We start from the raw sequence: 54,290 nt of genomic DNA on the forward strand, positions 1-54,290 counted from the left end.
GTGCGGCGGGTGCGCCGCGCCGATTTCTTTGCCATCGAAAACTCCTGTCGCCAGCCTTCCACGGCCGGCATCATGCACGGAGTTTCCACTGAAGACGCTGTTCAGATTTCCGGAGCCACTTCTAACCGAGGTTGAATTCGACACTTGGGCTTGTGCGCCACTGGAGGAGTCGCCCGCTGGGCGCTGTACTCGATGCGAGTACGCCACTCGGCTTGTTATCGCCAAAGCCGCTGTAGGGCCACTGCCACACGACCTGTCGCGCACTGTCGGTGATTTGTCTCGGGGTACCGAGGTGATCGCCTTGAATCGCGTACAGCTTTCCGTTGCGATACATGGCGACAGGAACGGCCGAACCGTCGTCGGCCGGCAACCAGACGTATTCAGCGCTTCCCTTTCCGTTCGCACTGCCATTGTTGAATTCACCCATGAGCGCCCAAGGTGGAATGGCACCGTCACCGTAAAGGTACACCGTCCCGAGACTCACCTTGGACTTTGCCTGCGTAAAGAGCCATCCGAAGTTTTTCCGCAGCCAATTGACGAAGCTATTGCCGAGATCATCCTCGTTCGGCAACGTCTGCAGCACCTCAGGCTCGCTCTTGAACACGCGTTGTCCAAGCCCGTTGTGCAGGTATCGGACAGCCGCGGCTTCTCCATCCTTCTGGATTTGAATTTGCGAGAGGCGGCCCATGTCGTCGTAGGCGTAGTTGCCCCAGCGCTGGCCGCGCTCGTCGACGAGGCCTGTGACTGCGTTCGGCCAGCGGGTGTCCTCATAGAGGTAGGAGCGGCTCGTGCCCATGCTGTGCGTCGCCTGCGCAAGGCGTGCGGCGCCGTCGAAGCCAAAAGACACGCTGTTGCCGTCCGCGCCCACGACACGAGCAAGCCGGCCAGCCGCGTCCCACTGGAATGTCATCGACCGCCCGAACGCATTGCTCACGCGCGCAAGCTGGCCGCCGGAGTATGCGTACGTGTAGGCCCAACCGTTGCTGGCACGCATTGCAAGCAGGCGGCCCGAGGATTTCTCGAACTCGTAAACGGTTTCGTCGTGCAGGCGCCTGAGGACGATACGGTCGCCCTCGTCGGTCATCGTGTCCGCATTGCCGTCGGCCTGCCAAGTGGCAGGCGCTGAGGTCGCTACAGCTGGCGGCGGGCAGTCCACGCCGGAGGGGCAAGACCAGTTCGCGCCGGTTCCCGGGGGTACGGCTGCACTGCGGAAGCGGCTGGATGTGCCGTCACCGAAGAGGACCGTGCGCCACTCCGTCCCCAGCGCCACGCGGTGCGCATGGTTATGGCTCCAGTGCGTGCCCACTCCTGCGCTGGGCAACTCGTCCCACCGGCTGGCGTAATGGCGCGTGAACTCCAGCGGATGCAGCGCCGCATCCTGCAGGTCCGACTCTTCCAGCAGCTTGGTCCCGCTCGTGAGCTCGATCGGGAATTCGGTGCGATGGCACATCTGCGCCTGCAGCGCAGGCCTGCCGAGCACCGTCATCTTGACCAAAGCGCGGTTCGTGCAGCCTTCGCAGGCGATGGACAGCACCGCCTCGCGTGTTGCGCCCACCAAGTCCCACGTCGACGAATATTTGATGCGCACCTCCCCGTTCGCATCCGTATACGGGGTGCCCTCGAAAGTGAAACCGCCGAAGTTGCCCGCATGCGGGTACAGCAGCACCATCACCCCAGCCTTGGGCGTGCCCTGCATCACCTTGGCCGTGAAGACCACCGGCCCATCCCCAACCTTGATGGTCCTGCCGCCTTGCGACGCCACCGTGCGCGGCGTAGGCGTCGTGCAACTGACCCCATCCGTCGTGAAGTACGGGTCGTCGCAGGTGCACACGGGGTACTGCCCCCAGGTCGTGTAGCTGAGCGTCGCGTTCGCCGGGCACGAGATGTCGCCGCGCTCCGGGTACAGCCCGCTCAGGGTCGCCTTGTACCCGTCGGTGTACTCGCAGTACTGGTTGCCCGACATCGACACGTAGATGCCCTGGAAGGTGCGCGTGCCGCTGTACTTGATGCACGCGGCTTCCTTGGTGCAACTCGCTGTAAAACGTTGCGACGCCGCCCACCAGGACGCGGGGCATTTCGAAAGAATCTCCACTTGCCCGGACGCATGCGCCGGCAGCGAAGGCAAGAAGAAAAACGCAGCTGCAAGAAGCGCAGCCACGGTACTGCTCATGAACGCGCGGATGCGCGCCAGAAGCATCGTCGGCATCGGTAGGTCCCCCCTCGGTTTCGATCCGGGTGGGACCTTAGCGGCGCTCGGGCCGGTTGTGAACAGCTACGACGCCACTTCAGACGTTCGTATGCGGCTCTATTTCTCCCCGCCCAATGCCTCCAGCAGGTCCGGCAGCAGCCCCGCCAGTTCGCCCGTGAGGATGGACGCATCGGCGTCGAAGCCGTCTTCGTCCTTGCCCGGCTTGTCCACGCCTTCCATCACCACGTCGAGCAGCTTCATACGGCGCACCTGCCCCGTCTCGTTCAGCACGAAGGACACACGGTCGTTCCATGTCATCGCAAGCTGCGTGGGCACCTTGCCGGCCGCGATGTGCTGCGCGACCTCGTCGATGTCCAGCGTATGGCGCGAGTAGCGCACGCTCGACTTCTGTTCGTCGGGTGTCTTCAGCTCGCAGTCGCGGTCGATGCTGAAGTTGTACGGCGCCTCGCGCGTGCTGAGCCAGTGCGCCATCGCCGACGTGGGCGACAGCTCGGTCTGCGTGAGCTGCAGGTCGAGCGAGGGTCCCGCGCCCGGCACTTCCAGCAGCGACGCGAGCAGCGCGGACACGATGCGGTCCGCGCCCGCGAGGCTGCCGCTGTCGACAACCAGCAGCTTCTGCTTCGGCGCGAGCCAGAGCAAGGTTTTCGACCGCTTGGTGAACGCGCGCGGCAGCAGGTCCAGCAGGACCTCCTCCTTGAATTCCTTCTTGAGTTTCGCGCCGACGCGCTCGAAGCCGGTCTCGGCCTTGTAGCGTTCGATCTTCTCTTCGACGGCGGACTTCACGGCCGACGCGGGCACGGCACGCTTCTCCGTGCAGAGCTTCAGGATCAGCTGGCCGGAGACGAGCTCGGCAAGTTGCGTGTGCTTCGCGCCGCGTGGCGGCACCCATCCGCTGGACTCGGCCTGCGTGGGGCCGCAGGGGACGAAGCGGGTTTTCTGCAGGGCCTTTTCGAGGGCGGGCAGCGGCGGCATTTCGAAGCCGTCCGCGATGCGGAAGTAGCAGGCGTTCTTGAACATGAGGGGCGCATTCTAGGGGGCGCCGATTCAGAGATCCCTTGCCAAGCTCCCGAACCGCTCCAGCACGAACCGCCAATACGGCAGCACGCATTGCGAATGCCCCGCGGGCTGCGCCACGCACTCGGTCAACGTGACGCGATTGCCGGCGCCGCGCGCCTGCATCGCCCGCAGCGTGTTGACCGCGCTCACGAAGGGCACGGTGCGGTCGTCGCGGCCGTGGAACAGGTCCAGCGGAACCTGCGGCGCCCAGTCGTACACGCTGCTCGAAGCGGCGATGGCGGCCGTGTCGTCGTTGAGGTAGTTGTCGAGGAAGGTCGGCGAGAAGTTGACGTTGACGGCGTCGCCGACGAGCAGGAAGAGCAGCAGGTCGCGCGCATGCTTGCGGTCGGCAGCGCCCAGCAGGCGCAGGAAGCCCGGGTTGAGCAACTGGCCGAGCGGTGCATAGTCCTGCCGCATGATGGCCAGCAGCTGGTCCAGCGCCGCTTGCACGTCATAGGGCCCGGCACCAGCGATCACGCGCACCAGCTCGTCGCGATGCGTAGACGTGCCGGCCTGCAGCGCGCGATGCGTGGCCACGGTAACGTAGCCGCCCTCGGAGTAGCCGGTCAGGAACAACTGCTTGTTGTCCTGCACCTTCTGCGTCTCGCGCCAGTACTTCGCCGCGGTGAGGAAGTCGACGACCGCGGCCGCGGACGGCGCCGACATCAGGTACGGGTGGGGCGCGGTTGCGGACACGCCGTATCCCACGTAATCCGCCGCCTCGACGATGTAACCGAGCGATGCGAGCACGACGTGCGGCTCCCCCAGGTCGGTGATGCTGCTGGGCGCGTCGGCCTGGGTCTTGATGGTGGCGTGCTGGTAGCCGAGCACGGGGCTCGGGGCATTGGCCGGCTTCTGCGGGATCCCGACGAAACCGGACGCCTGGATCGGGCGGCCCGCGCCGTCGACGGTGAGGTACGTGACCCGCCAGGCGTCGACGGCATATCTGGGCGTGGCGAGGAAGGCGGCGTCGCCGGCCTGCGCGAGCGCCGCACGGATTTCCGCCGGGGTGATCGTTTTCAACCGGTCGGCCCCGATGAACTGCCCCCTGCCCTCGGCATTGAGCGGTGCCGGCGGCGTGACCGCGGCGACCGGCGCGGGGTCCTTGGCGCTGTCGCCGCCGCCGCCGCACGCGGCCAGAAGGAGTGCCAGGGCGGCGGCCGGGAAAATGGTGTACTTCACGGAAAGGTCCTGCGGTGCGCCGCGGCAGCGAACTGCTCAGCCACCGCGCGCGTGCAAAGTCTAGTGAAGCTGCGTTTCCCGAATGTGAAGCAGGGTGAGAATGCGAAGCCATGGACCGCATCCCCACCCTCATTGCGCTGCACCCCCGGCGCTCCATCGTCATCGGCAAGGCTGTCCTGCTGGTGGGTGCCGTGATGGTCCTTTGCGCCGTGTTCGCGCGGTCCAGCCTGGCCGGCCTCAACGAGGAGCGGGCGCGTGCCGGGTTGTCCGCGCTGCGGACCCTGGCCGAGGCCTTCCCCGCCTACCCGACATGGTTCGTGCCCGAAACCGTACTTGGCTTCGGCATCGCGGCGGCACTGGTCGTCGCCGGGACGACCTTGGTGACGCTCGGCGAGAAGGCGGCGAAGCGGTGATCGGCAATCGACGAGACGGATCCTCTCCGCCGTCGACATTCACCCGCCGATGCGCGCCCAATCGAGGCCGTTGAGCCAGTCGACCAGCGTTTCCGAAGGGATCGCGATCCCGCGCACGCCGGCGAACCCGCCGGTCGCCATGCACGACACCATGCCGACCACCTGCCCCTGCGCGTTGAAAAGCGGGCCGCCCGAGTTGCCGTTGGCGACGTCGGCCGCGACGACGACGGCGTCACGCGTGTTGGCAGGCGCGCCGCACGGGATGCCCACGGGCGCGTGCTCCACGTAGTTGCCGCCGACATAGACGAAGCCCTGCTGCAGGCGGTTGCCGATGGCGAACACGGCGTTGCCGGGGCGCAGCTCGTGCGAGCGGCCCATGGGCAGTCCTTGCGGCGAGCTCGCGGCCGCCACGCGAACGAGCGCGGCGTCCACGGACGCGTCCCACGCGACGACGGTGCCGTTGAACGAGCGGCCGTCGGTGAGCACGACCGGCATCGGGTAGGCCTGCGTATTGCCATTGAGGTACGGGCTGGCAACGTGCCAGTTGGTGAGGATGAGGTTGGGCCGCACGAAGAAGCCGGAGGCACCGCCGATGAGGACCGCCTGCGCGACGACCGCCGTGGCGACCGGTGAATTGGGCGCCGGCGGCACCTGGTTCGCGGGCGGGAACTGGTACTGGAAGGGGGATTGCGGCGTCGACTGCTGCGGCGCCGGGATGTTGATCGTGAGCGAGCCCTCTTCCGAACCACCCCCGCAGCCTCCGGCGAGTGCGAGCACCACGATGCACGCCGCCGCGGCGCGCCAGGACCTTCGAGCCATTCTTCCCTCCGTCGTTGATCGGTCCGGCGGAGGTTATCCGGGGGTCGGCCGTTCGCGCCCCCTACTTTCGGCTTGCCAGGCGGCGGCGAATCTACTAGATTTCGATACAATATCAACTATTGGATAGTAATAGTGTCTGCCGTCCTTCTCGAACGCCGCGAGCGCGTGGGCCTCATCACGCTCAACAAGCCGGCCAAACTGAACGCCTGGGACAAGCCCATGCGCGACCTGATCGTCGACGCGCTGCGCGGCTACGACAAGGACCCCGCGATCGGCGCCGTGGTCATGACCGGCACCGGCGAGCGCGCCTTCTCGGCCGGGCAGGACTTCGCGGAGGCGCACGACTTCGACGCGGACGCCGCCGAAGCGTGGATCCGCGAATGGGAAGCCTTCTACGGCACCTTGCGCCGGCTCACGAAACCCATCGTGATGGCGCTCAATGGCACCGCGGCGGGCTCCGCCTTCCAGGTGGCGCTGCTGGGCGACATCCGCGTGGCGCACGCCGACGTGAAGATGGGCCAGCCGGAGATCAACTCCGGCATCGCCAGCATCACGGGCCCGTGGATCATGAAGGAGATCCTCGGCATGTCGCGCACGGTGGAGCTCACGTTGACGGGCCGCATGATGAACGCGGACGAGTGCGAGCGCATCGGCATCGTGCACCACATCGTCCCGCGCGAGCAGGTGCTGCCGAAGGCGCTCGAGATCGCGAACGAGCTGGCCGCGAAGGCGCCGCTTGCGATGCGCCTGGACCGCGCGTGGTTCGCCGACATGACCGAAGCCGGCTTCCGCCAGACGATCGACGCGGCGATCCAGTCGCACCGCGAGTCCTACGGGTCGGGTGAACCGGCGCGCAAGATGGAAGACTTCATGGCCGCGCGAGGGCACGCGCTGTGAGCCGCCGGGCCGCTCCCAAGGCGAATACCGGAGCGCGCAGCGCGCAGGTTTCCGAATGCGCGATCGAGATGCCACCCGTGACGGACGAGACGCTGCGCGAGACGATGGACCGGCGCGCTCGCGAGGAGCCGGGCCGCGTGTTCCTCAGGTTCCAGGACCGCAGTTGGACCTTCGGCGAGATCGACGCACTGGTCAACCGCGTGGCGAATGGCCTGCTGGCGCGCGGGCTTCGGCCGGGTGACCGCGTCGCGCTGATGCTGCCGAGCCATCCGGACCACCTCATTGCCATCCTCGCGCTCGCGAAGGTGGGCCTGGTGCGCGTGCCGATCAACACGGCGTTCAAGGGCGCTTCGCTGCAGCACCCGTTCGACGCGTTCTCGCCGCGGGCCTTGATCGCGGACGCACCGTACCGCGAAGTCCTGGACGAAGTGCGGACGCGCGTGGAGCAGACGATCTGGCGCGGACCCGGCGAAGACGGCTTCGCATCGCTGCTCGCGCATGCAGACGCGTCGCCGCCGAAAGTGGCACCGAAAGCCGACGACATCGTCGCCCTCACGCCCAGCTCCGGCACCACCGGCGCCCCCAAGGGCGTCATCAAGTCGGACCGCACGATGCGAGCAGGCCCGATGGGCACGTTGATGCTGACCGGCGCGCAACCGGGCGACGTGTTCCTGCTGTGGGAGTCGCTGCACCATGGCGCGGGGGTGGCCGTAGTGATCGCCGCCGTGCTCGGCAAGCTCACGCTCGCGATGGTGGAGAAATTCAGCGCGTCGCTGTTCTGGGACCACTGCCGCCAGTACGGCGTCACGCACATCCACTATCTCGGCGGCGTGCTGCCGATGCTGCTCAAGCAGCCACCCCGGCCCGACGACCGCGACCACAAGGTGCGCATTGCCTGGGGCGGCGGTTGCCCGCCCGAGGTGTGGGACCCGTTCGTGCAGCGCTTCGGCGTGGAGATGCGCGAGGGCTACGGCCTGTCGGAGATGATCACCTTCGTCACCGTCAATCCGAAGGGCCCGAAGTTCTCGGTGGGCTTGCCGCTGTCGTACTTCGACGTGATGCTCGCCGACGACGAGGGCAAGGAGGTGCCCGTGGGCCAGCCCGGCGAGATCCGCGTGCGGGCCAGGGTGCCCGGCCTGCATTTCCTCGGCTACTTCCGCAACGAGGAAGCCACGCGCAACGCGATGGCGGGCGAGTGGTTCTGCAGCGGCGACCTCGCGAAGCGCGACGAACAGGGCTTCCTCTACTTCGCCGGCCGCAAGAAGGACACCGTGCGCCGCCGCGGCATCAACATCAGCGCGTGGGAAGTGGAACGCGTGATCGGCGAGCACGAGGCCGTGGCCGAGTGCGCGCTGGTGGGCGTGCCCAGCGAGCTGGGCGACGAGGAGCTCAAGCTTTTCGTGCGCGTGGCCGAGGGCAAGGCACTCGCGCCGGCCGAGCTCGTGGCGTGGTGCAAGCCGCGCATGCCGCACTTCCAGGTGCCGCGTTACGTGGCGTTGATCGACGAGTTCCCGAAGACGCCGACGCAACGCATCCGCAAGAACGAACTTTCCCGCAGCGTGCAAGGCGTCTGGGACGCCGAACGGAGCCAATGATGATGAAGAAGTACCTCGTCGCCGCCACCGCGGCCCTCGTTTGCGTCGCCGCCGGTGCGCAGGAATACCCCAGCAAGCAGGTGACCATGATCGTCGGCTACCCTGCCGGCGGCGCCGTCGACGCGGTCGGCCGCTTGATCGCACAGCGCCTGACGGATGCACTCGGCAAGCCCGTCGTCGTGGACAACAAGGCCGGCGCCTCCGGCAGCATCGGCGCGCAGTTCGTTGCGAAGGCACCGGCCGATGGCCACACGCTGCTCGTGGCGCCTCTCACCAGCTACGCGATGAACGCGACGCTGTTCCCCGCCACCACCGGCTACCACCTCGACAAGGACTTCGCGCCGGTGTCGCTGGTGGGCTACCTGCCCTTGGTGCTGGTCGTGAACGAAGGCGTGTCCGCTTCCTCCGCGAAGGACCTCGTGTCGATGGCGAAGGCCAAGCCCGCCTCGCTGAACTACGCGTCTTCGGGCAACGGCTCCATCGAGCACGTCGCCGGCGAGATGTTCAAGCGGCAGGCGGGCGTGAGCCTGCTGCACATCCCGTATCGCGGCGCGGCGCCGGCGATGACGGACCTGATGAGCGGGCAGGTTCAGGTGATGTTCGCCACCACGGCGACCGCTGTCGCGAACCTGAAGACGGGCAAGATCAAGCCGCTGATGGTGGCGACGCCGCAGCGCATTTCCGCTTTGCCCGACGTGCCGACCGCGCGTGAAGCCGGGCTCCCCGGCTTCGAGGTCGCGTCCACGTACGCTGTGCTCGCACCTGCGGGCACACCACCCGCGGTGGTCAGGCGATTGAACCAGGAGGTCGCGAAGATCATCCAGAATCCCGAGGTGCGCACGCGCTTCCAGACCCTGGGCATCGAAGCGATGACTTCCACGCCGGAGGAGGCCACCACGCGCGTGGCGGGCGAGCTGAGCAAGTGGGGCAAGGCGATCAAGGACGCCAACATCAAGGCGGAGTGATGGCTGCAAGCGAGATCCTCGTCACGCGGCCGCAGCCCGGCTGCGCCGTGGTGACGATCGACCGGCCGCACCGGCGCAATGCTTGCGACTTCGCGGCGTGGACCGACTTGAAGTCGGCGTTCGAGACGCTGGGCGCGGATACGGAGACGAAACTGATCGTGCTGACCGGCGCGGGCGGGCACTTCTGCGCGGGCGACGACATCGTCGCGTTCTCCGAGGCGCGCAGCGACGTCGCGTTCGCGCAGGTGTGGCGTGACCGCATCCAGGCGTGCTATGCCGCCGTGCAGGCGACGCCCAAGCCGGTGATCGCCGCCATCAGCGGCGTGAGCGTGGGCGGCGGCTGCAGCCTTGCGATGTGCTGCGACTTCCGCGTTGGCGATGCGAGTGCGCGTATCGGCGTGCCCGTTGCGAAGCTCGGGCTGGTGTATCCGACGATCCAGCTGCAAAGGCTCGCGTGGCTGATCGGGGCTTCGAACGCCCGCAAATGGATTTACGAAGCGGGTATCTACGACGCCGCGGAGTCGCACCGCGTTGGCTTCCTCGATGCGTTGTGCGAAGGCGATGCCGTCGAAGCCGCTCTCCGATTCGGCGCCGCCATGGCCGAGACCGCGCCGCTGTCCATCGCGGGCTCGAAGGCGCAACTCAATGCCATCCTTGCCGGCCAGGTGGAGCCGCGCCGTGCCGAGCTCGACGCGATGGTCAGGCGGGCCGACGAGAGCGAGGACTTCCGCGAGGCGGCGCGTGCCTTCGCGGAAAAGAGGAAGCCGCGCTTCACGGGCCGATAATCCGCGGCCATGTCCACAGCCCGCCGTCCCCGCGCCGCCGCGCCCAAGCCCCCCGAAGAATCGCCGCTGTACGTCCAGTCGGTGGAAAAGGCGATGAAGGTGCTGACGGCGTTCGACGGCAGCAAGCGGCACCTGTCGCTTTCCGAGATCGCCGCCATCACCGAGCTGGACAACAGCGCCGCGCAGCGTTTCACGCACACGCTGTCGGCTCTGGGCTACCTCGTGAAGGACCCGGAGACACGCAAGTACGAGCTCTCGGTGCGCCTGCTGGACTTCACGTACCACTACCTCGCCTCCAGCGAACTCGTGCAGCGCACCGGCCCCGTGCTGCAGAAGCTGGCGCGCGACACCGAGGAGGTCTGCAACCTCACCGTTCCGGACGGCGCGGACATCGTGTTCGTGCTGCGCTACGTCAGCCGCAACGTGATGAACCCGAACGTGATCGTCGGCACGCGCCTGCCCTCCTATTGCACGGCACCGGGGCTCGCGATCCTCTCGACGTGGAGCGACGAGGAAGTCGACGCCGTGCTGGCCGCCAGCCGGCTCGTGAAGCACACGCCGAACACGATCACCGACCCGCGCCGGATCAAGTCGCGGCTGGCGAAGATCCGCGCCGCCGGTTATGCGCATACGCAGGACGAGCTGTATGCGGACGACATCTCCACGGCTGCGCCCATCCTCGATGCGCATGGCCGCGCGATAGGCGCGCTCAACATCGCGGTGTCGCGCGCGCGCTGGGATGAGGCGAAAGACGAGCAGCGCTATGCCACGGTGCTGCGCGAGGCGGCAGCTACCGTGTCGGCGCCGCGCCTGCCGCACCGCGCCCCTGCAGGAGCCCGAGCGTGAGGCCGTCCGGCTCGCCGTCGAAGTAGCGCTCGAGGCAATCGCGGAACACCGGTTGCGCCGGCGCCACGGCATCGAAGAGCGTCAGGGACGAGCGCAGCTTCATCGCGTCGATGCCGCCGAAGATGTCGAGGGCCGAGCGGTCCTTCACGGCGAGCAGGAGTTCGCAGCAGTGGACCAGCCGGGTGCCGAGGACGGGATGCGCGAGATAAGCCTTCGCTTCCTCGGCGTCCGAAAGACCATAGAACTTCGCCGTCCCGCTGCGGCCGAGCGCCGCCAGCTGCGGGAAGATGAACCACATCCAGTGGCTGGTCTTGTGGCCGGCGCGCAGTTCGGCTTGCACGTCATCCCACACCGGCGCCTGCGCCTCGACGAAACGATTCATTCGCCCACTCCACGTTCCATGGCCGCCGCTCGCGCCCGCTCCACGAGCTTCGGCGCGCCGATGCCCTCGGCCCACGCGGCAAAAGCGGCCGTGGGCCCGCGCCATCGCAACTCTTCGACCTTGCGAAACAGCTTCGCATCCGTGCGCAGCGTTGCGAGCCTCTTGAACAATAGCGCGCTCTCCTGCCTGTCGCCAAGCACATTGTCCGGGAAGGACTCGATCGGGCCGTACTGGTTGAGCAGGCGCGCCGCCGTGACTGCGCCGATGCCGGCGATGCCGGGGTAGCCGTCCGCCGCGTCACCGACCAGTGCGAGGTAGTCCGGGATGAGCTCGGGATCCACACCGAACTTCGCGCGGACGTCCGCAGCGGTGCGAACCTTGTTCGCCTTGCGGTCCACCTGCAGCACGCGCTCGCCGCGTACGCATTGGGCGAGGTCCTTGTCGGGCGTCCACAGCAGCACCTTCTCCACGCTCTTGTCGCGCTCGGCAAGGTGCGCAGCGCTCGCGAGCGCGTCGTCCGCTTCGAGCTCCACCATCGGCCACACCGCGACCCCCATCGCCGCCAGCCCCTGCTCCAGCGGAACGAACTGCGCACGCAGCGCCCGCTCGATGCCGGCGCCCGTCTTGTAGCCCGGCCAGAGCCCGTTGCGGAACGATTCGATGACATGGTCCGTCGCCACGCCGACATGCGTCGAGTGGTTCTCGATCAACTGCAGCACGCCGTTGAGCACGCCGACCACGGCACCGAACGGCGGGTCCTCGCCCTTGGTGAATCGCCGCAGGCCGTAGAAATGGCGGAACAGCTCGTACGTGCCGTCGATGAGGTCGATGTTCACGGACGGGATTGTCTACCCGGGCGCGGCCACCACCCGGAAGCCGATGTTGCTGGCCGAACTCTCCGGCGTGTTGGAGCCGCGCGCTGCGACGCGATAGCGGTTGCAGTACGACTCATGGCAAAGGAAGGAGCCGCCCCGCGTCGCGCGGCGGCCGGTCGGTTGCGACTGCACCGGGTTGCTAGCGGCGGTGTTGCGGTGATAGTGCGGGTGGAACCAGTCCTCGCACCACTCCCACACGTTGCCGGCCATGCCGTACAGGCCGAAGCCGTTGGGTTCGTGGCTGGCCGCGGCCATGGTCCCCGGCCGCCAACCCTGCGCCGGCTCGTCCGGGAAGCTGCCCTGCCACACGTTGCAGTGCGCCTCGGGCGGGTCCTCGTCGCCCCACACGTAGCGTGCACCCGGGAGGCTGCCGCGCGCGGCGAACTCCCACTGCGCCTCGGTCGGCAGCCGCACGCCCGCCCACTCGCAGTAGGCCTGCGCGTCGTGCCACGACGCATGCACCACAGGATGGTCCATGCGCTCCCGCACGTGCGAGCCCGGGCCCTCGGGCCGCTGCCAGCACGCGTCGCGCACCTCCAGCCACCACGGCAGGCCGGTGGGCACATGCCGGATCTGCGAGCGCAGCGCGGGCGGCACCTGCAGGTAGAACACGAACGACGACCCCAGCGCTTCCGCCTGCGTGATGTAGCCCGTGTCACGCACGAACGCGGTGAACTGCGCGTTCGTGACGGTCGTGGACGTGATGCTGAAGGGGTCGACGTGCACGGTTCGCGCGGGCCCTTCGCCGTCGTCGGGGAAGCCATCCAGCGAGTCCGTGCCCATGACGAACTCGCCACCTCCCAACGCGACCAGTTCGCCGGCAGTGCCGCGCGTGCGTGGGGTGAAAGCGGCCGCCACGGACGAGCCGTGACGCGCGGGGTTGCAGCAGGGTTTTCCGTTCACGGCAGCGTCACGGCAGCGTCACGGCAGGTAGGGCGCCTTGAAGTCCTCGCGCTCCCAGAACGCCGTGCCGACGTTCTGCTCGCGCAGCAGCTGGTCGATGCGCTCGCGCGGGATCACGCCGCAGCGCGCCGCCCAGGCCTGGTACTGCGCGAGCATGTCCTTCACTCGGTCGGGGTGCTGCGCGGCCACGTCGTTCAGCTCCGTGCGGTCCTGCTCCAGGTCGTACAGCTCCCATGGGTCGGGGTACTTGCGCACCAGCTTCCAGTTGCCGATGCGCACGGCCGCATTGCCCTCGTGCTCCCAGAACATCGGCGGGCGCTGCGGGAGTTCCTTCTGCAGCACGGGCAGCAGGCTGTGGCCCTCCAGCGGTTCGACCTTGTTGCCTTGCCACTGCTCCGGGTACTTCGTGCCGGTCACGTCGAGGATGGTCGCCATGATGTCCGGCAGGTAGCCCGGCGTGTGGCGCACCGCATTGCGCTCGCGGATGCCGTTGGGCCAGTGCGCGATGAGCGGCGTGGAGATGCCGCCCTCGTGGATCCAGTGCTTGTACAGCCGGAACGGCGAGTTGGAGAGGTTGGCCCACGCGCGGCCGTAGCTCTGGTAGGTGTTCTCCGGGCCGGGCATTACCGACGGGTCGTTGCCGAACTGCACCGGCTCGCCCGCGCGCGTGTGCTCCTTCGCGATCATCAGGCGGTTGACGAGCTCGTCCACGGTCAGGTCGTCGGGGATGTCCTCCGCGCACGCACCGTTGTCGGCGAGGAAGATGACGAGCGTGTTGTCCAGCTGGCCTTCGTCCTCCAGCGTCTTCAGGATGCGGCCGATGCCCTGGTCCATGCGGTCGATCTGCGCCGCATACACCTCCATGCAACGCAGCAGCCACTCCTTGTGCTTCGCGTCCAGCCAGGCGGGCTGTGTGGGGTCGCGGTCGGACAGCGGCCAGTCCTTCTTCAGGATGCCGGCCTGCACCAGCCGTGCGAGCCGCTCCTCGCGCAGCCTGTCCCAACCCTTGTCGAAGCGGCCCTTGTACCTGGCGATGTCCTCGTCGTGCGCATGCAGCGGCCAGTGCGGCGCGGTGTAGGCGACGTACTGGAAGAAGGGCTTGTCCGCATGCTGCTTGCGGTGGCGGCGGATCATGTCGACCGCGTTGTCGCTGATCGCGTCGGTGTAGAAGAAGCCCGGCGCGCGCGCTTCGTGCTCGATGTTCTCGTTGCCGCGCGTGAGTGTGTTGGGGTCGTAGAAGCTGCCCGCGCCGATGATGGTGCCGTAGAACTCGTCGAAGCCGCGCTGCATCGGCCAGCTGTCGGTGGGCTGCGTCAGGTTGCCCGCCACGTGCCACTTGCCGCTCAGGTAGCTGCGGTAGCCGCTGGACTTCAACGCCTCCGCAATCGTCACGCAGCGGCGGTTGAGGTTGCCCGCGTAACCCTCCGGTCCCATGTTGTACGTGAGCACGCCGATGCCCGTCTGGTGCGGATGCAGTCCGGTGAGGAGCGACGCGCGGGACGGGCTGCACCGCGCGGTGTTGTAGAACTGCGAGAACCGGATGCCGCCTTGCGCGAGCCGGTCGAGGTTGGGCGTCTGCACCTCGCCGCCGTAGCAGCCCAGGTCGGAGTAGCCCATGTCGTCGTTCAGGATCAGGACGATGTTGGGTTGGGTGGCCATGGCTTGTTGCCTTCCTTCATCAGAGTCGGTTGCCGGTGGCGGCGTCGAACACGTGCGCCGCCGCGGGGTCGAAAGAGAGATGCACCGTTTCGCCTTCGCGCACCGAAGGCAGCTCGCCGGCGCGCAGCTTCACGCGCTGGCCGGCGACGTCCAGGTTGACGATGCTGCTGTCGCCGAAGTCCTCGACGAACTCCACGCGCGCGGGGATGCCGGCGCCGCCCATGCGCAGGTCGCCGGGGCGCACGCCGAGGATGACGTCCTCGAAGCCCTGCACGCCGACGGGCAGCGCCGCATCGCCCACGCGCACCAGCCCGCCATCGAGTCGCGCCGGCAGCAGGTTCATCGGCGGCGTGCCGATGAAAGCCGCGACAGTCGCGGTTGCCGGCTTGCGGAAGATCTCGTGCGGCGTGCCCACCTGCACGATGCGGCCTTCCATGAACACGGCCATGCGGTCGGCGATGGTCATCGCCTCTTCCTGGTCGTGCGTCACGTAGACCGCGGTCACGCCGAGCGAACGCTGAAGGTTGCGCAGCTCGGCACGCGTTTCGAGGCGCAGCTTGGCGTCGAGGTTGGAGAGCGGCTCGTCGAGCAGGAACAAGCGCGGCTGACGCACGATCGCGCGTGCGAGCGCACAACGTTGCTGCTGGCCGCCGGACAGCTGCCCCGGCTTGCGATCGAGCAGGTGCGCGATGGCCACGCGCGAGGCGGCATCGTGCACCGCCTGCTGGACCTGCGCCGGCGGCGTGCCGATCATCTTGAGCGGGAAGCCGATGTTCTGCGCCACCGACATGTGCGGATAAAGCGCGTAGCTCTGGAACACCATGGCCACGTCGCGCGCGCCCGGTTCGGTGGCCGTCACGTCGGCGTTGTCGATCATCACGCGGCCTTCGTCCACGCTTTCGAGCCCCGCCAGGATGCGCAGCGTCGTCGTCTTGCCCGAGCCCGAAGGCCCGAGCAGCGCGAAGAACTCGCCCGGCCGGATGTCGAGGTCGATGCCATGCAGCGCCGTGAACGCGCCGTGGCGCTTCACGATGCCTTCGAGCCGCACGCTTGCGGAACCGGTCATCGCCGCCCCCCGCCCTTCACTGCACCCACCGTCAGTCCTTTCACGATATGCCTTTGCGCCGCGAGCCCGATCAGGATGACCGGCGCCATCGCGAGCATCGCGCCGGCCGCGAGCCGCGCCCATTGCGTCTGCTCCACCGAGATGAAGTTGAACATCGCCACCGTCACCGGCCGCACGCGGTTGCCGCCCAAGACCACGGCGAACAGGAATTCGTTCCACGCGTTGAGGAAGACGAACACCGTCGTCACCGCCATCCCGCCGCGCACCTGCGGCAGGATGACGTACCAGAGCGTGCGCAAGCGGCCCGCGCGGTCCAGCAAGGCGGCCTCTTCCATCTCGTAGGGGATGTCCTCGAAGTACGACACCATCAGCCAGACGGCGAACGGCAGCGAGAACGTGAGGTAGATGGTGGTGAGGCCGCTGTAGCTGTCCAGCAAACCCACTTTCTGCAGCACGAGGTAATAGGGGATGATCAGGCCCACCGGCGGGAGCATCTGCGTGGCGAGCACGTAGAAGCCGCTGGTCTTCTTGCCGGGGTAACGAAGCCTTGCGATGGCATACGCGGCAGGCACCGCGATCAACATCGTGAGCAGCGTCGAGGCCGACGACACGACGATGCTGGAGATCAGGTTGGGCAGGATGGAGGACGTGCCGAACAGCACCTCGCGGTAGTTCGCGAGCGTGGGCTCGAAGAGGATCACCGGCGGGTACGCGAGCACGTCGCGCTCCGTCTTGAACGACGTGAGCAGCCCCCACAGCACCGGGAACACCCACACCGACACCAGCATGCCAGCCAGCGCCCACAGCGCGATCTTCCTCATGCCTTCCTCCGCAGGCGGAACATGAAGAAGGACACGGCGAGCGTGATCGCCAGCAGCACGACAGCGAGAGCCGCGCCGTAGCCGAGGTTGAGCTCGGTGAATGAAGTGCGGTATGCGTACAGGTTGAGGATCTCGGTCGCGGAGCCCGGCCCGCCGCCCGTTGCCGCGAAGATCGCGGCGAAGGCCGACAGCGCGGTCATCATGCGCATGATGACCACCATCATGATCGCGGGGCGGATCAGCGGCAGCGTGATGTGCGTGAATCGTTGCCACGCGCTCGCGCGGTCGAGCCTGGCAGCCTCATAGACATCCGGCGGCAGCGTGGCCAAGGTCGCGAGCAGGACGAGGAAGGCGAACGGCGTCCACTGCCACGTGTGGATCGCGATGACGGAGATGAGCGCGAGCTGCGGGTCGCCCAGCCAGTTGTGGCTGCCGAGGCCCAGTGCGCGTGTGGCCAGATCCACCAGCCCCACGTCCGGCGACAGCACCAGCGTGCGCCAGAACAGCCCCACCACCACCGGCGCCAGAACGATCGGCAGGATCGCGCCGACGCGCAGGATCGCCTGGCCGCGCGGGATCTGCAGCACCAGCAACGCCAACGACAACCCGATCACCACCTGCAGGACCACGGTGCAACCGGTGTAGATCACCGTCAACCACAACGAATTCCAGAACCGCGGGTCGGCGCCCATCGCGAGGAAGTTCGCCACGCCCACGAACCCCTTGAGCCACGGCATGCCCAGGTTGATCTGGTTGAGGCTGGTCCACGCCAGGTAAACCAGCGGCACCGTCGTCGTGAGCAGCAGCACGAGCAACGCCGGCGCCAGCAACGCGAGCGCGAAACGGCGCTCCTGGCGCGCCAGCGTGTCGCGCTGCAGTGCGCGTGGGACCGAAGGCACCGTCTCAGGTCTTCAGGATCTGCGCGATGCGCGCCTGCGCCTCGTCGAGCGCATCCTTCGGCTTCTTCTGGCCCACCAGCGCGGACTGGATGGCGGTCGCCATCGTCTCGCCGATGGCGGGCCACTGCGGCACGCGCGGGCGCCATTCGACGTCGGTGTCCTGCTGCAGCGACTCCAGCGCGGCCGCGATGAAGTTCGTGCCCGCGCCGCCGACGGCCTGCGAGAACTCGGGCGAGTTCCATGCCGAGAGCCGGTTCACGCCCGAGCGCTTGGCCGCACCCGCGAACTTCCACGACGTGCGGGCCTGCGTCTCGGCGGACGTCGCCCACTGGATGAAGAGCCACGTCGCACGCTTCTGCTTCTCGGTGAGCGAGGCGTTGATGGGGAAGCCCCAGTTCCAGATCGACGTCACGCGCTTGCCGTTGGGGCCGCGCGGCCAGCGCGCGAAGCCCACCTTGCCGATCACCTTGCTCTTGGCCGGGTCCATCAGCACCGCGGCGGAGGAGTGCGCGTCGAGGTAGGTGGCCACCGTGCCTTGCGAGAACGCGTCGGCGATGTCGGGCCAGTTCCAGTTGCGCACCGCGGGCGGGGCGTACGCCGTGAGCGCGTCCACGTACCACTGCAGCGCGGCCACCGCCTCCGGCGAATTCACCACGATGTCCTTGCCCTTGAACCACGAGCCGCCGAAGCCGCGGAAGAGCGAGGGGTAGATGTACATGTTCTGCCCCGCGCCCGCGAAACCACGCATCGCCAGGCCGTAGATGCGGTTCTGCGGGTCGTGCAGCTTCTTCGCGTTCGACAGCAGGTCGTCATAGGTGTTGGCCGGGTGCAGGCCCTTCGCGTCATAAAGGTCCTTGCGGTAGACCTGCACCGTCACTTCGCCGTCGTACGGGATGCCGTAGGGCTTGCCGTCCACCGAGTCGGCGTCGCGCCAGGCCTTGAGGATGTCGTCGTAGCGGTACCAGGATGCGTCGGTGAGCGACGGGTCGTTGAGGTACTTGTCCAGCGGCTCGACCCACTTGTTGGCCACGTACAGCGGGTAGTACATCGGGTCCGCCGCGTGCGTGGCGTACGTCGTGGTCTTCGACGACAGGTCCAGCATCGCCTTCTGGCGGATCTGGCCGGGCGGCACCTGTTCCGCGCGCACCTTCACGCCGGTGAGCGCCTCGAACTGCGGCAGCAGGCCGAGCAGGTTGTTGAAGTAGCTGGCGGGGATGACGGCAAGCGAGATCGATTCCCCATCGGCCTGCTTCCAGTTCAACTTCGCCGAGCGGTACGGCGCCAGGTCGTCCTGCGCCCACGCGTTGGTGATGAACTGCGGCACGGTCGCCGCGAGCAGGCCGGCGGAGGCAGCCTGCTTCAGGACGCGGCGGCGCCCGGGGAACTGCGGTGCTTGCATCGTCGTCTCCTTCGTGTATTCGATTACATGCATTCTGCTGGGTCAAAGACTCTTCATCTACCGGGGCAATCCTAGGGAAATCCCTCTCTCGCCCCAAATAAAATGAAATCGTTTACATCCACGGATAAGCTCATGCCATGACAGGCGACCGACCGGACCGAGCGCGCGCCGGCGCCAAGCACGTGGCGCTGCTGGCGGGCGTTTCCACCGCCACCGTGTCGCGTGCGCTGAACAACCCGGAGACGGTGGACCCCGCCACGCTGCAGCGCGTGCGCGATGCCGTGGCCAAGCTCCGATACGTGCCGCACGGCGTCGCGCGCTCGTTGCGCAGCCGGCGCAGCAAGATGGTGGGCGCCATCGTGCCCTCGTTCGACTACGCGCTGTACGCGCGCACCACGAGCGCGTTGCAGCAGCGGCTGGCGGAGCGCGGCTATGCGCTCGTGCTGGCCGAGCACCACTACGACCTGGAGCAGGAGCTGCAGCTCACGCGCCAGCTGATCGAGCATGGCGTGGACGCGTTCGTGTTCGTGGGCACGGAGCATGACTCGCGCCTCTTCGCGTTGCTCGACGAGTTCGGGCGGCCCTTCGTATTGACGTGGGGCGTCGATGCACCCGAGGGCCGGCCCTGCGTCGGCTTCGACAACCGTGCGGCCGGTTACGAGATGGCGCGGCACCTCGTGAAGCTCGGGCACAAGCGGTTCGGCATCGTCAGCGCGCCCATTGACGGGAACGACCGCGGGCGCGAGCGTGGCGCCGGGTTTCGTGCGGCGCTTGCCGAAGCAGGCCTGTCGGTGCCGGACTCGCATGTGCAATACGCGCGCATCACGCTCGCTGCAGCCGAGGAGGCGATGCAGCGCCTGCTCGCTGCAAAGCCGCGTCCCACCGCGGTGCTCGCCACCAACGACGTGCTTGCGGTGGGCGCGATGCTCGCGTGCCGCAAGGCGGGTGTTCGCATCCCCGACGACATCTCCATCACCGGCGTCGACAACACCGACCTCGGGGCGACGCAGACGCCGGGCCTCACGAGCGTGCGCACACCCATCGTGGAGATCGGCGATGCCGCCGCGGAGCAGATCGTCGCGCGGCTGGAAGGCCGCGACGCGCCGGCGCACCTGGCGCTGCCCTTCGAGATCGTGTTGCGCGGGAGTACGGCGCCGCCGCCTTAGTTCCACCGTACTTCCCCCCTGTCTCTGTTACACCTGCCCCGCTAAACTTCCCGGGTTCTCAGAGGAAGTCCCCCGCGATGAAGCCCCGCCTTCACCCCCTGGCCGCCGCACTTGCCGCGGCCCTGATCCCCCTTGCCGCCGCCCACGCCGAGACGCCGGAATCCGAGTCGCCGCTCGCGGGCATCCCCGTGCCGCCCAAGCCGGGCCAGGCCACGGCCGCGTCGACGCTCAAGGCGCCGGTCGACCCCGCAGCGCTCAAGCCGTTCGACGAGATCGTCGCCGGCGCGAAGCGCCAGCCGGGTCTCATCGCCGTGTGGCGCAAGGACGAGAAGGTCTGGCTGGAGATCCCGAAGGAGATGGTGGGCCAGCCCTTCCTCTTCACGGCCAACGTCGCCAACTCCGTGGGCGAGCGCGGCCTGTACGCGAGCCAGATGGCGATGTCGCAGATGGCGCAGTTCCGCCTCGTCGGGCGGCAGGTGCAGCTGCTCGCGATCAACACCAAGTTCCGCGCCGAGGCGGACCAGGGCAGCAAGCGCGCGATCGAGCAGGCGTTTTCGCCGAGCCTGGTCGCGAGCAGCACGCTCGCCTCGGCCGAGCACCCGGTGCGCAAGTCGATACTGGTGGACGCGTCGTTCCTGCTGTCGGACATCGTGGGCTACAGCACCAACATCGAGAACGCGTACCGCATGACTTTCGGCGCGGACCGCACCAACTCGTCGTTCGAGCGCGTGCGTGCCGAGGCCGGGCTCACCACACTCACCGCGCGCGTGCACTTCTTCAGTGGCCGCATCCCGGCTGCCAGCGCGACGGCATCGGCCTCGCCCCCACAGGCCACGCCGGACCCTCGCAGCCTGTTCGTGGACTTCGTCTACAGCTTCCTTGCGCTGCCGAAGGAGCCGATGGCCACGCGCCGCACGGACCCGCGCCTCGGCCACTTCAGCGCGTCCTTCACCGACCTCGGCGGCGACCTCAAGGCCAACCCGCGCACGCACTACATCACGCGCTGGCGCCTCGAGAAGAAGGCCCCGCAGGCCGCGATGTCGGAGCCGGTGAAGCCCATCACCTTCTGGATGGACAAGAACATCCCCGCGAAGTACCGCGCGGCGGTGGAAGGCGGCATCCTCGAATGGAACAAGGCCTTCGAGCGCATCGGCTTCAAGGGCGCCATCGTCGCGAAGCAGCAGCCCGACGACGCCGACTGGGACTCGATGGACGCCGGCCACGCGTCGATCCGCTGGTTCGTCGGCGCCGACGTGGGCTTCGCGCGCGGCCCGCACCACCACGACCCGCGCACCGGCGAGATCCTCGACGCCGACATCGCCATGAGCGACGTGTTCGCGCGCAGCGCGCGGCGCTCGTTCGTCGAGGACTTCGGCAGGAAAGGCAGCACGGCGCTCGTGCATGACCACGCCGGCGCGCACTCGCCGTACGACTGCGACGACGCGTACTTCTCCGCGATGGACGCCGACTTCGCGCAGCAGCTGCTGGAAGCGCGCGACGAACTCACGCCCGACAGCCCCGAGGCCGAGGCCTTCGTGCAGGGCGCGATCAAGGCGACGATCATGCACGAGGTGGGCCACGTGCTCGGCCTCAAGCACAACTTCAAGGGCTCGTCGGCGTACACCGCCGAGCAGCTGCAGGACCGCGCCTTCACCGAGGTCAACGGCGTGAGCAACTCGGTGATGGACTACGTGCCCGTGAACATCGCCCTCAAGGGTGAGAAGCAGGGCAGCTTCTTCCGCGGCGCGATCGGCCCGTACGACTACTGGGCGATCGAGTACGCCTACTCGCAGCATGAGCCCGCGCGCGAAGCGCAGGAGCTCGCGAAGATCGCAGCTCGCAGCACGGACCCGAAGCTCGCGTACGGCGACGATGCCGACGCAGGCTTCGGCGACATGGCGATGGACCCGCTCGCGAGCCGTTTCGACCTCACGGACGACCCGCTGTCGTATTTCCGCAAGCGCCTGAAGCTGTCGCAGGAGCTGTGGGACCGCGTGCAGGCCCGCGGCGCGCAGCCCGGCGACGACCCGCTGCGCCAGCGCCGCGCCATCATGTCCGGCTTCGGCCCGCTGCCTTCGATGGCGGACCTCGTCGCGAAGTACGTCGGCGGCATGCACGCCGTGCGTGACCTGCCCGGCAGCGGCCGGCCGGCCTTCACGCCCGTCGACCCGAAGAAGCAGCGCGAGGCGCTGGACTTCCTGGCCAACGGCATCTTCAGCGCGGGCAACTTCAAGTTCCCGCCGCAGCTGCTGTCCTCGCTAACCGTCGACTACAACGAGTGGGACCGCGGCGGCCCGCCCGACATCGCGTCCGCGGTGGCGCGCGTGCAGTTCACCGCGCTCAACCGGTTGATGAGCGCCGGTACGGCCAGCCGCCTGCTGGACCTTCCTGCCTTCGTGCCCGCGAGCCAGCAGAAAGGCCTGATCAGCCTGAACGAGGTGTACGAGACGTTGCAGCGCTCGATCTGGAGCGAGCTGAACACCGGCGGCGACATCGACCGCCTGCGCCGCAATTTGCAGCGCGAGCATGTGCGCCGCCTGCAGTACCAGCTGACACGTGGCGCGCCGGGCATGCCGGCCGATGCGGCAAGCCTGCTGCGCTTCAATGCGGGCAAGCTCGAAGCGCAGCTGCGCCGCGCCGTCGCGCGGGGGCAGGGCTCGGTAGAAACCCGCGCCCACCTCGAAGAGAGCCTGGGGATGCTGTCGGAGGCGCTGCGCGCGAAGATGCAGCGCGGTTAGCGCGCGCTTTCGCTTGCGCGAACGGCTGGGGTACTGCTACAAACATGCCTTTGCAGTAAAGGGATGTTTGCATGCGCACAGTCGTCGCAGTTGTCATGACCGCAGCGCTCGCCACCGCATGCGGTGGCGGCTCTCCCGATGAATCCCCCGGTTCCACCACCGCCGGCACACGGCCGCAGCCCCAGGCCCTCGTCGCCGGCACCGGCAGCACCACCACGGCGCTGCGGCTGTACCAGGCGTACTACGGGATGGCGCCGTCGTATTCGGTGCAGCAAACCAATGCATCGATGGTGGCGATCGACGGCGGCGCCACGCTTTCGCGCCAACTCGCGAACGAGCTTTCGGCGCTGAGCGACACGGCGCTCGCCGCGCGCGTGCTGACCAACCTGCGGACCAGCCCCGTCAGCGTCAACAGCACCTCGTACGAGATCCTCGCCACGGCCGTCGCGCAGATCTTCGCGGCGTACGGCTCGCAGTTCCGCGGGCAGATCGTGCTGAACCTGATCAACATCCTCGCGACGCTGGAGACGGATGCCGTCTACGGCAACGCCGCCCGCGCGTTCAACAACCAGGTCACGGCCAACGGCAGCTACAGCGGCAACTCGCTGAACACGTCGTCTTCCTCCACGGTGCGCACATCGAGCTGGACCAGCTACTACAACGACTGCTTCGTCGGCACGCCGGCCATGTACACCACGACGTACTGCCAGGCCTATGCGTCGGCGCGTGAAGTGGGTGCGTCCGCGACGACCGCCAACCTGCAGGGTGCGCTGGCTGCCGGCGGCAACGTCGGCAACATCGGTACGGGGCAGGTGGTGACGTCGACCGGGACGTCGGTGTCGGGAAGCACGAGCGGGTCGACCTCGGGGTCAACGTCGGGGTCCACGTCGGGGTCCACGTCGGGGTCGACCTCGGGTTCCACTTCCGGGTCCACTTCGGGGTCCACATCCGGGTCCACTTCAGGTTCGACCTCGGGCTCCACGTCGGGCTCGACCTCCGGCTCCACGAGCACCGGCGGCCGCAGCGGCAGCGTCAACTGGACGTCGTCGTTCTCCGCGGACGAACTCATCGAAGACAGCTCCACCCTCGCCGCCAACGCGCGCAAGGGCTGGACCTTCACGATCAGCAACGCGAGCGCGCCGATGGAGGTGATCTTCGCTGCGCAGTACACGGCCGACCTCTACATCGTGGACTCGGGCAGCCTGAATGCGTGCGTCAACGGCGGCAGCTTCAACTACTACAGCAGCTGGTCGTTCCAGGGCCAGTACGGCTACCAGTCGATGACGATCCCGCCGGGCAGCTACGGCCTGTGCATGGCCAACCGCGTGAACCGCAGCAACGCGACGCGCCTGGAGTTCCAGCGGCAGCCCACCGTCAGCGGCTTCCACTATTCGGGCCAGCGCTTCGCCACCGTCGTGCGCAACGTCAACGCGGGCGGCCGTGTCACGCAGCCGGCCACGTCGGGCAGCAATTACCGCGTCATCGTGGACGGCGGCAACACGGGCGGCACGTTCTACGTGATCCCCGCGAGCGAACAGTCCAACTTCCTCGCGGGCCGCACGTTCCAGTACTACACGACCATCGACTGCAGCAGCGGCCGCGCCGCGCCGGGCCTGTGCGAGCTGACGGGTGTGGGCGAGTACGCCATCGCGTACTACAACGACACGTCGGACCCGCAGTCGATCGTGATCGTGGGGCGCGACTACGTGCCCGACTAGGCGGTTCCGCCGGGCGTGAGGGGCTTCGCGTTGATCGCGGCGCAGGCCCCCTGCCCGTCCGTGAAATTGGCGACCAGCCAGAACGACGCGTCGCTGTCCTTCAGGCGTACCGCGGCCTCGCGCGAGGGGCGCTGCAGCTTGGCCTTGTACTTGTCGGGCAGGTCCTTGGAGTCGCACACGCTGATGCGCGGCGAAACGGTGAGCGACTCGGACGGATGGCCTTCGTTGAAGAACACCACGAGGTCATCCGTCTTGAAGTGGGCCGCCGCCTCCCAGAAGGTCTTGAACATGTGGTCGTCCACCACGGCCTGGATGCGGGACTCGACGCTGAGCATGGCTGCCTCCGTCCGCGGCGCTAGGGCGCCGCATGCGGTGTACTCTACTCCCGGGCGGGCGCGACGACCATCCGTGGGATGAGCGGCGCCGTGAAAAACGTCCTGCGGAGCAGGAAAGGCCAGTCGTCATCACACTGTGTATACACAGTGGTAGAATTGCCGCATGCAGTCCACCGCCACCACGATCAACGTCCGCGCGTCCCGCCAGGTCCGTGACCTGATCGACCGCGCCGCGGAGGTGCAGGGGAAGACGCGGACTGACTTCATCCTGCAGGCATCCGCGGAAGCCGCCCGCCGGGTCCTGCTCGACCAGGTCTTCTTCGAGATCGACGCGAAACAGATGAAAGCCTTCAACGAAGTACTGGAACAGCCGATCATGAAAAATCGCGCCGTACGCCAGCTCCTCGCGAAGAAGGCTCCATGGGAGCGGTAAAGGCGCCACCGCTCCACGCTCCGTGCCTCATCACGCCGCAGCATGATGCGGCGGCATTCACCTGCAAGCACGAGGAGCTTTCCGAGTGGCTGCGACGCCGCGCGCTCGCCAACCAGGCGAGCGGCAGTTCCAGGACCTACGTGGTGTGCGACGCCGCCGGGGCTGTCATCGGCTACTACGCGCTCGCCCCAGGCGCGGTTGCAAACCGTACTGCACCAGGCTCCATTCGGCGCAACTCGCCCGACCCCGTACCCGTGTTTGTGCTGGGCCGCCTCGCCGTGCACTCGGAATGGGCTGGGCGTGGCATTGGTTCCGGATTGTTGAAGGACGCCCTGCTGCGCGCGGCGCAGGCGGCCAGCATCGTCGGCGGCCACGCGCTGCTTTGCCACGCGATCGACGAAGACGCGAAAGCGTTCTATCTGAAGCACGGCTTCAAGGCATCACCGATCGAGCCCCTCACCGTCATGCTGGGCTTGAAGGATTTTCCGAAGCTCCTTTAGCCTTGCCGCTCGCGTTCCGGCACGCGGAACCGCAAGGTCCGCGTCGCCAGGACCGTCTCGGTCAGGAAGCAAAGCAGCGCCAGCAGGAAGCTCACGACTCCGAGCAGGAAGCTGCCCACTGCGAGCGTGCTCGTGCGCACTTCCGCCGTCTCGCCCAGGAACAGCAGGATGATCGTCACGCCGATCAGGAAGGCGCAGGTGGTCAGCAGCGCGATGCAGCCATTGGCGAGGCGCCCGCGCTTCTTCAGTTGCGCCAGTTCCACCGAGATGTGCCGCAGGTACTCGGCGTCCTGCGTGGTGAGCGCGCGGTCTTCGAGCTGGCGGCCACGGTCGATGATGCGGCCCAGGCGGCCGGCGACGGCGCCGATCATGCCGGCGACCGCGGTGAGCAGGAACACGGGTGCGACGGCCAGCTGGATGCCGTGCGTGATGGAGGCGCTGTCGAGGGGAAGTGCCATGGGTCGAGCTTATCCTGTTGCCGAGCAGGCCCGGGTTGCTCACACTCGGCCCCATGGAACGCATTCTCAGGCACTCGTGCGCGTGGGTCGTGGCGTTGCTGCTTGGCGCCTGCGGCGGCGGAGGGGGCGGCACCGTGGCGAGCACTGGCGATGCACCGGCGCCTGTCACCGCCACTGCGACGACGCCCACGGCATTGCCCGCCGCAGGCATCTCGCTGCTTTTCATGGGCAACAGCCACAGCTCAGTGAACCAGCTGCCCGCGATGGTCGAAGCGATGGTGCGCGCGGCGCGGCCCGGCACCACCGTGGTGGCCGCGGAGGCGCCCGGCTGGATGTACCTCGAGGAGCGCTCCGCCGACGCCGCTTCTCTGGCACTGCTGCGCTCGCGCGCCTGGAGCGCGGTCATCCTGCAGGCGCAGAAGTACAGCACGAGCGGGTTGTTCACGTACTCCACGGACGGCGCGGAAGCATTGATCCGCGAAACGCGCGCCGTCGGCGCGCTGCCGGTCCTCTTCCCCGAGTGGCCGCGCCTCGGCGTCGATGAAACGCGGCGCATCTACGACCTGCACGTCTCCATCGCGCAGCGGCGGCCGGCGTGCGTCGCGCCGGTCGGGCAGGCATGGGACCTCGCGCTGGCGCGCCACCCAGGCCTCGTGCTGCATGCGGCGGACGGCAATCACTCCTCGGCCGCAGGCGCGTTCCTCGCCGCGCTCGTGCTCGCGTCCACGTACACGCGCATGGCGCCGGATGCGGTGCCATTCCTGCCGGGGCTCGGCGTGGACGCAACGACGCAGGAGCTGCTGCGCCACGCAGCTGCTGATACCGTCACCTCCATCTCGCCGAGGCAGTGGTGCCCGTCGGATCCCTGAGCGTCACGCGACGACGTAGCGCAGCACCGCCAGGAAGTGGCAGCCGCTCGCGGCCAGCACCAGCAGGTGCCACGCGAAGTGCGCGTACGGCACGCGGTCGTCGAAGTGGAAGACGATGGCTCCGAGCGTGTAGAGCACGCCGCCCGACACGATGAGCGCGATGCCGTGGGCCGGCATCGCCGTCATGAGCGGTTGCAGCAGGAACACGGCGGCCCAGCCCAGGCCCATGTACATGGCCGTCGACAGCACCGGGTGCGTGAGGCGGTTGGCGCATTTGGCGACGGTGCCCACCGTCGCCACGAGCCAAACGATCCCCAGCAACCAGTACCCCCCCTCTTCGGCCAGCCGTCCCAGCATGAAAGGTGTGTACGTCCCCGCGATGAACAGGAAGATCGCGGCATGGTCCAGCCGGCGCAGCACGTCCTTGGCGCGGCCGGCCGGCAGCCAGTGGTAGGCCGCGGAGACGGAGAACAGCAGGATCATCGACGCGCAATACACGATCGCCGCCAGCCCCTGCGGCGCCCCGGCGCGCATCGCGTTCTGGATGAGCTCCGGGCTGTATGCGGCGGCAACCAGTGCGCCGACGCCATGGCTGAGCGTGTTCGCAAGCTCTTCACCGGCGGTCTGCGGGCGGGAAATCGTTTGCGTCGTCATGCAGCCATGGTGGCCGCAACCCTGCGCGCCACGTGTCGGCAGCGTCAGGCGGAAATCGTGTCTGCGCGCCTTGCGAGCACGAGCGCAATGCCCTACGGCTCGCCCGCAGCGGCCTACAGCCGTGCAGGCCGATGGCCTCTAGCGTACGGTCGCGCAGGGGCGTGAAATGACTGCATGCAACCCCGGAGGTATCCCATGAAGAAGTTCATCCTCACCGCCCTTGCCGCAGGCGCCCTCGCCGCCGGCACCGCCGCGCAGGCCCAGGACATCGGCTCGATCATCGGCAGCATCTTCGGCGTGCCGAGCTACTCGTACGGCGCGACGCCGGCCACGGTGGCGCAGGTCTACACCGACCAGTACGGCCGCCGCTTCTACTACGACCAGTACGGCCGCCAGGTCTACATGCAGGACCAGCAGCAGCAGCGCATCGTCGGCTACGACAGCTGGGGGCGCCCGGTCTACGGCAGCACCTACGGCTACGGCACGAACACGCAGCAGATCGTCGGCTACGACAGCTGGGGCCGCCCGATCTACGGCAACTCGGGCACGTACGCCTACGGCGGCGCGTACTCGGACCGCGACCGCGACGGCGTGCCGGACGCGTACGACCGTTACCCGGACAATCCGCGCTACCGGTAATCTGGTAGGCTGCCTCGCGCCATGCGACGCAGCCTGCTCACCCTGATTGCCCTGATTGCCGCGACCCTTCTTGCGCCCGCGTTCGTGCGGGCGCAGGAAGAGGTGCCCTTCATCACCACGCCCGACAACGTCACGCTCGAGATGCTGCGCATCGCCAAGGTCGGGGCGGGCGACCACGTCATCGACCTCGGCTCGGGCGACGGGCGCATCGTCATCACGGCCGCGAAGCGCTTCGGCGCGACGGGCCTCGGCGTGGAGATCGTGCCCGACCTCGTCAAGCAGAGCCTCGACAACGCGCGCAAGGCCGGTGTCGAGGGCAAGGTGGACTTTCGCGTGCAGGACCTCTTCGCGACCGACCTGTCCCAGGCGACCGTGATCACGATGTACCTGCTGCCCGAGGTCAACATGCAGCTGCGCCCGCGCCTGCAGAAGCTCAAGCCCGGCACGCGCATCGTGTCGCACGATTGGGACATGGGGGACTGGAAGCCGGATGCGACGGTGGAGGTGGATGTGCCGGACAAGAAGGTCGGGCTGGAGAAGAAGAGCAGGATCCACCTGTGGGTGGTGCGCTAGACCTCCGACATCCCGTCGAGCTGTTCAATATCCGCCTTGGCGCGGTCCAGCGACTGCCGCGCGCCGCCGCCGGCCCACTTAGGCAGCTTGGGGTCGCGCTCGAGCGTGCCCATCTTGAGGAAGCGCTCCTTGTAGAAGATCTTGTAGCCCGCCGCGTCGTACTCGATGCGGTAGGTGAGCTGCCTGCCGGTGCTGCGCGTGTGGAACGCCGTTTCCATTCCCAAAAGATAACCGAACTACAGCCGCTTCAGCGTGGCGATCGACGGCGCCGAGAACGGCTCGTGCCCGTCGACGGACCAGAACTCCAGCTGCGCCAGCTGGCCGCGCGATTGCCACAGCGTGACGCCGGTGATGCCTTCCTCGTCGTCGGTGCCGGTGAACGATGCGATGCGCCTGCCCTGCGCGTCGGCAGCGGGGCGGCGGAAGAACACGGTCGGGCATTCGCCGCAGCCGCAGCGGCCGACCACACGAAGCGCCGAGATGTGCGAGGCGATCCCGGGCGGCGCGCCGCGCAGCAGCTCCTCGACGAGCGCGCGCTCTTCCCACGTGAGGGGCCGCTCGGGCTCTTCCACGAACTTCGGGATGCCTTCGGCCGGGTGGTCCATCGCGTCAGCGCGTCACCCAGCCGCCGGAGACGGGAAACACCTGGCCGACGAAGCAGTTGGCCACATCGCTGCACAGGTACGCGGCGAAAGCGGCGTCCTCCTGCGCGCTCACGAGGCGGCCCAGCGGCATCTCGCGCTTGATGCGCTCCTGGAACTTCGGGTTGGCCTGCACTTCCGGAGGAAAGTACGTCGGGTTGTCGACGAGGTTCTGCGCGATGGCGTTCACCTGGATGTTGTGTGGGGCGAGCTCGACACCGGCGGATTGCACCCACGCGAGTTGCGCGCCGCGCGCGGCGCTGTAGCTGGTGGTGCGCTTCTGGCCGCGCAGGGCCGCGGCACTGCCCATCATCAGGATCTTGCCCGAGCGGCGTTCGATCATCTGCGGCAGCACGGCACGTGCGAGGCGCGGGATCGGGTCGACGAGGTGCGCGAAAACGGCACGCCACTCCTCGTCCGGCGACTCCTCCGCGCGCGTGGATGGCGCCGGATAGGCGAGGTGCATCACCAGCACGTCCACCACACCGGCTTCACGCACGACGCGTCCGGCGGCCTCGGGTTCCGCCAACGGCTGCTCGTCGCGGATCACTATGGCGCCGAGCTTGCCGAACTGCTCGCACAACGCAGGGCCCATGAACTCGCCGGCCTGCGTGACGAGGATGCGCCTGCCGGTGAGCGTGAACGGAGTGGAGGTGTCCATGGAGCGGCATTTTGCAACGCGCTCCATGGGCCTGCTCGTCAGCGTGGCTTGTCGCTGCCCGGCTTCTCCGAGCGCTCGACGCGGTCGTCGTTGGTGGTGCTGCGCACGCCCTTGAGGTGCATCTCGACGTCGCTGGCGCTGTCGCCCACCGCCTCGACGGCTTCTCGCAGCAGCTGGTGCGTCACGTTGAGCTTCTTCACCCAGCTTTCGCAGGCTGCCTTGTCGTTGAGGTTGATGCGGTCGGAAGCGTCGTTGCGTTTCTGCTGGTCCATGGCTTCGCTCCTGGGAACGCATCAAGCGTAGCGCGCAGCGGCGGCGCTGCGTGTAGGCGCGAGCCTCAGCCCCGCCGCGCCTTCTCGATCTTCGCGATGTCGATCTTGCCCATCTCCATCATCGCCTCGAACGCGCGCTTGGCCGCTGCACGGTCCGGGTCGGAGATCGCCTCCATCAGCGCGCGCGGCGTGATCTGCCACGACAGGCCCCACTTGTCCTTGCACCAGCCGCACGCGCTGGCCTGGCCGCCGTTGGAGATGATCGCGTTCCAGAGGCGGTCCGTCTCCTCCTGGTCCTCCGTGGAAATCTGGAACGAGAACGCCTCGCTGTGCTTGAACTGCGGCCCGCCGTTGAGGCCCAGGCACGGGATGCCGGCGACGGTGAACTCCACGGTCAGCACGTTGCCCTCCTTGCCGGAAGGGTAGTCGCCGGGCGCGCGGTGCACCGCGCCGACCTTGCTGTCTGGGAAAATTTTCGCGTAGAACTGCGCGGCTTCCAGCGCGTCGCGTTCGTACCAGAGACAGACGGTGTTCTTGCTTGGCATATCGCTCTCCTTGTTCATCGAGTCGTCATTTCACTTGCCCTGCGCGAAAGGAATTCCTTTTCGCGCTCGTTGTTCGCCATTGCGGCCGCCCGCATGAATTCCGCACGGGCCTCGGCGTGCCTGCCGAGTTTGGCCAGCAGGTCGCCGCGCACGCTCGGCAGCCAGTGGTAGGCCGTGAGCGATTTTTCCTGCATCAGCGTGTCGACGATCGCGAGGCCCGCCGCGGGTCCGTCGGCCATCGACACGGCCACTGCACGATTGAGATGCACCACGGGTGAGGGCTGCAGCAACGCCAGCTGCGCATACAGCGCCGCGATGCGCCGCCAGTCCGTGGCGTCCACCGAGCCCGCGCGTGCGTGGCACGCGGCAATCGCCGCCTGCAACTGGTACGGGCCGGGCGTGTGTGTCAACGCTTCGGCGCGCTCCAGCGCATGAAGCCCGCGACGGATCAGCAGGTGGTCCCAGCGGCCGCGGTCCTGGTCCGCGAGCAGCACCGGCCGGCCCTTCGCATCGGTGCGCGCGTTCATGCGCGACGCCTGCAGCTCCATCAGCGCGACGAGGCCATGCACTTCCGGCTCGTTGCTCGCGAGTTCCGCGAGGATGCGGCCCAGGCGAATCGCCTCCTGCGCGAGCGACGGCCGCATCCAGTCCTCGCCGCTCGTGGCGGTGTAGCCCTCGTTGAACACGAGGTAGATCACCTCCAGCACCGACGCCAGCCGCTCGCCCAGCTGCTCGCCGCGCGGCACCTCGAACGGCACCTTCGCTTCGCTCAACGTCTTCTTCGCCCGCACGATGCGCTGCGCGATGGTCGGCTCCGGCACGAGGAAGGCCCGCGCGATCTCACCCGTCGTGAGGCCGCCCAGCAGCTTGAGCGTGAGTGCCACGCGCGCTTCGGTGGACAGGACGGGGTGGCACGCGGTGAAGATCAGCCGCAGCAGGTCGTCGCCGATGTCGTCCTGCCGCGCGGCGTCGAGCGCGTCCACGAAGTCCGGCACGATCAGCGCCTCCTGCGCTTCGAGGTCATGGCCGATCTCCTCGTGCTTTTCCGCCTGCATCTTCTGGTGCCGCAAGTGGTCGAGCGCGCGGCGCTTGGCGGCGGTCATCAGCCACGCGCCGGCATTGCGCGGCACGCCCTCGGTCGGCCAATGCTCCAGCGCGGACACCAGCGCATCCTGCGCCAGTTCCTCGGCCACGCCCACGTCCCGCACCATGCGCGCAACGACGGCAACGACCTTGGCCGACTCGATCCGCCACACGGCGGCGATCGCCTGATGCGTGGCGGAATGCATGTGGCCCTACGCTTGCGGAGGGGCCGCGTTCGGGTCCATCCACATCACTTCCCAGACGTGGCCGTCAAGGTCCTCGAAGCCGTGGCCGTACATGAACCCGTGGTCCTGCACCGGGTTGGGCGCGCTGCCGCCGGCGGCGATGGCCTTGCGCACGAGTTCGTCTACCTCCTCGCGGCTCTCGCACGAGAGGCAGATCAACACCTCCGTGTTCTTCTTCGCATCCGAGATCGGCTTCTTCGTGAAGCCCTGGAAAAAGGGCTCGACCAGCAGCATCGCGTAGCTGGCGCCGTCATTGATCACCATGCAGGCGCCCTGCTCGTTGGTGAACTGCGGGTTGAAGCCGAAGCCGAGGCTCTCGAAGAAGGCCTTGCTCCTGGGCAGGTCCTTCACGGGCAGGTTGATGAAGATCTGGCGCGGCATGTCTTTCGTCCTTTCAGGCGTGGTACCGCAGCTCGGCTTCGAGGCGGTCGAAGTTCTGTTCGTTGGCGGGCACGCAGACGGGTGCGAACTGGTCGCGCACCTGCGCGTTTTCGAACCGCTGCTGCCAGGTGATGCGCGTGCCGGCGCCCTCTTCGGCAAGGTCCATCGTGAGCACGAAGTGCGGCGCGTTCACCTCCACGACGACGCGCGACGGCTTCACGATCTCGAGGAAGCGCGACTGGTTCCTGTACGTCTTGCCGTCCGGCCCGGTCATCACGTGCCTCCACGCGCCGCCTTCGCGGAACTCGTGCACCTGGAAGTCGTTGGTGAAGCCCGCCGGGCCCCACCACCGCTCGCAGCGTTTGCCGTCCGCAATGGCGGCGAAGACCTGCTCGCGCGTGAACGGCACCACCCGCGTGCTCACGATGTCTCTCGGGTCGCCCATCACTGCATCCCCATGTCCTTGAACTTCTGGATCTCCGAATCGGGCGCAATGCCCTCGAAGTCTTCCATGTCGTAGAGCTGCCGCACCTCGATCTCGGCCGGCTTGTTGAAGCCCACCGGGTTGGGGAAGCGGCGCGTCCACTCCAGCGCCTCTTCGCGGCTGCGCACCTGGATGAGCGTGTAGCCGGCGATCAGCTCCTTGCTTTCCGCGAAGGGCCCGTCGATGACGGTGCGGCTGTCGTCGGTGCCGTAGCGGATGCGCCAGCCCTTGCTGCTGGGGTGCAGGCCCGAGCCGTCGAGCAGCGCGCCGGCCTTGGCCAGCTCCTCGTGCCAGACGCGCATGGCCTCGAACATCTTCGGGCTGTCCTCGGGCCAGCGGCCGGCTTCGGAATCGGGCGTGGCCTTCACGATGATCATGAATCGCATGGTGATGCTCCTTTCACTCTCCACGACGATCCAGCCTTGCCGTTTTCGACAAGGCCCGGCTACTTACGTCGTTACGTATAGCAGGGTCCGGTCTCCCGGACCTCGACCGTCGCCCACTGCGCGGCCGGGCACGCTCGTGCAATGGCCAGTGCCTCGTCCTTCGTGCGGACGTCGAGCAGGAAAAAGCCGCCGATCATTTCCTTGGCCTCGGCGAACGGCCCGTCCATGACCTTCGCACCGCCGCCGCGCACCTGCACGCGCGTTGCCTTGGCATGGCCCTGGAGCGACTCCACCGCCAGCAGAACGCCGCGCTGCTTCAGCTCGTCGCTGAAGGCAACCATGCGGCCGTAGACGTCTTCGCCCTCGGCCTGCGTGCGCGTGCCGCGCTGGGCGGGGTCCTCGTAGATGAGCAGCATGAACGGCATGGGGGCATCATATTTGGTAATCTCGACGCGGGTGGCGCCGCATCCCGCGCGCGCCAGGTTCATGCGCAGGTCGGGCCGCCGCGCGGAGCCGCCCTGCATGCCCGTACCCACCTTCCTCGAAGCCCTCGCGGCCGCCTTCTTCGTCCTCGCGCTGGTCCACACCTTCGCCGCGTCCGCGGTGCGGCAGCTCGCGCGGCGGTTTCCCGCGCATGGCCGCTTGCTGCATCTGCTCGGCGAAGTGGAAGTGGTCTTCGGGCTCTGGGCCGTGGCGCTCGTCGTCGCGATCGCGGCGTTCGGCAGTGGCCACGCGGCACTGCAATATGCCGAGTCTCGCCGTTACACCGAGCCGGTGTTTGTGCTGGTGGTGATGGTGGTCGCGGCTTCGCGGCCCGTGGTCGAATGCGCGGTGAGGGCGACCCGCGGACTGGCTGGTGCAGTGCCGCTTCGGCGCGAGCTGGTCGCTGCGTGGCTCGGTCTCGCCGCGATCCCGCTGCTGGGCTCGCTCGTGACCGAGCCTGCGGCGATGACCGTGGCCGCGCTGGTGCTGCGGCCGATCGTGTTCCGCAAGGACGTGCCGGCACGGCCGAAATACCTTGCGCTGGGCGCACTGTTCGTCAACATCTCGATCGGCGGCACGCTCACCTCGTACGCGGCGCCGCCCGTTCTGATGGTTGCCGCCGCGTGGGGCTGGGACTCGGCCTTCATGGCACTCAACTTCGGCTGGAAGGCCGCGCTGGCGGTGGGCGTGAACGCGACGCTCGCGGTGCTCCTGTTGCGGCCGCACCTGCAACCGCTGGCCATGCAAGAGGAAGCGAAGCCCGTTCCCATCGGCGTCGCTCTCGTGCATCTCGTCTTCCTCGTCGCCGTCGTGCTGCTGGCGCATCACCCCGTCGCATTCACCGCGGTGTTCCTGCTCTTCCTCGGCTTCGTGCATGCCTACGAGCAGCACCAGCATCCGCTCGTGCTGCGCGAAGCGCTGCTGGTCGCCGTGTTCCTGGCGGGCCTTGTCGTGCTGGGTGGCATGCAGCAGTGGTGGTTGCAGCCCGTGGTGACCGCGCTGGGCAGCGAGACGCTGTTCTGGGGTGCCGCAGCGTTGACGGCGGTCACCGACAACGCGGCGCTCACCTACCTCGGCTCGCTCGTGCAGGGGCTGCCGGAAGCGTCCCGGTATGCGCTGGTTGCAGGTGCTGTCGCGGGCGGCGGGCTGACGGTGGTGGCGAACGCGCCGAACCCTGCGGGTGTGGCCTTGCTCAGGCGGGGGTTCGATGCGGAGCGAGTTGGCGTGGGCCCGCTCGCGCTCGGGGCGCTCGTGCCGACCGCGGTGGCGTTGGCGGCTTTCAGGTTGCTCTAGAGGGCCGCCACGAAAGCCTCGGCCTGAGCCAACATGCCATCACGGATCGCAAAGAACACGGGCGACGGGAATCCATCCGGCAATTGCGCCTGCATGTCCTCGAGCACCGCCGGGACCTGCAAGACGATCGCAACCATGTGATCGAAGGCGTCAGGTACCCCGCTGCGGGCGGCAAGATCTGCCCAGTGACGGGTGCGTATCTCGCGCAGGTGATAGTGCGTGTTCGTTGCACGCAGTGCCATGGCCAGCTTGGCACGCCGGGGGCTGATCTGGCTGGGGCCATCGCCGATGATCGGCCAAGTCGAGAGTACGTCATAGAGCGGCGTGAGCCGGTACCGGCCTCCACGCTCCAGGAAGATCGAGAAGTTCTTGGCATGCCCATCGGTCGCCGCCATGAGCCAGAACGCCAGCAGTGTCTTCACGAAAGTGAGCTTGTCCCCTTGGGCGTTCGAGCTGTTGTCCAGGATGCGTAGCACGTCGCGCACGCCCGGGCCGCCATCCGACTCGTACTTCTGCGTCCCTGGCACGCCCAGGGCCTGGCAGAAGTCTTCCTGCGGCAGGCGCGCGATCCATGGAGCGCGACCCGCCGGCATCTGAAGTGCGCGGTCGAAACGCTCCACCATCAGCGCCTTGCGCCCGCCGAACCGGCGGATGCTGCAAGGGGCCACGGCGAAACCAAGCCGCGCGAGGAGCTGGGTGCACAGCCACTCGTTTTCGACGGAATCGTGCATGTTCGCGCGCATGTTGCCAACGAGGCCCAGCGGAAGCTTGACGATGTGGGTCGTAGGGGTCGACCCGAGCGGAAGGCACCATTTGCCCTGCCAGTTCAACAGGGCCGTCTTCTCCTGCGCACCCGCCAACGAGATGCGAAAACCGTCGGCAGCGTCCTGGCCCAGCACGCGCCCGGGGCTCAGGGCTGTCTCGATGGCACGCTCGACCCCTGCGCTGTCCAGCGGCACCGCATCGATGCGATCGACTCCCCGAGGCACGTCGCCGGGCGCAAGCAACTGGACCGCTCCGACGCAGTCACGCCCCGCGGCGCCGAGCAGGGTGAACGTGTCGGTGTCTTGAAGGGCAAATCGTTGCGCCATGCGCCTGCGGATGGGATCGCTGTCCGGCAACAGGTTGTCGAAGTAATTCCGGACGGCGCTGCCGCGGTGCTGCGTGTTTGCGGGCGTGAACGGCAGGGACAATGACAATGGACGACCGGACGGGGACGTCGTCCAGCCCTCGTCGTACTGCAGGCGGTGCTCGCCCTGGGCGACCGACCATGTCCCGACGCGTTCGCCATTGGCCCACACGGCGAGCTCCGCGCTGCGCGAGGAAGGACGCCCCCCTGTCACCACGCGTGCGTCCCCGGTGGCTGCCGGGCATCCGCCTGCTGGATGACGATGCTGCAACCCATGGCTGCCACCATCCGGGCGATCTGGTCGAAGGACGTGACCTCCGGCGCCGCCTCGATTCGGGCGATGCGCTTCTGGCTGACGCCGATCAGCACACCCAGCTGTGCCTGCGTGAGCCCGCGTGACTGCCGCAGCGTCCTGAGGATGACGCGCAACTGCTGCGGGGTGTCGATGCGAAAGGAGGGAAGGGGTTGCGGATGTGTCGGCAAGGATACGCCTCAGGAAGAGTATCCCGAATTTACCACTTTAAAGGAGTTTGGCCAAGATACTCCGGATCAGGAGTGCACTCTCCCGCGTCTAGCTGCCGCTCTCCTCCCGCTTCTTCGTCGCTACCTTGCGCTCGGCCGACGCCGAAAAGCTCTTGCGCACGCGCGGCTCCTCCTTTTCCTTTTCCTTCGCCCTGGATTTGGCGGCCACCTTCGTTTCCTTGTCCTTCGAGGCCGCTTCCTTCTTTTTCGCGACCTTCGTTTCCTTCGCGTCCTTCGCATCCTCCTTCGCCGCAGCCTTCGCCACCTTCTTCTCCTCCTTCTGCGCAGGCTTGGCCTTCGCCAGCTTGCGCTCGTCGGGGATGCCCGCCTGCTGGTACGCCCACGAGCGGATGCGCTCGGCGTCGGAATTGCGGCGGCCGTTGCTGTCGGCGTCCAGCAGCACAACGACCTTCTCGCTGCCCGCGAGCTTGGCCTGCATCACGACGCAGTGCCCCGCCTCGATGATGTAGCCCGTCTTCTGCAGGTCGATGTCCCAACCCGCGCTGCGCACGAGCCGGTTCGAGTTGAGGTAGCGCAGGTTGCGGTTGCCCACCTGCGTGAGGTACTGCTCGTCGGTCGAGAACTGGCGGATCTGCGGGTACTTCGACGCCGCGAGCACGAGCGTGGCGAGGTCCTGTGCCGTGGACTGGTTGCTGGCGGACAGCCCCGTCGGGTCGAAGTAATGGGTGTGGTTCATGCCCAGCTGCCGGGCCTTGCGGTTCATCGCCTCGACGAACTTCTCCAGGCCGTCCGGGTACGTGCGGCCGAGCGCATGCGCGGCGCGGTTCTCGCTGGACATCAGCGCCAGGTGCAGCGCTTCGCTGCGCGACATGACCGTGCCGACCTTCACCCGCGAGCGGCTGTGGCGCTCGCGGTCCATGTCGTCCTCGGTGATGGTGATCGGCGCCTCCATCGGCAGGTTGGCGTCGAGGGTGACCATGGCCGTCATCAGCTTCGTGATGGACGCCATCGGCAGCACGGCCGACTCGTTCTTCGCGTACTCGACCTTGCGGGTGCCCGCGTCCATCACGAGCGCGGCGCTGGAGTGCAGGCCCAGCGGGTCCTTCGTCTTGTGCAGGCCCTGCTGGTGCGCGATGGACTGCCGCGGCAGGATCTCCTGCAGCGGCGTGGCGCTGTCGGCGCTTTCGCCGACCTGCTCGACCGGTTCGGCCGGCGCCTGCGCGACAGGGCCGCTCGCGGCCGGCGTGCGCGGCTGCGCCACCTCGGTGCCCGGCCGCATGTCGCCCGGGATGAGCTCACGGTTCTGCCACAGCGCGAATGCGGCCACCACTGCAAGCACGGCGCCGAGGACGACAGGTCTCTTTTTCATGAAGTTCCAACGATAGGCAGGCCAGCGCGGCACCCCGGCGGGACGCGGCTGGATTGCCCGGAAAGACGGTTCCTACGGCCGCGCAGGATCAGGTGCCATGCGCACGAGCGCCGGTGCGGGCGAGCAGGCGCGCGACCACGGCCAGCGCAGCGAAGAGGTACGCCAGCGCGCCCGGCACCCACATCACCACGCCGCCGAGCTGCTGGTCCTCGAGCGGGTCGAAGCCCAACGCGGCGGTCAGCGGGAGGTACTCCGAATACCAGGGCGACGAAGCCAGCGACAACAGCGCGCCCAATGCCGACGTGTGCAGCATCGTCGTGAAGAGGCTCGCGAACGCCGCACCGGTGCCCATGCGGCTGCGCGGGTCGTGGCCGAGCACCGCCCACCAGAACAGCAGCGCCGTGACGAGGAACGATGCGTGCTGCGCGATATGCCACCCCTCGCTGCGCAGCGCGGCATCGAAGGCGGAGGGAATGTGCCACGCCCACAGCGCGATCGCGTGCAGGGCCCAGGCCGCGACCGGGTCGGTAATCACGCGCCACACGGCGCTCCATGGCCGCGCGTTGAAGGCGCCGCCGACGCTGCGCCGCATGCCGGGCGGCATCGCCCAGCTCCACGCCGCGAGCGGCCGGCCGATCACGAGCAAGGGCGCGGCGACGACCATCAGCAGTTCGTGCTGCACCATGTGCGCGGAGAACAACCGGCCGCCCAGCCAGTCGAGCGGCGAGACGAGCGCGGCGAAGAGTGCGAGCCAGCCCAGCGCGAACGCCAGTGCCGAGCGTGGCGCGATCCCGCGGCCCGTGCCTGCGTTGCGCCATAGCGCGCGCACGCCGATTGCGTAGAACACCGCGGACGCGGCCATCAGCACCATCAGCCACGGCGCGAGGTTCCATTCCCATGCCGGCGCAACGGCGTCCGGCACGTGCGCGTGCGCCGAGGCCGTGACAAGCAGCGCGATTACTGCTCGGAGCACGGCGACAGCACCCAGGTCCCCGACCACATCATCAGGATGACCAGGCAGGACAACACCGCCACCCCCGTGGCCGCGGCCGCGAGGAAGCGCCTTGTGCTGCGCGGGTCGCCCGCCACGCTGTCGGGCGTGCCGCGCAGCGTGGCCGCGTACGAGAACCATTCGCTCCACGCCAGCGCCGCCAGGACGACCGAGACCAGCAGCGCCGCCGCCGCCGACAGGTGCAGCCACACGCGCGACTGCGCGGCGCACGACGGCGTGACCAGTGCGTACAGCACGCTCTGGATGCCGAGCGCAATGCTCGGCGTGATGATGAGAGCCAGCAACGTCCTCATACCGCCCTCGCGCCGAAGTAGATGGTGAAATAGATGGGCAGCCACGCGGCCAGCACGAAGTACCAGTACACCGCGTTCTCGCTCACGTCCACGAAGCGCTTGCCATCCAGCTTGTCGGTGAAAAACAGCCCGTAGAGCACCGCCGAGTCGTAGACGTCCGTGACCAGGTGCGTGGTGTGCAGCCCCAGCAGCACCCACACGATAGAGCCGTAGGCGTTGCTGTCCCAGCGGCAGTTGAGCGCCGCGAACTCGAAACAGCGCACGACGATGAAAGCCAGGCCGAACAGCAGGCTCACGCCGAGCCAGAGCCGCACACCATGGATGTCGTGCGCCTCGGCGGCCTTCTTCGCCAGGTGGTTCGGCACACCACTGGCGACCAGGACCACCGTGTTGAGCGTGCCCCACAGCAGCTCGGGCGGCTTCATCGACATCGGCCAGGTGTTCGAGTGCGAGCGCAGGTAGTAGTACGCCATGACCGCGAGCGCGAACACGGTGCCTTCGATGGCGATCACACCCATCGTGCCCCACCAAGTGAGCGCATGGTGCGAGAAGCGGTAGCTCGGCAGCTCGCGCACGTCCTTCGAGTTCATGGCCTCTTCTCCAGCGCGAGGTCCGTGTAGACCTCTTTCTTCTTCGGCCAGAACCACAGCGTGACACCGATGGCCACGGGCACCATCCCCCACACCACCGCCAAGGGCGTGAAGATCGATGCGATGAAGAGCACCGTCGTGGCCACCGCGGAGAGGAAAGGCCACGGCGTCGGGTTCGGGAACAGCAGGCGATGGTCCGGCTTCGCGTCGACCAGGGAGGTGACGAGCTGCTCGCGCTCGTGGATCGCCAGGCCGCTCACGTGCGTGGCCGTGCCTGCCGGCGCGGGTTCCCACAGCGGGTCGCGGCCATGCACGACGGGGATGCGCGTGAAGTTGTGCGGCTGGGGCGGCGAATCCGTCGCCCACTCCAGCGTGCCGCCGCCCCACGGGTTCGGGCCCGCCAATGCACCCGTGCGGCGGCTGCGGAACGCGTTGACCAAGGTGACGAGGATGCCCAGCGCCGCCATGTACGCGCCGATGGAGGCCCACAGGTTCATCGTGTCCCAGCCCATGCCGGCCTGGTAGGTGTAGACGCGGCGCGGCATGCCTTCCATGCCGAGGATGTGCATCGGGAAGAAGGCCAGGTTCATGCCGAAGAACATCAGCCAGAAGCTCCACTGCCCCCAGCGCTCGTCCATCATCCGCCCGGTGAATTTGGGGTACCAGTAGTAGAACGCCCCGAAGAGCGGGAACACCGCGCCGCCGATCAGCACGTAGTGCAGGTGCGCAACCACGAAGTAGGTGTCGTGCACCTGCACGTCCAGCGGCACCGACGCGAGCATCAGGCCGGTCATCCCGCCGAGGATGAGGATGAAGAAGAACGCGAGCACGAAGTACAGCGGCGTCTTGAAGTTGAGACGGCCCGTGGCCAGCGTCGCGATCCAGCAGAAGATCTGGATCGCCGTCGGTATCGCGATCAGCATGCTCGCCGCGGTGAAGAAGCTCTTGCCCAGCTCCGGGATGTTGGTGAGGAACATGTGGTGCACCCACAGCCCGAACGAGAGGAAGCCCGTGGTGATCAGCGACAACACCATCGCCGTGTAGCCGAAGATCGGCCGCCGCGCGAAGGTGGGGATGATGGCCGAGAGGAACGACAGGCCCGGGATGAAGATGAAGTACACCTCCGGGTGGCCGAAGAACCAGAACCAGTGCTGCCACAGCAGCACGTCGCCGCCTTCGGCCGGGTTGAAGAAGTGCGTGGCGACGAGCCGGTCGAGGATCAGCGCGGTGCTGCCCAGCATCACGGCGGGCATCGCGAACAGGATCATGAACGACGTCACCACCATGCCCCACGCGAAGAGCGGCACGCGGTTGAGCGTCATGCCCGGGGCGCGCAGCTTGAAGACGGTGGTGATGATGACCACCGCCTCGAACAGGCCGGAGACTTCGGTGAACGTGATCATCTGCGCCCAGAAGTCGCTGCGCTTGCCGGCGCCGTAGTCCGGGCCCGCAAGCGGCACGTACGAGAACCAGCCGGCGTCGGGGCCGCTGTTGCACAGGAAGGCCACGTACAGCATCGTCCCGCCGAACGTGAACATCCAGTACGCGTACGCGTTCATGCGCGGGAAGGCCACGGTGCGCGAGCCGATCATCTGCGGGATGAGGTAGATCGCGAAGGCCTGCATCACCGGCACGGCGAACAGGAACATCATCGTGCTGCCGTGCATCGTGAAGATCTGGTTGTACAGGTCCGGGCCGATGAGGTGGTTCTCGGGGCGGATCAGCTGCGTGCGCATCGCCGCGGCGAGCAGGCCGCCCAGGGCGAAGAACACCAGCGTGGTCACGATGAACCGCTTCGCGATGTTCTTGTGGTTGACTGAGCACAGCCAGTACATCAGCCCCGGCGGGTCGGCCCAGGTTTGCGCCAGCGCCGCCCGCGTTGCCGCGTCGTCCGCGCCGTCCTTGGCTTTCGCGCGCTCCTCGGCTTCGCGCTTTTTCTTTTCGTCGTCCTGATTCATTTGAGTGTCCCGAGGTACGCGACGATGGCGTCGAGATCCGCCTTGGAAAGCGGTGTCGCGGGCATGTTGGTGCCGGGCTTGTGCTTCTGCGGGTCGGCGATCCACGAGGCCAGGTTCTCCGGCGTGTTCTTCAGGGTTCCCGCGGCGAGCGTCATGCGGCTGGCGACCTTGGAAAGGTCCGGCGCCTGCCTGCCCTGCGCGAGCGTGCCGGACACGGTGTGGCACATCGCGCAGCTCACGGACTGGAAGAGTTGCTTGCCGCGCTGCGCCGTGGCGTCGGTGGGCTCCGGTGCGGGCTCGAGGCCGCCCTGCTTCCATTGCTCGAACTGCTCGGGCGGCTCGGCGACGACGACGAGGCCCATCAACGCATGCTGGTAGCCGCAGAACTCGGTGCATTGCCCGCGGTACACGCCGGGCGCGTCGGCACGGAACTGCAGGATGGCCGTGCGGCCGGGCAGCAGGTCCTTCTTCGCGCCGAGGTTGGGGATCCAGAGGCTGTGGATCACATCGGCGGATTTGAGCCGCAGGATCACGGGGCGGCCCACGGGGACGTGAATCTCGTTCGCGGTCTCGAGCTGCTGGTACGGCTCGCCGTCCTTGTACGTGGCGCTCCACCACCACTGGTGCGACACCACCTCGATGTGGACGGCGTCCTTCAGCGGCAGCCGCGCGAGCGCGCGGTCGGTGAAGAAGCTCGCGACGATCAGCACGATGAGCAGGGCCGCGGAAACCACGGTCGCCGTGGCCACGTTGCGACGCAGCTTCGGCTCGGGCTCGTTGACCGACGAAACGTCGGCGGCGTCGCCGGCGGCCGCGCGCGGGCGGCGCCACAACACGAACAGCAGCGCGGCGAGGATGAGGCCGAACACCACCGTGCACATCACCACGAACACGTTCCACAGCTCGAGGATGTGCGCGGCCTGCGGGCCGAGCGGGGCGGTGATGCTGTGCGGCGCGTTCGGCGTGGGCGTGGCGGCAAGCGCCGCACCGCAGGTGACGACCGCGACGAGCGCAAGGAGGACGAGTCGCTTCATGGCCTCGGCCCCGCGGGTTGCGGCACGGGCACGGCTTCGGCGCGCGGCTTTTCCGTGCGGCGCGCATTCTCGGGCTCGCCGGCGTACATAGTGTCGGAGCGCGAAGGCGCGACATCCTTGCGCAACTGGCCGCTCATGGAGCGGACGTACGCCACGATCTGCCACGCCTGGTCTTCGGGGATGTGGCCGCCGAACGAAGGCATGCCGTTCGGCCGCCCCTGCATGATGGTGGCGAAGATGTCGGCCGGCGAGCTGCCGTAGCGCCACTTGTCGTCCATCAGCGGCGGGCCCATGCCGCCGCCGCCGTTGGAGTGGCAGCCGTTGCAGTTGTACCAGCGGTAGAGCCGCTTGCCCTGGTTCACGGCGTAGGCGTTCTCCTCGTACGGGCTCGCGGTGGTCGCTGCAGTCTTCACCGGCCCGGTCTGTGCGGCCGCGGGCTGGTTGATGCTCAGGCGCGCGGCGTCGGGTGCCGGCGTTTCGTTGTTCGCCGCGGTGGTGAAGCGGCGCGCCTCGCGTTCGCACGCGACCAGGGCGAGAACCATGCAGCAAAGGGCGATGGCGGCTCTCATGGCGCACCCACCCGCGGCACCGCGTACTCGGCGAGGATGCGGTCGATGTCCGGCTGCCGGCGCGCGATGAAGTCGTCGAGCGCGGCCCGCAAGGCCTTGTCGGCGCGGCGCGTCCCCATCGCGATGTCGTACTGGAACGCCAGCTCGCGCGGCAGGTCCGGCGGCGCGGCGAGTTGCGCGACGCGCAGCGGCAACTTCGCATTCTTCACGTACCAGCCGGCTTGCGGGCCCCAGACGAGCAGCGCGTCGAGTTCGCCTCTTTCCAACGCGTGCACCATGCGCGCTGCCGCGGGTTCTTCGCCGGGCACGGGGAAGCCGCGCACGTTGGCCGTTGCGCCATGCCGCGCGAGCGCATATCCGGGCGGCGACGCGGCGAGGTCGTTGCCGATCAGCTGCACGCCGAAGCGCCATTGCTTCAGGCGCGCGTCGTCGAAGGACGCCGGCGACTGCAAACCGGCGCGGTGCACCAGCACGTAGCTCGAGCGGTAATACGGCCGCGTCGTCGCGGCGCGTTCGAAACCAACCGGCACGCCGATGATCACGTCGCACAGGTCCGCACCCATCGTCCTGCGCACAAAACCGCGGCGGTCGGGCATCCAGGCGTATTGCAGCGGCACGCCCCAGTCGCTGGCGATGAGCTGTGCGATGCGGTTCTCGAAGCCGGAGCCGTCCTCGTGCGAGAGCGGCAGGTTGTCCGGGTCCGCGCACACGCGCAGCTGTTGCGGCTTGTCCTGCGCGAACGCGAGCGCGCATGCGAGCAGGCTCGCGGCGACGACGAAGCGCTTCACGGCGTCGCCCCCTTGCCCGGCAGCGCGAACACGTACAGCGCGCCGCCCGCCTGCGTCGCCTCCTTCAGGTCGCGCATCGCATTCGTGAAGCCCAGCGCGGCCGTGCCGTCACGCGCGTCGATGTTGGCGGAGACGACAGCACCGGCCCAGCCGCCCACGCCGGCGAGCACCGCGATGTACTGGTTGCCGTCCGGCCCGCGGTACGAGATGGGCTGGCCGATGATGCCGCTCGTGGTCTTGAATTCCCACAGGAGCTTGCCGCTGCGAGCGTCGACGGCCTTGAACTTGCCCTCCATGGTCCCGTAGAACACGACGTCCCCGGCCGTGACGACCGTGCCGCTCCACACCGGGAAGTTCTCCTTGACCTCCCACACCTTGCGCTGCGCGAACGGGTCCCATGCGGTGACGACGCCGCGGTGGCCGCCCGGGCCCGCGTACATCTTCACCTCGGCGCCGACATAGGGCGTGCCGGCGATGTAGCTCACGCTGGTGGTGAGCTCGTCCTGGCAGAGGTTCTGGTGCGGGATGTACAGCAGGCGCGTGCGCGGCGACCACGAGCTCGGCTGCCAGTCCTTCGCGCCCGGCGACGCGGGGCACGAGTCGCGCACGGTCTCGCCCAAGCGAGGCTCCTTCGCCGGGTTGTAGCGCAGCCGCCCGGTCTGCAGGTCCACACCGTGGGACGTGGTGATGTGCGAGTAAGGCGTGGCGGACAGCACCTCGCCGTTCGTGCGGTCCATCACATAGAGATAGCCGTTGCGCTCCGGCCGCAGCAGCAGCTTGCGCGGGCGGCCCTTCCAGTCCGCATCGATCAGCACCTGCTCGTTGATGCCGTCGTAGTCGTGCAGGTCGTGCGGGCTGAACTGGTAGTACCAGATCGCCTCGCCGGTGTCGGGCCGGCGCGCGAAGATGCCCGCGGTCCACTTGTTGTCGCCGGGGCGCTGCTCCGGGTTCCACGGGCCCGGGTTGCCGGTGCCGTGGTAGATGAGGTCGGCTTCCGGGTCGTAGGAGATCCAGCCCCACACGTTGCCGCCGCCGATCTTCCAGGCTTCGGGTGGCCAGGTCTTCACGCCCAGGTCGGCGCCGCGGTCCATCGCGTAGAACGGCTTGAAGTTCGCGCCGATCAGCACGTCCTTGTCGGGGCCGGTGTTGTACGCCCGCCATGCGATGCGGCCCGTCGCCGCGTCGAGCGCCGTGATCCAGCCGCGCACGCCCATCTCGCCGCCGCTGTTGCCCACGAGAACCTTGTCCTTCACCACGAGCGGCGCCATGGTGATGCTCTCGCCCATCTTGATCTCGCCGAGCTTCGTGCGCCACAGTTCGCGGCCCGTCTTCGCGTCCAGCGCGATGGTGTGGTTGTCGAGCGTGTTGAAGAAGAATCGGCCCTTGTCGTAGGCGCCGCCCCGGTTGACGAGGTCGCAGCACGCCACACCTTGCGAGCTGGGGTGCGGCTTGGGGTCGAAGCGCCACTTCAGCGGCAGGCCCGGCTGCGTCAAGTCGAAGGCCCAGACCGGGTTCGGGTACGGGCCCACGACGTACATCGTGTTCTCGGCCACGATGGGGGCCGCTTCATGGCCGGCGGTGAGCCCCGTCGGGTAGTTGAGCACCTGCTTGAGCTGCGCGACGTTGGACGTGTCGATCTGCGCGAGCGCGGAATAGCGCGTGCTGGCGAAGTCCTTCGCGGGGCGGACCCACTGGCCGTCGTCGGGTGACGGGGCCTGTGCAACCGCGGCTGCAAACACACAGCCCGCCAATGCGGGCAGCAAGCGCTTCATCGCCTCTCCATGAGTGAAGCCCCTGCTCCCGCAGCACCGCACGATCGCGATGCACTGCCGTGTTGTGTTTGTTGTCTGCGGTGAGTTTACACACGAGCCGCACCGTTTTGGGCAAGATGAAGCAATGCATGACGCGACCTTTCGCTACACGCGCATCGCGATGCTGCTGCATTGGGTGCTCGCGGCAGCGCTGCTGTACCAGCTCGTGCTCGGCTGGTGGATGGTCGACCTGCCGAAGAGCCCGCCCGGCCTGCGCGCGGGCTGGTTCAACTGGCACAAGTCCATCGGCATCTGCATCGGCATTGCCGTGCTGCTGCGCATGTCGTGGCGCGTGTCGCATGCGGCCCCGTCGATGGACGGCCTGGCTGCATGGGAGCGCCGCGCGGCGGAGGTCAGCCACGCGATGCTCTACGTGTGCATGGCCGTCTTGCCGCTTTCGGGTTACCTGGGCTCGGTGTTCAGCGGGTACCCCGTGAAGTTCTTCGGCATCGTGCTGCCGCAGTGGGCGGCCGCGTGGCCTGCGGGCAAGGCGTTCATGGGTGGGCTGCACTATGTGACGGTGTGGGTGTTCATGGCGCTCGTCGCGATGCACGTCGGGGCGGCCGTGTTGCACGCCGTGCGGCGCGATGGGGTGCTCAAGCGCATGGGATTGCCGGCATGAAGCTGCTCGCGCTCCTGGTTGCCGCATGTGCATGCGTTGCGCACGCGGAGCCGTTCGCGTATGTCCCGAACGAAAAGAGCGGGAGCGTTTCGGTGATCGATATCGCGACCGACAAGGTCGTGCGCGACATCAGGGTCGGCGGGCGGCCCCGGGGAATCGCGCTGCACGACGCCACGCTCTACATCAGCGACGAGTCGTCGAACGCCGTGCTCATCGTGAAGGACGGCGCGGTGCGCGGCCGCATCGCGCTCGGCAAGTCACCGGAGGGCATCGCGCTGTCGGCGGACGGCCGCTGGCTCGCGGCAGCGGTGGAGGAAGCGAATGCGGTCGCGCTCATCGACACCTCGAACGCGGCCGTCGTCGCCACCATCCCCACGCGCGGCAAGAACCCGGAGCACGCCGTTTTCTCGCCGGATGCGCGGTGGCTCTACGTCAGCGCCGAGGATGCTTCGCAGGTCGACGCGATCGACGTGGCTACGCGAAAGGTCGCGCACAGCATCGACGTCGGCCGCAGGCCCCGCGGCATCGGCTTCAGCCCGGATGGGCGCACGGCGTATGTGGCGTGCGAGCTGGACAGCACCGTGTATGCCATCGACGTGGCGACGCATTCGGTGCGCGCGAAGGTGACGGCCGGCGAATTTTCGAACGGGATTGCCGTGGCACCGGACGGCAAGCGCGTCTATGTGTCGAACGGCCGCGGGGCGAGCGTGTCCGTGATCGACACCTCAAGCCACACCGTGGCTGCAACCATCGGCGTGGGCCAGCGCCCCTGGAACATGGCTCTGTCGCCGGACGGGGCGAAACTTTACGTGGCCAACGGCCGCTCGAACTCCGTATCGGTGATCGACACGCGCGAGCTCAAGCGCGTCGCGGATATCCCGGTCGGCGAATTGCCGTGGGGCGTGGCGATCAACCCGCGAAGAAGCCCGGGCTGACGCGTCACACCTTGCTGAAGTCGGGCTTGCGCTTCTCCATGAACGCCGTGAACGCTTCGCGCGCCGCGGGTTCGCGCAGCATGCGGCCGAAGGCCTTGCCCTCTTCCGCCATCTGCGCGAGCACGGTGTCCTGCTGGCCCTGCTTCATCAGGCGCTTGGTTTCGACGAGCGCGGAGATCGGCTTGGCGGCCAGCTTCTTCGCCTGCGCCTGCGCGTAGCCGTTGACCTCGGTCGGCGGCAGCACTCGGTTGACAAGCCCGACTTCGAGCGCGGCTTCGGCCATGAAGGGCTCGCCCAGGAGCAACGCTTCGGCGGCGCGGTGGTAGCCGAACATGCGCGGCAGCAGCAGGCTCGACGCCGCTTCCGGGCACAGGCCGAGGTTGACGAAGGGAACCGAGAAGGCCGCGTTGTCACCCGCATAGACGAGGTCGCAATGCAGCAGCATCGTCGTGCCCACGCCGACAGCCGGGCCGCACACGGCCGCCAGCAGGGGCTTGGGGAACGTGGCGATGCCGCGCAGGAACAGCGTCACCGGCGAGTCCGCATCGGAAGGCGGCTTGTTCAGGAAGTCGCCGATGTCGTTGCCCGCGCTGAACACGGTCTCGTGCCCTTGCAGCACCACGACACGGACCGCGTTGTCCGCCTTCGCTTCGGCCAGCGCATCCGCCAGCGCGGCATACATGTCCGAGGTGATGGAGTTCTTGCGCCCCGGGCGGTTGAACGAGAGCGTCATCACGCCGCCCTCGACGTGCTTGAGGATGTCGGTGGTCATTGTTGAAGTGCTTCCTTGACGAAATCGAGCCGGTCCTGGCCCCAGTACATCCGGCCGCCGACGAAGAAGGTCGGCGCGCCGAAGGCGCCGCGCGCGACGGCCTCCTGCGTCACCGACTTGAGCCTGTCCTTCACCTCCGGGTCGGCGGTGAGGGCCAGCAAGGCCTGCGGGTCGAACCCGGCGCCTTGCAGCACCGCGCCGACCACGGCGGGGTCGTTCATGTTCCTGCCTTCCACCCAGATCGCGCGGTAGACGGCATCGACGTATGGGATCATGCGTGACGGCTCGCGCATCTGAAGGCCCACCGCGCCGCGCATCAGCGTGAGCGTGTTGATCGGGAAATGCGGGTTGTGCTCGAACGGCACGCCGTACCTTGCGGCGTAGCGCTTCAGGTCGTCGAGCATGTACTTGCCCTTGGCGGGCACCTCCATCGGCGACTTGTTGTTGGTGGCCTGGAACACGCCGCCCAGCAGGAAGGGCCTGTAGTCGACCGGCACGCCGAACTTCGGCACCTGCGTCCACGCGAGATACGCGGCGGGGCTGCCGACATCGAAATAGAACTCCAGGGTCTGCGCCATCAGAATTTCTCCATCCACGGCCTGAGGTCCAGCTCGTGCGTCCACGCGTCGCGCGGCTGCATGTGCAGCATCCAGTAGTTCTCCGCGATGTGGTCGGGGTTGAGGATGCCGTCCTTGTCCTTCAGCGCGTAACGCTCGGGGAAGTTTTCGCGGATGAACTCGGTGTCGATCGCGCCGTCCACCACGACGTGCGCGACGTGGATGCCGCGCGGGCCGAGTTCACGCGCCATGCTTTGCGCAAGCGCGCGCAGCGCATGTTTGGCCCCCGCGAATGCCGCGAAATTGGCCGAGCCGCGCAACGACGCCGTCGCGCCCGTGAACAGCATCGTGCCCTTGCCGCGCGGCGCCATGCACTTGGCGGCCTTGCTCGCGGTGAGGAAGCCGGCGAAGCACGCCATCTCCCAGATCTTGTAGTACTTGCGCGAGGTCTCTTCCAGGATGCTCGCGGGCACGTTCGCGCCCACGTTGAAGACGAACACCTCGATGGGCCCGTGCTTCGCCTCGATGTCGTCGAAGAGCGCGTTGACCGCTTCCTCGTTGCGCGCATCGGTACCGAAGCCATGCGCCTGGCCGCCCGCGGCGCGGATCTCCTGCAGGAGGGGCTCCAGCTTGTCCGCGTTGCGGCGCACGGCGCACACCGTGTAGCCGCCACGCGCAAACCGCTTCGCGATGGCGCCGCCCGTGGAGTCGCCTGCGCCGATGATGACTGCTGCCGGCATTTGCCTACTCCTTGAAGTACATCAGCTGGTGGGTCGTCACCAGCAGTTCGCCCGCCTCGTTCCAGAGGAAACCGCTGTGGTCGAAGTATCCGTTGCGAAACCCGTTGCCCTGTGCCTGCCCGAGCAGGAAATCCGTGCCCGTCTTCCCCAGCACTGCGCTGTCGGCGTGGTAGTAGACCGTCATCGTCACCGTGCCGAGCGGCGTCTGCTTCGCGCGGCGCAGCCAGATGCGCGGGAAGAACGTGTCCGACATCGCCGTGAGCGACGCGAAGTCCAGCGGACGCGGAGGGTCGTCGCGCGTCCATAGCCGAGTGAGGCTCACGTCGTCGCCCTGGCCTTCCCACTGGCGCGGGATGAAGCCCTCGAAGAAGTGCATCGCGTAGCGGTTGATCCACTCGACACCACGCCGCGGCGTGCGCGGCACGTCCTGCGGTCGCGGCACCTGCGGCATCACCGCCTCGTGGCCGCTCCAGGTGTCGCGGCGCACGGCGGTGAGCGCGGTCGCGGTGGCCATGGTTTCGCCGTTCTGCAGGATCTCGACGATCCAGTGCTGGGTCGAGCGGTTCGTTCGTGCGGGCCTCGCGCGCACAATGAACTCGCCGTCGGCAACGGCAGCCGCGAAGTTGACCGTGAAGGAGACCGGCTCGCCGAGGCGCTGCGGGTGCTGCATCACGCCGTTGATCATCTGCGCGGCGGTGATGCCGCCATAGGGCCCGATGAAATTGGCGTAGGCGGGGCTCGTGTGGCCGCGCCACTCGTGCTCGCGCGCCGGCTCCAGCGCCACCGCGGTGTCGAAAGGATGCGGCTGCGCGTCAGGCATGCGCCGGCCCGGCCATGCTGTGCAGCCACTTGGCCATGCGCGGCCACATCTTGTCGACGTGCTCGCTGCGGAACGGGCCGAAGTGGCCGATGCGGCGCACCTGCAGCTCGCCCGGCGCGATGCGCTCGACGTGGCGCGGCGCGTTCTCGTAAAGGTCGACCAGGCTGTGCGTGCCGCGCAGCGTCATCAGCTCGTCATCGGTGATCGACAGCGCCATCACCGGGAATTTCGCGCGCGCATAAGCCTGCCGCGCGGACTCGCCTTCAGCGCCGACGCTGTAACGCGGGTTGAGGCACCACTTGCGCCACTGCATCACGACGCCCGCCGGCAGGTCGCCGACCTTGCGCAGCTTGCGCCCCGGGAAGTAGCCGCACAACTTGACGGCGAGCGGCACGAGCACGAACCAGAAGTACGGGACGATGCGCTTGAGCTGCGGCGCGTTCTCGCGCCAGTAGCCGCTGCCGGCCGCGACGCTGAGCAGGCCGCTCACCTTGTGCTGGTTGGCGAGGAAGCCGGGCAGCTGCGCGCCGAGGCTGTGGCCGAGCAGGTAGACCTTGCCGCCTTGGGCGGACGCGTGGTCGATGGCGGCCTCGTAGTCGCGCGTCCAGTCGAACAGGTCGGCCTTGTAGTGGCGCAGGCCCTGCTGCGGCATCGATTCGCCCGAGCCGCGGTAGTCGAAGGTGGTGACGCGCCAGCCCTGCGTGGCCAGCCACTGCGCGAACGGTGCGTAGTAGTCCTGCCGCACGCCCATGGCGCCGCCGATGACGACGTTGCCTTGCACATCGGCCGCCGGCTCGTAGACCCGGGCCGCGAGCTGCACGCCGTCTGCGGACGTGAGCGTCACCTTCTGCATTTCCATCTCCTCGTTGCGGCTCTCGCCTCTTCGAGCGATTTCACACGCGTTCGAAAATCCCTGCAGCGCCCTGTCCCATTCCGACGCACATCGTGACCATGCCGTACTTCAGATTCTTGCGCTGCAGCGCATGCACGACTGTCGCGGAGCGGATAGCGCCGGTGGCGCCGAGCGGGTGGCCGAGCGCGATCGCGCCGCCCATGGGGTTCACCTTCTCGGCATCGAGGCCCAGCGTGTTGATCACCGCGAGCGACTGCGCGGCGAAGGCTTCGTTCAGCTCGAACCAGTCGATGTCGTCCTGCTTCAGGCCCGCGTTCTTCAGCGCGACCGGGATCGCCTCGATCGGCCCGATGCCCATGATGTGCGGCGGCACGCCGCGGCTCGCGTAGCCCACGAAACGCGCGAGCGGTTTCAGGTTGAAGCGCTTGAGCGCCGCTTCGCTCACGATGATGAGCGCGCCGGCGCCGTCCGACGTCTGCGAGCTGTTGCCGGCCGTCACGCTGCCGCGCGCGGCAAACACCGGCTTGAGCTTGCCGAGCGTTTCCACCGTGGTGTCGGGCCGCGCGCCTTCGTCGATGTTGACGGTGCGCTTCTTCACCGAGACTTCAGCCGACTCGAGGTCGACCGAACGCTCTTCCACTTCGACGGCGATCATCTCGTTCGCGAACTCACCGGCCTTCATCGCCGCAATCGCCTTCATGTGCGAGCGGTACGCGAACTCGTCCTGCGCGCTGCGCGACACCTTCCACTGCTGCGCCACCTTCTCGGCCGTGAGGCCCATGCCGTAGGCGATGCCGTAGCTCTCGATGTCGTCGGGATTGCGGAATATGGTGGGCGACAGCGAGGGCGAGTTGCCCATCATCGGGACCATGCTCATGCTCTCGGTACCGCCCGCGATCATCACGTCGGCTTCGCCCACGCGGATGCGGTCGGCGGCCATCTGCACGGCGGAAAGGCCCGACGCGCAGAAGCGGTTGACGGTGATACCGCCCACCGTCTTGGGCAGGCCCGCGAGTACCGCGCCGATGCGCGCGACGTTCAGGCCCTGCGACGCTTCGGGGATCGCGCAGCCCGCGATCACGTCCTCCACCGCGTGGGGGTCGAGGCCGGGCACCTGCGCCATCGCCGAGCGCAGCGCGGTCGCCAGCAGGTCGTCCGGCCGGGTGTTGCGGAAGTAGCCCTTGTGCGAGCGCCCGATGGGCGTTCGAGTGGCGGCGACGATGTAGGCGTCCTGGACTTGCTTGGCCATCTTCAGTTCCTCAGCGGCTTGCCGGTGTTCAGCAGGCCGAGAATGCGTTCCTGGGTCTTGGGGGTCTGCACGAGCTCGCAGAAGGCCTGCCGCTCGAGCGCCATCAGGTACTCCTCGGTGACGAGGGTGTTGGCGTCGACGTCGCCGCCGGTCACCACGTTGGCGATCAGCGAGGCGATCCTGAAGTCGTGCTGGCTGATGAAGCCGCCGTCGCGCATGTTCACCAGCTGCCCCTGGATCGTCGCCTTGCCGCTGCGGCCGGCCACGGGGAACTGGCGCCTGTGCGGCGGGCGGTAGCCGGCGTCGGTCATCGCCTTCGCGGTCTGCAGCGCGACGTAGAGCAGTTCGTCCTTGTTGGGCACGATGATGTCGCTGTCCAGCAGGAAGCCGAGCTTGCGCGACTCGATCGCGCTCGTACCCACCTTCGCCATCGCGGCCGCGGTGAACCCCTCCGTCACGAACTTCAGCAAGTCCTTGTCGGTGGACGTCTGCGCGTTCTCCGCGGCGCGGCGCGCGATGTAGGTCAGGCCGCCGGCACCGGGCACGAGGCCCACACCCACTTCGACCAGGCCGATGTAGCTTTCCATCGCCACCACGCGCTTGCTCGAATACACGGCGAGCTCGCAGCCACCACCGAGCGCGAGGCCACGCACGGCAGACACCACCGGCACCGACGCGTAGCGAAGCCGCAGCATGGTCTGCTGCATGAAGCCTTCGGCATCGTCGATGGCGCTCACGCCCACCGCGATGAACGCGGGCAGCATCGCCTGCAGGTCGGCGCCCGCGCTGAAGGGTTCGTCGCCGGACCACACGACGAGGCCGTCGTAGTCCTTCTCCGCGAGCTCGATGGCCTGCATCAGGCCTTCGCACACCTCGGGGCTGATCGCGTGCATCTTGGTCTTGATGCTGGCGATGAGCACCTGGTCGTCCAGCGTCCACAGGCGGATGCTGTCGTCCTCGTGCAGCGTCTTGCCGGCTGTCTCGTACTTCTCGCCTTTCTCGCCCAGCAGCAGCTCGGGAAAAATCTGGCGCTTGTAGACGGGCAGCACGCGGCGCGGCTCGAACTTCTTCGTCGTGGGGTTCCACGAGCCTTCGGCCGTGTGGACGCCACCCGCTTCGGCAACAGGGCCCTTGAACACCCACTCGGGCAGTGGCGCCTTCGACAGCGCCTTGCCGGCCTCGATGTCCTGCAGGATCCAGTCGGCCACCTGCAGCCACCCGGCCTCCTGCCACAGCTCGAACGGGCCCTGCTTCATGCCGAAGCCCCAGCGCATCGCCTGGTCCACGTCACGCGCGGTCTCGGCAATCGACGCGAGATGCACGGCGGCGTAGTGGAAGCTGTTGCGCAGGATCGACCAGAGGAACTGGCCCTGCGGCC

General features: G+C 67.9%; 60 protein-coding genes (1 of these 60 running past the window's edge). 17 read left to right on the top strand and 43 right to left on the bottom strand.

Annotated features, from left to right (window positions below; genetic code table 11):
- Positions 1-121: 121 nt before the first annotated feature.
- The 3 genes from H8R02_RS09305 to H8R02_RS09315 form a co-directional block, all read right to left on the bottom strand.
- On the bottom strand, positions 122-2,206 hold the full coding sequence (locus tag H8R02_RS09305; protein WP_187081131.1) for a DUF6531 domain-containing protein: 2,085 nt from the start codon (positions 2,204-2,206) through the stop codon (positions 122-124).
- A 99-nt stretch (positions 2,207-2,305) separates the two neighbouring features.
- On the bottom strand, positions 2,306-3,226 hold the full coding sequence (locus tag H8R02_RS09310; RefSeq protein ID WP_187081132.1) for a recombination-associated protein RdgC: 921 nt from the start codon (positions 3,224-3,226) through the stop codon (positions 2,306-2,308).
- Positions 3,227-3,253: 27 nt separating this feature from the next.
- Positions 3,254-4,447: an alpha/beta hydrolase family protein gene (locus H8R02_RS09315; protein WP_187081133.1), complete on the bottom strand. Its 1,194-nt coding sequence runs from the start codon at positions 4,445-4,447 to the stop codon at positions 3,254-3,256.
- Positions 4,448-4,557: 110 nt separating this feature from the next.
- Between H8R02_RS09315 and H8R02_RS09320 the strand changes: the two genes are divergently transcribed.
- Complete coding sequence (locus H8R02_RS09320) at positions 4,558-4,860, top strand: hypothetical protein (protein WP_187081134.1); 303 nt, start codon at positions 4,558-4,560, stop codon at positions 4,858-4,860.
- A 39-nt stretch (positions 4,861-4,899) separates the two neighbouring features.
- Here H8R02_RS09320 and H8R02_RS09325 read toward each other — a convergent pair whose 3' ends face one another.
- A complete protein-coding gene (locus H8R02_RS09325) occupies positions 4,900-5,679 on the bottom strand; it encodes a S1C family serine protease (protein WP_187081135.1) in 780 nt (259 codons plus the stop codon).
- 129 nt (positions 5,680-5,808) lie between these two features.
- On the opposite strand from H8R02_RS09325, the gene H8R02_RS09330 reads away from it, so the two are divergent.
- The 5 genes from H8R02_RS09330 to H8R02_RS09350 all read left to right on the top strand — a co-directional run bounded on the left by H8R02_RS09330 (position 5,809) and on the right by H8R02_RS09350 (position 10,767).
- On the top strand, positions 5,809-6,576 hold the full coding sequence (locus H8R02_RS09330; RefSeq protein WP_187081575.1) for an enoyl-CoA hydratase/isomerase family protein: 768 nt from the start codon (positions 5,809-5,811) through the stop codon (positions 6,574-6,576).
- Between the two features lie 68 nt (positions 6,577-6,644).
- Positions 6,645-8,171 (top strand): AMP-binding protein, encoded by a 1,527-nt coding sequence (locus tag H8R02_RS09335; RefSeq protein ID WP_187081136.1) that lies wholly within the window; start codon positions 6,645-6,647, stop codon positions 8,169-8,171.
- On the top strand, positions 8,171-9,136 hold the full coding sequence (locus tag H8R02_RS09340) for a Bug family tripartite tricarboxylate transporter substrate binding protein (RefSeq protein WP_255429262.1): 966 nt from the start codon (positions 8,171-8,173) through the stop codon (positions 9,134-9,136). Before H8R02_RS09335 ends, H8R02_RS09340 begins: the two co-directional genes overlap by 1 nt.
- Positions 9,136-9,921 carry an enoyl-CoA hydratase/isomerase family protein gene (locus tag H8R02_RS09345; RefSeq protein ID WP_187081138.1) on the top strand — a complete coding sequence of 262 codons (786 nt, stop codon included), beginning with the start codon at positions 9,136-9,138 and terminating at the stop codon, positions 9,919-9,921. Before H8R02_RS09340 ends, H8R02_RS09345 begins: the two co-directional genes overlap by 1 nt.
- Before the next feature lie 9 nt (positions 9,922-9,930).
- Positions 9,931-10,767: an IclR family transcriptional regulator gene (locus H8R02_RS09350; protein ID WP_255429263.1), complete on the top strand. Its 837-nt coding sequence runs from the start codon at positions 9,931-9,933 to the stop codon at positions 10,765-10,767.
- On the opposite strand, the gene H8R02_RS09355 is transcribed toward H8R02_RS09350, so the two are convergent.
- Genes H8R02_RS09355 through H8R02_RS09390 form a run of 8 tightly spaced genes read right to left on the bottom strand, consistent with a single transcriptional unit; the run spans position 10,712 to position 18,771 of the window.
- The gene (locus tag H8R02_RS09355) at positions 10,712-11,149 is read right to left on the bottom strand and encodes a DUF1810 domain-containing protein (RefSeq protein WP_187081139.1); all 438 of its coding nucleotides are present in this window, start codon (positions 11,147-11,149) and stop codon (positions 10,712-10,714) included. The two genes, H8R02_RS09350 and H8R02_RS09355, sit on opposite strands and share 56 nt — an antisense overlap.
- On the bottom strand, positions 11,146-11,985 hold the full coding sequence (locus H8R02_RS09360; RefSeq protein ID WP_187081140.1) for a 5'-3' exonuclease: 840 nt from the start codon (positions 11,983-11,985) through the stop codon (positions 11,146-11,148). Before H8R02_RS09360 ends, H8R02_RS09355 begins: the two co-directional genes overlap by 4 nt.
- Positions 11,986-11,997: 12 nt before the next feature.
- Positions 11,998-12,927 (bottom strand): formylglycine-generating enzyme family protein, encoded by a 930-nt coding sequence (locus tag H8R02_RS09365; RefSeq protein ID WP_187081141.1) that lies wholly within the window; start codon positions 12,925-12,927, stop codon positions 11,998-12,000.
- An 18-nt stretch (positions 12,928-12,945) separates the two neighbouring features.
- Complete coding sequence (locus H8R02_RS09370) at positions 12,946-14,586, bottom strand: arylsulfatase (protein ID WP_187081142.1); 1,641 nt, start codon at positions 14,584-14,586, stop codon at positions 12,946-12,948.
- Between the two features lie 19 nt (positions 14,587-14,605).
- Positions 14,606-15,652 (bottom strand): ABC transporter ATP-binding protein, encoded by a 1,047-nt coding sequence (locus H8R02_RS09375; protein WP_187081143.1) that lies wholly within the window; start codon positions 15,650-15,652, stop codon positions 14,606-14,608.
- A complete protein-coding gene (locus tag H8R02_RS09380; RefSeq protein WP_187081144.1) occupies positions 15,649-16,473 on the bottom strand; it encodes a carbohydrate ABC transporter permease in 825 nt (274 codons plus the stop codon). Before H8R02_RS09380 ends, H8R02_RS09375 begins: the two co-directional genes overlap by 4 nt.
- Complete coding sequence (locus H8R02_RS09385) at positions 16,470-17,372, bottom strand: carbohydrate ABC transporter permease (protein ID WP_187081145.1); 903 nt, start codon at positions 17,370-17,372, stop codon at positions 16,470-16,472. The genes H8R02_RS09380 and H8R02_RS09385 overlap by 4 nt, the downstream gene beginning before the upstream one ends.
- A gap of 4 nt (positions 17,373-17,376) precedes the next feature.
- Complete coding sequence (locus H8R02_RS09390) at positions 17,377-18,771, bottom strand: ABC transporter substrate-binding protein (protein ID WP_187081146.1); 1,395 nt, start codon at positions 18,769-18,771, stop codon at positions 17,377-17,379.
- Positions 18,772-18,908: 137 nt separating this feature from the next.
- On the opposite strand from H8R02_RS09390, the gene H8R02_RS09395 reads away from it, so the two are divergent.
- From H8R02_RS09395 to H8R02_RS09405, 3 genes are all read left to right on the top strand, one after another.
- On the top strand, positions 18,909-19,937 hold the full coding sequence (locus tag H8R02_RS09395) for a LacI family DNA-binding transcriptional regulator (RefSeq protein WP_187081147.1): 1,029 nt from the start codon (positions 18,909-18,911) through the stop codon (positions 19,935-19,937).
- A gap of 77 nt (positions 19,938-20,014) precedes the next feature.
- The gene (locus tag H8R02_RS09400; RefSeq protein WP_187081148.1) at positions 20,015-22,675 is read left to right on the top strand and encodes a zinc-dependent metalloprotease; all 2,661 of its coding nucleotides are present in this window, start codon (positions 20,015-20,017) and stop codon (positions 22,673-22,675) included.
- A 71-nt stretch (positions 22,676-22,746) separates the two neighbouring features.
- Complete coding sequence (locus H8R02_RS09405; protein ID WP_187081149.1) at positions 22,747-24,393, top strand: hypothetical protein; 1,647 nt, start codon at positions 22,747-22,749, stop codon at positions 24,391-24,393.
- On the opposite strand, the gene H8R02_RS09410 is transcribed toward H8R02_RS09405, so the two are convergent.
- Positions 24,390-24,728: a hypothetical protein gene (locus H8R02_RS09410; protein WP_187081150.1), complete on the bottom strand. Its 339-nt coding sequence runs from the start codon at positions 24,726-24,728 to the stop codon at positions 24,390-24,392. The two genes, H8R02_RS09405 and H8R02_RS09410, sit on opposite strands and share 4 nt — an antisense overlap.
- Positions 24,729-24,891: 163 nt before the next feature.
- On the opposite strand from H8R02_RS09410, the gene H8R02_RS09415 reads away from it, so the two are divergent.
- Together H8R02_RS09415 and H8R02_RS09420 are read left to right on the top strand one after the other, a co-directional pair.
- Positions 24,892-25,161, top strand: coding sequence for a type II toxin-antitoxin system TacA family antitoxin (locus H8R02_RS09415; protein ID WP_187081151.1), 270 nt, complete (start codon positions 24,892-24,894; stop codon positions 25,159-25,161).
- Positions 25,149-25,661: a GNAT family N-acetyltransferase gene (locus H8R02_RS09420; RefSeq protein ID WP_187081152.1), complete on the top strand. Its 513-nt coding sequence runs from the start codon at positions 25,149-25,151 to the stop codon at positions 25,659-25,661. Before H8R02_RS09415 ends, H8R02_RS09420 begins: the two co-directional genes overlap by 13 nt.
- Here H8R02_RS09420 and H8R02_RS09425 read toward each other — a convergent pair.
- Positions 25,658-26,119, bottom strand: coding sequence for a DUF2721 domain-containing protein (locus tag H8R02_RS09425; RefSeq protein ID WP_187081153.1), 462 nt, complete (start codon positions 26,117-26,119; stop codon positions 25,658-25,660). The two genes, H8R02_RS09420 and H8R02_RS09425, sit on opposite strands and share 4 nt — an antisense overlap.
- A 53-nt stretch (positions 26,120-26,172) precedes the next feature.
- On the opposite strand from H8R02_RS09425, the gene H8R02_RS09430 reads away from it, so the two are divergent.
- Positions 26,173-26,988: a hypothetical protein gene (locus H8R02_RS09430; protein WP_187081154.1), complete on the top strand. Its 816-nt coding sequence runs from the start codon at positions 26,173-26,175 to the stop codon at positions 26,986-26,988.
- 3 nt (positions 26,989-26,991) lie between these two features.
- On the opposite strand, the gene trhA is transcribed toward H8R02_RS09430, so the two are convergent.
- Positions 26,992-27,642, bottom strand: a complete 651-nt coding sequence (gene trhA / locus H8R02_RS09435) for a PAQR family membrane homeostasis protein TrhA (protein ID WP_187081155.1) — start codon at positions 27,640-27,642, stop codon at positions 26,992-26,994.
- Between the two features lie 195 nt (positions 27,643-27,837).
- Between trhA and H8R02_RS09440 the strand changes: the two genes are divergently transcribed.
- Both H8R02_RS09440 and H8R02_RS09445 read left to right on the top strand, forming a co-directional pair.
- Complete coding sequence (locus H8R02_RS09440; RefSeq protein ID WP_187081156.1) at positions 27,838-28,281, top strand: hypothetical protein; 444 nt, start codon at positions 27,838-27,840, stop codon at positions 28,279-28,281.
- A gap of 21 nt (positions 28,282-28,302) precedes the next feature.
- Positions 28,303-28,854: an SAM-dependent methyltransferase gene (locus H8R02_RS09445; protein ID WP_187081157.1), complete on the top strand. Its 552-nt coding sequence runs from the start codon at positions 28,303-28,305 to the stop codon at positions 28,852-28,854.
- Here H8R02_RS09445 and H8R02_RS09450 read toward each other — a convergent pair.
- The 10 genes from H8R02_RS09450 to H8R02_RS09495 form a co-directional block, all read right to left on the bottom strand.
- Positions 28,851-29,072: a hypothetical protein gene (locus H8R02_RS09450; protein WP_187081158.1), complete on the bottom strand. Its 222-nt coding sequence runs from the start codon at positions 29,070-29,072 to the stop codon at positions 28,851-28,853. The genes H8R02_RS09445 and H8R02_RS09450 overlap by 4 nt on opposite strands.
- A gap of 18 nt (positions 29,073-29,090) precedes the next feature.
- Complete coding sequence (locus H8R02_RS09455) at positions 29,091-29,459, bottom strand: DUF6984 family protein (protein WP_187081159.1); 369 nt, start codon at positions 29,457-29,459, stop codon at positions 29,091-29,093.
- 4 nt (positions 29,460-29,463) lie between these two features.
- Positions 29,464-30,156 carry an SDR family oxidoreductase gene (locus tag H8R02_RS09460; protein ID WP_187081160.1) on the bottom strand — a complete coding sequence of 231 codons (693 nt, stop codon included), beginning with the start codon at positions 30,154-30,156 and terminating at the stop codon, positions 29,464-29,466.
- Between the two features lie 38 nt (positions 30,157-30,194).
- The gene (locus H8R02_RS09465) at positions 30,195-30,428 is read right to left on the bottom strand and encodes a DUF3606 domain-containing protein (RefSeq protein ID WP_187081161.1); all 234 of its coding nucleotides are present in this window, start codon (positions 30,426-30,428) and stop codon (positions 30,195-30,197) included.
- A gap of 65 nt (positions 30,429-30,493) precedes the next feature.
- Positions 30,494-30,973, bottom strand: coding sequence for a VOC family protein (locus H8R02_RS09470; RefSeq protein ID WP_187081162.1), 480 nt, complete (start codon positions 30,971-30,973; stop codon positions 30,494-30,496).
- Positions 30,974-30,987: 14 nt separating this feature from the next.
- Positions 30,988-32,262 (bottom strand): RNA polymerase sigma factor, encoded by a 1,275-nt coding sequence (locus H8R02_RS09475; RefSeq protein ID WP_187081163.1) that lies wholly within the window; start codon positions 32,260-32,262, stop codon positions 30,988-30,990.
- A gap of 6 nt (positions 32,263-32,268) precedes the next feature.
- Complete coding sequence (locus H8R02_RS09480) at positions 32,269-32,682, bottom strand: VOC family protein (protein WP_187081164.1); 414 nt, start codon at positions 32,680-32,682, stop codon at positions 32,269-32,271.
- Positions 32,683-32,695: 13 nt separating this feature from the next.
- Entirely contained in the window at positions 32,696-33,127 is a 432-nt protein-coding gene (locus H8R02_RS09485) for an SRPBCC domain-containing protein (protein WP_187081165.1), read from the bottom strand.
- The gene (locus H8R02_RS09490; protein ID WP_187081166.1) at positions 33,127-33,552 is read right to left on the bottom strand and encodes a YciI family protein; all 426 of its coding nucleotides are present in this window, start codon (positions 33,550-33,552) and stop codon (positions 33,127-33,129) included. The genes H8R02_RS09485 and H8R02_RS09490 overlap by 1 nt, the downstream gene beginning before the upstream one ends.
- Before the next feature lie 71 nt (positions 33,553-33,623).
- On the bottom strand, positions 33,624-33,977 hold the full coding sequence (locus H8R02_RS09495; RefSeq protein ID WP_187081577.1) for a YciI family protein: 354 nt from the start codon (positions 33,975-33,977) through the stop codon (positions 33,624-33,626).
- A 97-nt stretch (positions 33,978-34,074) separates the two neighbouring features.
- On the opposite strand from H8R02_RS09495, the gene H8R02_RS09500 reads away from it, so the two are divergent.
- Positions 34,075-35,328: a putative Na+/H+ antiporter gene (locus H8R02_RS09500; RefSeq protein WP_187081167.1), complete on the top strand. Its 1,254-nt coding sequence runs from the start codon at positions 34,075-34,077 to the stop codon at positions 35,326-35,328.
- Here H8R02_RS09500 and H8R02_RS09505 read toward each other — a convergent pair.
- From H8R02_RS09505 to H8R02_RS09555, 11 genes are all read right to left on the bottom strand, one after another.
- Positions 35,325-36,629, bottom strand: coding sequence for a type II toxin-antitoxin system HipA family toxin (locus tag H8R02_RS09505; protein WP_354004890.1), 1,305 nt, complete (start codon positions 36,627-36,629; stop codon positions 35,325-35,327). The two genes, H8R02_RS09500 and H8R02_RS09505, sit on opposite strands and share 4 nt — an antisense overlap.
- 38 nt (positions 36,630-36,667) lie before the next feature.
- Positions 36,668-36,940 (bottom strand): helix-turn-helix domain-containing protein, encoded by a 273-nt coding sequence (locus H8R02_RS09510; protein WP_255429266.1) that lies wholly within the window; start codon positions 36,938-36,940, stop codon positions 36,668-36,670.
- 88 nt (positions 36,941-37,028) lie between these two features.
- On the bottom strand, positions 37,029-38,309 hold the full coding sequence (locus tag H8R02_RS09515) for a serine hydrolase (RefSeq protein WP_187081168.1): 1,281 nt from the start codon (positions 38,307-38,309) through the stop codon (positions 37,029-37,031).
- A gap of 88 nt (positions 38,310-38,397) precedes the next feature.
- Positions 38,398-39,282: a cytochrome c oxidase assembly protein gene (locus H8R02_RS09520; protein ID WP_354004891.1), complete on the bottom strand. Its 885-nt coding sequence runs from the start codon at positions 39,280-39,282 to the stop codon at positions 38,398-38,400.
- Positions 39,267-39,614: a hypothetical protein gene (locus H8R02_RS09525; RefSeq protein ID WP_187081169.1), complete on the bottom strand. Its 348-nt coding sequence runs from the start codon at positions 39,612-39,614 to the stop codon at positions 39,267-39,269. The genes H8R02_RS09520 and H8R02_RS09525 overlap by 16 nt, the downstream gene beginning before the upstream one ends.
- Positions 39,611-40,204: a cytochrome c oxidase subunit 3 gene (locus H8R02_RS09530; RefSeq protein WP_187081170.1), complete on the bottom strand. Its 594-nt coding sequence runs from the start codon at positions 40,202-40,204 to the stop codon at positions 39,611-39,613. Before H8R02_RS09530 ends, H8R02_RS09525 begins: the two co-directional genes overlap by 4 nt.
- A complete protein-coding gene (ctaD, locus tag H8R02_RS09535; protein ID WP_187081171.1) occupies positions 40,201-42,162 on the bottom strand; it encodes a cytochrome c oxidase subunit I in 1,962 nt (653 codons plus the stop codon). Before ctaD ends, H8R02_RS09530 begins: the two co-directional genes overlap by 4 nt.
- Entirely contained in the window at positions 42,159-43,196 is a 1,038-nt protein-coding gene (coxB, locus tag H8R02_RS09540) for a cytochrome c oxidase subunit II (protein ID WP_187081172.1), read from the bottom strand. The genes ctaD and coxB overlap by 4 nt, the downstream gene beginning before the upstream one ends.
- Complete coding sequence (locus H8R02_RS09545) at positions 43,193-43,765, bottom strand: c-type cytochrome (protein ID WP_222622426.1); 573 nt, start codon at positions 43,763-43,765, stop codon at positions 43,193-43,195. The genes coxB and H8R02_RS09545 overlap by 4 nt, the downstream gene beginning before the upstream one ends.
- Positions 43,762-44,553: a quinoprotein dehydrogenase-associated putative ABC transporter substrate-binding protein gene (locus tag H8R02_RS09550; RefSeq protein ID WP_354004892.1), complete on the bottom strand. Its 792-nt coding sequence runs from the start codon at positions 44,551-44,553 to the stop codon at positions 43,762-43,764. The genes H8R02_RS09545 and H8R02_RS09550 overlap by 4 nt, the downstream gene beginning before the upstream one ends.
- A complete protein-coding gene (locus H8R02_RS09555) occupies positions 44,550-46,325 on the bottom strand; it encodes a methanol/ethanol family PQQ-dependent dehydrogenase (protein WP_187081173.1) in 1,776 nt (591 codons plus the stop codon). Before H8R02_RS09555 ends, H8R02_RS09550 begins: the two co-directional genes overlap by 4 nt.
- A gap of 124 nt (positions 46,326-46,449) precedes the next feature.
- On the opposite strand from H8R02_RS09555, the gene H8R02_RS09560 reads away from it, so the two are divergent.
- Together H8R02_RS09560 and H8R02_RS09565 are read left to right on the top strand one after the other, a co-directional pair.
- Positions 46,450-46,986 carry a cytochrome b gene (locus H8R02_RS09560; RefSeq protein WP_187081174.1) on the top strand — a complete coding sequence of 179 codons (537 nt, stop codon included), beginning with the start codon at positions 46,450-46,452 and terminating at the stop codon, positions 46,984-46,986.
- Positions 46,983-47,921 (top strand): beta-propeller fold lactonase family protein, encoded by a 939-nt coding sequence (locus H8R02_RS09565; RefSeq protein WP_187081175.1) that lies wholly within the window; start codon positions 46,983-46,985, stop codon positions 47,919-47,921. Before H8R02_RS09560 ends, H8R02_RS09565 begins: the two co-directional genes overlap by 4 nt.
- Before the next feature lie 4 nt (positions 47,922-47,925).
- Here the strand turns inward: H8R02_RS09565 and H8R02_RS09570 are convergent, their stop codons facing one another.
- The 7 genes in view from H8R02_RS09570 to H8R02_RS09600 are tightly spaced (at most 40 nt apart) and all read right to left on the bottom strand, a layout consistent with a single transcriptional unit that may run on beyond the window.
- Positions 47,926-48,693: an enoyl-CoA hydratase gene (locus tag H8R02_RS09570; RefSeq protein ID WP_187081176.1), complete on the bottom strand. Its 768-nt coding sequence runs from the start codon at positions 48,691-48,693 to the stop codon at positions 47,926-47,928.
- Entirely contained in the window at positions 48,690-49,271 is a 582-nt protein-coding gene (locus tag H8R02_RS09575; protein ID WP_187081177.1) for a 2-hydroxychromene-2-carboxylate isomerase, read from the bottom strand. Before H8R02_RS09575 ends, H8R02_RS09570 begins: the two co-directional genes overlap by 4 nt.
- A complete protein-coding gene (locus tag H8R02_RS09580) occupies positions 49,271-49,990 on the bottom strand; it encodes an SDR family oxidoreductase (RefSeq protein ID WP_187081178.1) in 720 nt (239 codons plus the stop codon). The genes H8R02_RS09575 and H8R02_RS09580 overlap by 1 nt, the downstream gene beginning before the upstream one ends.
- 4 nt (positions 49,991-49,994) lie before the next feature.
- Positions 49,995-50,810 carry an acyl-CoA thioesterase gene (locus H8R02_RS09585; RefSeq protein ID WP_187081179.1) on the bottom strand — a complete coding sequence of 272 codons (816 nt, stop codon included), beginning with the start codon at positions 50,808-50,810 and terminating at the stop codon, positions 49,995-49,997.
- Positions 50,803-51,663, bottom strand: a complete 861-nt coding sequence (locus tag H8R02_RS09590) for an alpha/beta hydrolase family protein (RefSeq protein WP_187081180.1) — start codon at positions 51,661-51,663, stop codon at positions 50,803-50,805. The genes H8R02_RS09585 and H8R02_RS09590 overlap by 8 nt, the downstream gene beginning before the upstream one ends.
- A gap of 40 nt (positions 51,664-51,703) precedes the next feature.
- A complete protein-coding gene (locus H8R02_RS09595) occupies positions 51,704-52,912 on the bottom strand; it encodes an acetyl-CoA C-acyltransferase (RefSeq protein ID WP_187081181.1) in 1,209 nt (402 codons plus the stop codon).
- 2 nt (positions 52,913-52,914) lie between these two features.
- On the bottom strand, positions 52,915-54,290 hold the 3' portion of the coding sequence (locus tag H8R02_RS09600; RefSeq protein ID WP_187081583.1) for a 3-hydroxyacyl-CoA dehydrogenase/enoyl-CoA hydratase family protein. The gene runs 1,024 nt beyond the window's last position; the window shows 1,376 of its 2,400 coding nt (coding positions 1,025-2,400); the start codon falls outside the window, past its right edge — the gene reads right to left on this strand; its stop codon occupies positions 52,915-52,917.

This window comes from Ramlibacter albus (assembly GCF_014297445.1).
Classification (GTDB): domain Bacteria; phylum Pseudomonadota; class Gammaproteobacteria; order Burkholderiales; family Burkholderiaceae_C; genus Ramlibacter; species Ramlibacter albus.

Coding starts and splice junctions, on each gene's coding strand:
- H8R02_RS09580 (WP_187081178.1), bottom strand. CDS start 49,990: ATGCCGGCAGCAGTCATCATCGGCGCAGGCGACTCCACGGGCGGCGCC.
- H8R02_RS09460 (WP_187081160.1), bottom strand. CDS start 30,156: ATGGACACCTCCACTCCGTTCACGCTCACCGGCAGGCGCATCCTCGTC.
- trhA (WP_187081155.1), bottom strand. CDS start 27,642: ATGACGACGCAAACGATTTCCCGCCCGCAGACCGCCGGTGAAGAGCTT.
- H8R02_RS09465 (WP_187081161.1), bottom strand. CDS start 30,428: ATGGACCAGCAGAAACGCAACGACGCTTCCGACCGCATCAACCTCAAC.
- H8R02_RS09305 (WP_187081131.1), bottom strand. CDS start 2,206: ATGCCGACGATGCTTCTGGCGCGCATCCGCGCGTTCATGAGCAGTACC.
- H8R02_RS09445 (WP_187081157.1), top strand. CDS start 28,303: ATGCGACGCAGCCTGCTCACCCTGATTGCCCTGATTGCCGCGACCCTT.
- H8R02_RS09410 (WP_187081150.1), bottom strand. CDS start 24,728: ATGCTCAGCGTCGAGTCCCGCATCCAGGCCGTGGTGGACGACCACATG.
- H8R02_RS09425 (WP_187081153.1), bottom strand. CDS start 26,119: ATGGCACTTCCCCTCGACAGCGCCTCCATCACGCACGGCATCCAGCTG.
- H8R02_RS09495 (WP_187081577.1), bottom strand. CDS start 33,977: ATGCCGTTCATGCTGCTCATCTACGAGGACCCCGCCCAGCGCGGCACG.
- H8R02_RS09395 (WP_187081147.1), top strand. CDS start 18,909: ATGACAGGCGACCGACCGGACCGAGCGCGCGCCGGCGCCAAGCACGTG.
- H8R02_RS09555 (WP_187081173.1), bottom strand. CDS start 46,325: ATGAAGCGCTTGCTGCCCGCATTGGCGGGCTGTGTGTTTGCAGCCGCG.
- H8R02_RS09545 (WP_222622426.1), bottom strand. CDS start 43,765: ATGAGAGCCGCCATCGCCCTTTGCTGCATGGTTCTCGCCCTGGTCGCG.
- H8R02_RS09405 (WP_187081149.1), top strand. CDS start 22,747: ATGCGCACAGTCGTCGCAGTTGTCATGACCGCAGCGCTCGCCACCGCA.
- H8R02_RS09515 (WP_187081168.1), bottom strand. CDS start 38,309: ATGAAAAAGAGACCTGTCGTCCTCGGCGCCGTGCTTGCAGTGGTGGCC.
- H8R02_RS09420 (WP_187081152.1), top strand. CDS start 25,149: ATGGGAGCGGTAAAGGCGCCACCGCTCCACGCTCCGTGCCTCATCACG.
- H8R02_RS09500 (WP_187081167.1), top strand. CDS start 34,075: ATGCCCGTACCCACCTTCCTCGAAGCCCTCGCGGCCGCCTTCTTCGTC.
- H8R02_RS09325 (WP_187081135.1), bottom strand. CDS start 5,679: ATGGCTCGAAGGTCCTGGCGCGCCGCGGCGGCGTGCATCGTGGTGCTC.
- H8R02_RS09390 (WP_187081146.1), bottom strand. CDS start 18,771: ATGCAAGCACCGCAGTTCCCCGGGCGCCGCCGCGTCCTGAAGCAGGCT.
- H8R02_RS09570 (WP_187081176.1), bottom strand. CDS start 48,693: ATGACCACCGACATCCTCAAGCACGTCGAGGGCGGCGTGATGACGCTC.
- H8R02_RS09440 (WP_187081156.1), top strand. CDS start 27,838: ATGAAGAAGTTCATCCTCACCGCCCTTGCCGCAGGCGCCCTCGCCGCC.
- H8R02_RS09320 (WP_187081134.1), top strand. CDS start 4,558: ATGGACCGCATCCCCACCCTCATTGCGCTGCACCCCCGGCGCTCCATC.
- H8R02_RS09335 (WP_187081136.1), top strand. CDS start 6,645: ATGCCACCCGTGACGGACGAGACGCTGCGCGAGACGATGGACCGGCGC.
- H8R02_RS09575 (WP_187081177.1), bottom strand. CDS start 49,271: ATGGCGCAGACCCTGGAGTTCTATTTCGATGTCGGCAGCCCCGCCGCG.
- H8R02_RS09415 (WP_187081151.1), top strand. CDS start 24,892: ATGCAGTCCACCGCCACCACGATCAACGTCCGCGCGTCCCGCCAGGTC.
- H8R02_RS09530 (WP_187081170.1), bottom strand. CDS start 40,204: ATGAACTCGAAGGACGTGCGCGAGCTGCCGAGCTACCGCTTCTCGCAC.
- H8R02_RS09430 (WP_187081154.1), top strand. CDS start 26,173: ATGGAACGCATTCTCAGGCACTCGTGCGCGTGGGTCGTGGCGTTGCTG.
- H8R02_RS09475 (WP_187081163.1), bottom strand. CDS start 32,262: ATGCATTCCGCCACGCATCAGGCGATCGCCGCCGTGTGGCGGATCGAG.
- H8R02_RS09340 (WP_255429262.1), top strand. CDS start 8,171: ATGATGAAGAAGTACCTCGTCGCCGCCACCGCGGCCCTCGTTTGCGTC.
- coxB (WP_187081172.1), bottom strand. CDS start 43,196: ATGAAGCGACTCGTCCTCCTTGCGCTCGTCGCGGTCGTCACCTGCGGT.
- H8R02_RS09380 (WP_187081144.1), bottom strand. CDS start 16,473: ATGAGGAAGATCGCGCTGTGGGCGCTGGCTGGCATGCTGGTGTCGGTG.
- H8R02_RS09595 (WP_187081181.1), bottom strand. CDS start 52,912: ATGGCCAAGCAAGTCCAGGACGCCTACATCGTCGCCGCCACTCGAACG.
- H8R02_RS09455 (WP_187081159.1), bottom strand. CDS start 29,459: ATGGACCACCCGGCCGAAGGCATCCCGAAGTTCGTGGAAGAGCCCGAG.
- H8R02_RS09590 (WP_187081180.1), bottom strand. CDS start 51,663: ATGCAGAAGGTGACGCTCACGTCCGCAGACGGCGTGCAGCTCGCGGCC.
- H8R02_RS09560 (WP_187081174.1), top strand. CDS start 46,450: ATGCATGACGCGACCTTTCGCTACACGCGCATCGCGATGCTGCTGCAT.
- H8R02_RS09450 (WP_187081158.1), bottom strand. CDS start 29,072: ATGGAAACGGCGTTCCACACGCGCAGCACCGGCAGGCAGCTCACCTAC.
- H8R02_RS09585 (WP_187081179.1), bottom strand. CDS start 50,810: ATGCCTGACGCGCAGCCGCATCCTTTCGACACCGCGGTGGCGCTGGAG.
- H8R02_RS09485 (WP_187081165.1), bottom strand. CDS start 33,127: ATGGGCGACCCGAGAGACATCGTGAGCACGCGGGTGGTGCCGTTCACG.
- H8R02_RS09480 (WP_187081164.1), bottom strand. CDS start 32,682: ATGCCGCGCCAGATCTTCATCAACCTGCCCGTGAAGGACCTGCCCAGG.
- H8R02_RS09525 (WP_187081169.1), bottom strand. CDS start 39,614: ATGAGGACGTTGCTGGCTCTCATCATCACGCCGAGCATTGCGCTCGGC.
- H8R02_RS09400 (WP_187081148.1), top strand. CDS start 20,015: ATGAAGCCCCGCCTTCACCCCCTGGCCGCCGCACTTGCCGCGGCCCTG.
- H8R02_RS09375 (WP_187081143.1), bottom strand. CDS start 15,652: ATGACCGGTTCCGCAAGCGTGCGGCTCGAAGGCATCGTGAAGCGCCAC.
- H8R02_RS09370 (WP_187081142.1), bottom strand. CDS start 14,586: ATGGCCACCCAACCCAACATCGTCCTGATCCTGAACGACGACATGGGC.
- ctaD (WP_187081171.1), bottom strand. CDS start 42,162: ATGAATCAGGACGACGAAAAGAAAAAGCGCGAAGCCGAGGAGCGCGCG.
- H8R02_RS09355 (WP_187081139.1), bottom strand. CDS start 11,149: ATGAATCGTTTCGTCGAGGCGCAGGCGCCGGTGTGGGATGACGTGCAA.
- H8R02_RS09490 (WP_187081166.1), bottom strand. CDS start 33,552: ATGCGATTCATGATCATCGTGAAGGCCACGCCCGATTCCGAAGCCGGC.
- H8R02_RS09345 (WP_187081138.1), top strand. CDS start 9,136: ATGGCTGCAAGCGAGATCCTCGTCACGCGGCCGCAGCCCGGCTGCGCC.
- H8R02_RS09565 (WP_187081175.1), top strand. CDS start 46,983: ATGAAGCTGCTCGCGCTCCTGGTTGCCGCATGTGCATGCGTTGCGCAC.
- H8R02_RS09310 (WP_187081132.1), bottom strand. CDS start 3,226: ATGTTCAAGAACGCCTGCTACTTCCGCATCGCGGACGGCTTCGAAATG.
- H8R02_RS09350 (WP_255429263.1), top strand. CDS start 9,931: ATGTCCACAGCCCGCCGTCCCCGCGCCGCCGCGCCCAAGCCCCCCGAA.
- H8R02_RS09470 (WP_187081162.1), bottom strand. CDS start 30,973: ATGCCAAGCAAGAACACCGTCTGTCTCTGGTACGAACGCGACGCGCTG.